The organism is Streptomyces sp. NPDC001832, assembly GCF_040297265.1.
Classification (GTDB): domain Bacteria; phylum Actinomycetota; class Actinomycetes; order Streptomycetales; family Streptomycetaceae; genus Streptomyces.
On record NZ_JBEOYU010000008.1, the window covers coordinates 115,344 to 170,354 of the forward strand.

63 protein-coding genes, 1 tRNA gene and 1 pseudogene (2 of these 65 running past the window's edge) are annotated in these 55,011 nt (G+C 67.4%); 14 read left to right on the forward strand and 51 right to left on the reverse strand.

The features are described 5' to 3' along the window. On the reverse strand, window positions 1–572 hold the 5' portion of the coding sequence (locus ABT115_RS09520) for an ABC-F family ATP-binding cassette domain-containing protein (RefSeq protein ID WP_351786043.1). The gene continues 1,057 nt to the left of window position 1, outside the view; only the first 572 of its 1,629 coding nucleotides appear in the window; the start codon lies at window positions 570–572; the stop codon falls past the left edge of the window. Between the two features lie 58 nt (window positions 573–630). On the opposite strand from ABT115_RS09520, the gene ABT115_RS09525 reads away from it, so the two are divergent. Beyond that, window positions 631–1,488, forward strand: a complete 858-nt coding sequence (locus tag ABT115_RS09525) for a hypothetical protein (RefSeq protein ID WP_351786045.1) — start codon at window positions 631–633, stop codon at window positions 1,486–1,488. 54 nt (window positions 1,489–1,542) lie between these two features. Here the strand turns inward: ABT115_RS09525 and truA are convergent, their stop codons facing one another. The 31 genes from truA to rpsJ all read right to left on the reverse strand — a co-directional run bounded on the left by truA (window position 1,543) and on the right by rpsJ (window position 18,844). After that, window positions 1,543–2,397 carry a tRNA pseudouridine(38-40) synthase TruA gene (truA, locus tag ABT115_RS09530; protein ID WP_351786047.1) on the reverse strand — a complete coding sequence of 285 codons (855 nt, stop codon included), beginning with the start codon at window positions 2,395–2,397 and terminating at the stop codon, window positions 1,543–1,545. A gap of 87 nt (window positions 2,398–2,484) precedes the next feature. Next, window positions 2,485–3,012 (reverse strand): 50S ribosomal protein L17, encoded by a 528-nt coding sequence (gene rplQ / locus ABT115_RS09535; RefSeq protein WP_351786049.1) that lies wholly within the window; start codon window positions 3,010–3,012, stop codon window positions 2,485–2,487. Window positions 3,013–3,141: 129 nt separating this feature from the next. Then, the gene (locus ABT115_RS09540; protein ID WP_003966937.1) at window positions 3,142–4,164 is read right to left on the reverse strand and encodes a DNA-directed RNA polymerase subunit alpha; all 1,023 of its coding nucleotides are present in this window, start codon (window positions 4,162–4,164) and stop codon (window positions 3,142–3,144) included. A gap of 121 nt (window positions 4,165–4,285) precedes the next feature. Next, on the reverse strand, window positions 4,286–4,690 hold the full coding sequence (gene rpsK, locus ABT115_RS09545; protein WP_003956432.1) for a 30S ribosomal protein S11: 405 nt from the start codon (window positions 4,688–4,690) through the stop codon (window positions 4,286–4,288). A 105-nt stretch (window positions 4,691–4,795) separates the two neighbouring features. Beyond that, window positions 4,796–5,176, reverse strand: coding sequence for a 30S ribosomal protein S13 (rpsM, locus tag ABT115_RS09550; protein ID WP_018519286.1), 381 nt, complete (start codon window positions 5,174–5,176; stop codon window positions 4,796–4,798). Between the two features lie 194 nt (window positions 5,177–5,370). Further along, a complete protein-coding gene (gene rpmJ, locus ABT115_RS09555) occupies window positions 5,371–5,484 on the reverse strand; it encodes a 50S ribosomal protein L36 (protein WP_003956441.1) in 114 nt (37 codons plus the stop codon). A gap of 60 nt (window positions 5,485–5,544) precedes the next feature. Further along, complete coding sequence (infA, locus tag ABT115_RS09560; protein WP_003956442.1) at window positions 5,545–5,766, reverse strand: translation initiation factor IF-1; 222 nt, start codon at window positions 5,764–5,766, stop codon at window positions 5,545–5,547. Between the two features lie 217 nt (window positions 5,767–5,983). Further along, a complete protein-coding gene (gene map, locus ABT115_RS09565) occupies window positions 5,984–6,826 on the reverse strand; it encodes a type I methionyl aminopeptidase (RefSeq protein WP_351786052.1) in 843 nt (280 codons plus the stop codon). Window positions 6,827–6,959: 133 nt separating this feature from the next. Then, complete coding sequence (locus ABT115_RS09570; RefSeq protein WP_351786054.1) at window positions 6,960–7,616, reverse strand: adenylate kinase; 657 nt, start codon at window positions 7,614–7,616, stop codon at window positions 6,960–6,962. Next, a complete protein-coding gene (secY, locus tag ABT115_RS09575) occupies window positions 7,616–8,935 on the reverse strand; it encodes a preprotein translocase subunit SecY (RefSeq protein WP_351786056.1) in 1,320 nt (439 codons plus the stop codon). The genes ABT115_RS09570 and secY overlap by 1 nt, the downstream gene beginning before the upstream one ends. Window positions 8,936–9,160: 225 nt before the next feature. Next, on the reverse strand, window positions 9,161–9,616 hold the full coding sequence (gene rplO / locus ABT115_RS09580) for a 50S ribosomal protein L15 (protein WP_351786059.1): 456 nt from the start codon (window positions 9,614–9,616) through the stop codon (window positions 9,161–9,163). Window position 9,617: 1 nt separating this feature from the next. Beyond that, complete coding sequence (gene rpmD, locus ABT115_RS09585; protein ID WP_351786061.1) at window positions 9,618–9,800, reverse strand: 50S ribosomal protein L30; 183 nt, start codon at window positions 9,798–9,800, stop codon at window positions 9,618–9,620. Next, a complete protein-coding gene (gene rpsE, locus ABT115_RS09590; protein ID WP_072485533.1) occupies window positions 9,800–10,405 on the reverse strand; it encodes a 30S ribosomal protein S5 in 606 nt (201 codons plus the stop codon). The genes rpmD and rpsE overlap by 1 nt, the downstream gene beginning before the upstream one ends. 47 nt (window positions 10,406–10,452) lie before the next feature. Next, window positions 10,453–10,836 (reverse strand): 50S ribosomal protein L18, encoded by a 384-nt coding sequence (gene rplR, locus ABT115_RS09595; protein ID WP_093540756.1) that lies wholly within the window; start codon window positions 10,834–10,836, stop codon window positions 10,453–10,455. Between the two features lie 2 nt (window positions 10,837–10,838). Beyond that, window positions 10,839–11,378, reverse strand: a complete 540-nt coding sequence (gene rplF / locus ABT115_RS09600) for a 50S ribosomal protein L6 (RefSeq protein WP_266747962.1) — start codon at window positions 11,376–11,378, stop codon at window positions 10,839–10,841. A 21-nt stretch (window positions 11,379–11,399) separates the two neighbouring features. Further along, window positions 11,400–11,798 (reverse strand): 30S ribosomal protein S8, encoded by a 399-nt coding sequence (rpsH, locus tag ABT115_RS09605; RefSeq protein ID WP_005313538.1) that lies wholly within the window; start codon window positions 11,796–11,798, stop codon window positions 11,400–11,402. Between the two features lie 224 nt (window positions 11,799–12,022). Continuing rightward, a complete protein-coding gene (locus tag ABT115_RS09610) occupies window positions 12,023–12,208 on the reverse strand; it encodes a type Z 30S ribosomal protein S14 (protein WP_003948630.1) in 186 nt (61 codons plus the stop codon). Window positions 12,209–12,210: 2 nt separating this feature from the next. Then, complete coding sequence (rplE, locus tag ABT115_RS09615) at window positions 12,211–12,768, reverse strand: 50S ribosomal protein L5 (protein ID WP_037688009.1); 558 nt, start codon at window positions 12,766–12,768, stop codon at window positions 12,211–12,213. Further along, on the reverse strand, window positions 12,768–13,091 hold the full coding sequence (rplX, locus tag ABT115_RS09620; protein WP_351786066.1) for a 50S ribosomal protein L24: 324 nt from the start codon (window positions 13,089–13,091) through the stop codon (window positions 12,768–12,770). Before rplX ends, rplE begins: the two co-directional genes overlap by 1 nt. 2 nt (window positions 13,092–13,093) lie before the next feature. Continuing rightward, entirely contained in the window at window positions 13,094–13,462 is a 369-nt protein-coding gene (gene rplN, locus ABT115_RS09625; RefSeq protein ID WP_003966950.1) for a 50S ribosomal protein L14, read from the reverse strand. A 100-nt stretch (window positions 13,463–13,562) separates the two neighbouring features. Further along, a complete protein-coding gene (gene rpsQ, locus ABT115_RS09630; RefSeq protein ID WP_030977953.1) occupies window positions 13,563–13,847 on the reverse strand; it encodes a 30S ribosomal protein S17 in 285 nt (94 codons plus the stop codon). Continuing rightward, entirely contained in the window at window positions 13,847–14,071 is a 225-nt protein-coding gene (gene rpmC, locus ABT115_RS09635) for a 50S ribosomal protein L29 (RefSeq protein WP_014047786.1), read from the reverse strand. Before rpmC ends, rpsQ begins: the two co-directional genes overlap by 1 nt. Continuing rightward, complete coding sequence (rplP, locus tag ABT115_RS09640; protein WP_072485538.1) at window positions 14,071–14,490, reverse strand: 50S ribosomal protein L16; 420 nt, start codon at window positions 14,488–14,490, stop codon at window positions 14,071–14,073. Before rplP ends, rpmC begins: the two co-directional genes overlap by 1 nt. 5 nt (window positions 14,491–14,495) lie before the next feature. Next, complete coding sequence (gene rpsC, locus ABT115_RS09645) at window positions 14,496–15,338, reverse strand: 30S ribosomal protein S3 (protein WP_351786068.1); 843 nt, start codon at window positions 15,336–15,338, stop codon at window positions 14,496–14,498. Further along, window positions 15,338–15,685: a 50S ribosomal protein L22 gene (gene rplV / locus ABT115_RS09650; protein ID WP_004571827.1), complete on the reverse strand. Its 348-nt coding sequence runs from the start codon at window positions 15,683–15,685 to the stop codon at window positions 15,338–15,340. The genes rpsC and rplV overlap by 1 nt, the downstream gene beginning before the upstream one ends. A 43-nt stretch (window positions 15,686–15,728) precedes the next feature. Then, entirely contained in the window at window positions 15,729–16,010 is a 282-nt protein-coding gene (gene rpsS, locus ABT115_RS09655) for a 30S ribosomal protein S19 (RefSeq protein ID WP_283853425.1), read from the reverse strand. 12 nt (window positions 16,011–16,022) lie between these two features. Next, complete coding sequence (rplB, locus tag ABT115_RS09660; protein WP_351786071.1) at window positions 16,023–16,859, reverse strand: 50S ribosomal protein L2; 837 nt, start codon at window positions 16,857–16,859, stop codon at window positions 16,023–16,025. A 40-nt stretch (window positions 16,860–16,899) separates the two neighbouring features. Next, the gene (gene rplW / locus ABT115_RS09665) at window positions 16,900–17,223 is read right to left on the reverse strand and encodes a 50S ribosomal protein L23 (protein ID WP_351786074.1); all 324 of its coding nucleotides are present in this window, start codon (window positions 17,221–17,223) and stop codon (window positions 16,900–16,902) included. Next, entirely contained in the window at window positions 17,223–17,873 is a 651-nt protein-coding gene (gene rplD, locus ABT115_RS09670; protein WP_327369309.1) for a 50S ribosomal protein L4, read from the reverse strand. Before rplD ends, rplW begins: the two co-directional genes overlap by 1 nt. A gap of 4 nt (window positions 17,874–17,877) precedes the next feature. Then, complete coding sequence (gene rplC, locus ABT115_RS09675; RefSeq protein WP_072485542.1) at window positions 17,878–18,522, reverse strand: 50S ribosomal protein L3; 645 nt, start codon at window positions 18,520–18,522, stop codon at window positions 17,878–17,880. A gap of 13 nt (window positions 18,523–18,535) precedes the next feature. Next, a complete protein-coding gene (gene rpsJ / locus ABT115_RS09680; protein WP_003948644.1) occupies window positions 18,536–18,844 on the reverse strand; it encodes a 30S ribosomal protein S10 in 309 nt (102 codons plus the stop codon). Window positions 18,845–19,453: 609 nt separating this feature from the next. Here rpsJ and ABT115_RS09685 point away from each other — a divergent pair. Next, window positions 19,454–19,852, forward strand: a complete 399-nt coding sequence (locus tag ABT115_RS09685; RefSeq protein ID WP_351786078.1) for a hypothetical protein — start codon at window positions 19,454–19,456, stop codon at window positions 19,850–19,852. Here the strand turns inward: ABT115_RS09685 and ABT115_RS09690 are convergent. Next, entirely contained in the window at window positions 19,847–20,206 is a 360-nt protein-coding gene (locus ABT115_RS09690; protein ID WP_351786080.1) for an ArsR/SmtB family transcription factor, read from the reverse strand. The two genes, ABT115_RS09685 and ABT115_RS09690, sit on opposite strands and share 6 nt — an antisense overlap. 130 nt (window positions 20,207–20,336) lie before the next feature. On the opposite strand from ABT115_RS09690, the gene ABT115_RS09695 reads away from it, so the two are divergent. After that, a complete protein-coding gene (locus tag ABT115_RS09695) occupies window positions 20,337–21,554 on the forward strand; it encodes an MFS transporter (protein ID WP_351786083.1) in 1,218 nt (405 codons plus the stop codon). Between the two features lie 173 nt (window positions 21,555–21,727). Here ABT115_RS09695 and ABT115_RS09700 read toward each other — a convergent pair whose 3' ends face one another. After that, window positions 21,728–21,928 (reverse strand): DUF397 domain-containing protein, encoded by a 201-nt coding sequence (locus ABT115_RS09700; RefSeq protein WP_351786085.1) that lies wholly within the window; start codon window positions 21,926–21,928, stop codon window positions 21,728–21,730. After that, the gene (locus ABT115_RS09705) at window positions 21,925–22,803 is read right to left on the reverse strand and encodes a helix-turn-helix domain-containing protein (RefSeq protein WP_351786087.1); all 879 of its coding nucleotides are present in this window, start codon (window positions 22,801–22,803) and stop codon (window positions 21,925–21,927) included. Before ABT115_RS09705 ends, ABT115_RS09700 begins: the two co-directional genes overlap by 4 nt. A gap of 164 nt (window positions 22,804–22,967) precedes the next feature. Between ABT115_RS09705 and ABT115_RS09710 the strand changes: the two are divergent. From ABT115_RS09710 to ABT115_RS09720, 3 genes and pseudogenes are all read left to right on the forward strand, one after another. Beyond that, a pseudogene (locus ABT115_RS09710) lies at window positions 22,968–23,458 on the forward strand (ATP-binding protein). Between the two features lie 283 nt (window positions 23,459–23,741). Next, window positions 23,742–23,960, forward strand: a complete 219-nt coding sequence (locus ABT115_RS09715; protein WP_502969055.1) for a GNAT family N-acetyltransferase — start codon at window positions 23,742–23,744, stop codon at window positions 23,958–23,960. A gap of 227 nt (window positions 23,961–24,187) precedes the next feature. After that, window positions 24,188–26,257 carry a PIG-L family deacetylase gene (locus tag ABT115_RS09720; RefSeq protein ID WP_351786090.1) on the forward strand — a complete coding sequence of 690 codons (2,070 nt, stop codon included), beginning with the start codon at window positions 24,188–24,190 and terminating at the stop codon, window positions 26,255–26,257. Between the two features lie 122 nt (window positions 26,258–26,379). On the opposite strand, the gene tuf is transcribed toward ABT115_RS09720, so the two are convergent. The 4 genes from tuf to rpsL form a co-directional block, all read right to left on the reverse strand. After that, the gene (gene tuf / locus ABT115_RS09725; protein WP_351786093.1) at window positions 26,380–27,573 is read right to left on the reverse strand and encodes an elongation factor Tu; all 1,194 of its coding nucleotides are present in this window, start codon (window positions 27,571–27,573) and stop codon (window positions 26,380–26,382) included. Window positions 27,574–27,734: 161 nt separating this feature from the next. After that, on the reverse strand, window positions 27,735–29,861 hold the full coding sequence (fusA, locus tag ABT115_RS09730) for an elongation factor G (RefSeq protein ID WP_351786096.1): 2,127 nt from the start codon (window positions 29,859–29,861) through the stop codon (window positions 27,735–27,737). A gap of 38 nt (window positions 29,862–29,899) precedes the next feature. Next, window positions 29,900–30,370, reverse strand: coding sequence for a 30S ribosomal protein S7 (gene rpsG / locus ABT115_RS09735; RefSeq protein ID WP_093897234.1), 471 nt, complete (start codon window positions 30,368–30,370; stop codon window positions 29,900–29,902). A 2-nt stretch (window positions 30,371–30,372) separates the two neighbouring features. Then, window positions 30,373–30,744, reverse strand: a complete 372-nt coding sequence (rpsL, locus tag ABT115_RS09740) for a 30S ribosomal protein S12 (RefSeq protein WP_003948652.1) — start codon at window positions 30,742–30,744, stop codon at window positions 30,373–30,375. Window positions 30,745–31,125: 381 nt separating this feature from the next. Between rpsL and ABT115_RS09745 the strand changes: the two genes are divergently transcribed. The 6 genes from ABT115_RS09745 (at window position 31,126) to ABT115_RS09770 (ending at window position 38,246) form a co-directional block, all read left to right on the forward strand. Further along, entirely contained in the window at window positions 31,126–31,872 is a 747-nt protein-coding gene (locus tag ABT115_RS09745; RefSeq protein WP_351786099.1) for a Crp/Fnr family transcriptional regulator, read from the forward strand. 153 nt (window positions 31,873–32,025) lie between these two features. Beyond that, complete coding sequence (locus tag ABT115_RS09750) at window positions 32,026–32,808, forward strand: hypothetical protein (protein WP_351786102.1); 783 nt, start codon at window positions 32,026–32,028, stop codon at window positions 32,806–32,808. Beyond that, window positions 32,805–34,967, forward strand: a complete 2,163-nt coding sequence (locus ABT115_RS09755) for a hypothetical protein (RefSeq protein WP_351786105.1) — start codon at window positions 32,805–32,807, stop codon at window positions 34,965–34,967. The genes ABT115_RS09750 and ABT115_RS09755 overlap by 4 nt, the downstream gene beginning before the upstream one ends. A 38-nt stretch (window positions 34,968–35,005) precedes the next feature. Continuing rightward, window positions 35,006–36,601 (forward strand): hypothetical protein, encoded by a 1,596-nt coding sequence (locus tag ABT115_RS09760; RefSeq protein WP_351786108.1) that lies wholly within the window; start codon window positions 35,006–35,008, stop codon window positions 36,599–36,601. After that, window positions 36,598–37,134 carry a Pycsar system effector family protein gene (locus ABT115_RS09765; protein ID WP_351786111.1) on the forward strand — a complete coding sequence of 179 codons (537 nt, stop codon included), beginning with the start codon at window positions 36,598–36,600 and terminating at the stop codon, window positions 37,132–37,134. Before ABT115_RS09760 ends, ABT115_RS09765 begins: the two co-directional genes overlap by 4 nt. Before the next feature lie 26 nt (window positions 37,135–37,160). Continuing rightward, window positions 37,161–38,246, forward strand: a complete 1,086-nt coding sequence (locus ABT115_RS09770) for a M48 family metalloprotease (RefSeq protein WP_351786114.1) — start codon at window positions 37,161–37,163, stop codon at window positions 38,244–38,246. A 94-nt stretch (window positions 38,247–38,340) separates the two neighbouring features. Here the strand turns inward: ABT115_RS09770 and ABT115_RS09775 are convergent, their stop codons facing one another. From ABT115_RS09775 to ABT115_RS09815, 9 genes are all read right to left on the reverse strand, one after another. Continuing rightward, window positions 38,341–42,240 carry a DNA-directed RNA polymerase subunit beta' gene (locus ABT115_RS09775; RefSeq protein ID WP_351786117.1) on the reverse strand — a complete coding sequence of 1,300 codons (3,900 nt, stop codon included), beginning with the start codon at window positions 42,238–42,240 and terminating at the stop codon, window positions 38,341–38,343. Between the two features lie 129 nt (window positions 42,241–42,369). Then, a complete protein-coding gene (gene rpoB, locus ABT115_RS09780) occupies window positions 42,370–45,849 on the reverse strand; it encodes a DNA-directed RNA polymerase subunit beta (RefSeq protein WP_351786119.1) in 3,480 nt (1,159 codons plus the stop codon). Between the two features lie 598 nt (window positions 45,850–46,447). Then, a complete protein-coding gene (gene rplL / locus ABT115_RS09785) occupies window positions 46,448–46,831 on the reverse strand; it encodes a 50S ribosomal protein L7/L12 (RefSeq protein WP_351786122.1) in 384 nt (127 codons plus the stop codon). Between the two features lie 111 nt (window positions 46,832–46,942). After that, a complete protein-coding gene (gene rplJ, locus ABT115_RS09790) occupies window positions 46,943–47,473 on the reverse strand; it encodes a 50S ribosomal protein L10 (RefSeq protein WP_351786125.1) in 531 nt (176 codons plus the stop codon). Window positions 47,474–47,816: 343 nt separating this feature from the next. Beyond that, on the reverse strand, window positions 47,817–48,539 hold the full coding sequence (gene rplA / locus ABT115_RS09795; RefSeq protein WP_019765122.1) for a 50S ribosomal protein L1: 723 nt from the start codon (window positions 48,537–48,539) through the stop codon (window positions 47,817–47,819). An 81-nt stretch (window positions 48,540–48,620) separates the two neighbouring features. Next, on the reverse strand, window positions 48,621–49,055 hold the full coding sequence (gene rplK / locus ABT115_RS09800) for a 50S ribosomal protein L11 (RefSeq protein ID WP_351786129.1): 435 nt from the start codon (window positions 49,053–49,055) through the stop codon (window positions 48,621–48,623). Window positions 49,056–49,287: 232 nt separating this feature from the next. Continuing rightward, window positions 49,288–50,136: a transcription termination/antitermination protein NusG gene (nusG, locus tag ABT115_RS09805; RefSeq protein ID WP_351786132.1), complete on the reverse strand. Its 849-nt coding sequence runs from the start codon at window positions 50,134–50,136 to the stop codon at window positions 49,288–49,290. 73 nt (window positions 50,137–50,209) lie between these two features. Continuing rightward, a complete protein-coding gene (gene secE / locus ABT115_RS09810; protein ID WP_266747946.1) occupies window positions 50,210–50,497 on the reverse strand; it encodes a preprotein translocase subunit SecE in 288 nt (95 codons plus the stop codon). 106 nt (window positions 50,498–50,603) lie between these two features. Next, window positions 50,604–50,676, reverse strand: a tRNA-Trp gene (locus tag ABT115_RS09815). Between the two features lie 223 nt (window positions 50,677–50,899). Here ABT115_RS09815 and ABT115_RS09820 point away from each other — a divergent pair. Together ABT115_RS09820 and ABT115_RS09825 are read left to right on the forward strand one after the other, a co-directional pair. After that, the gene (locus ABT115_RS09820; protein WP_351786135.1) at window positions 50,900–52,126 is read left to right on the forward strand and encodes a pyridoxal phosphate-dependent aminotransferase; all 1,227 of its coding nucleotides are present in this window, start codon (window positions 50,900–50,902) and stop codon (window positions 52,124–52,126) included. Between the two features lie 121 nt (window positions 52,127–52,247). Beyond that, window positions 52,248–53,270: an adenosine deaminase gene (locus ABT115_RS09825; protein WP_351786138.1), complete on the forward strand. Its 1,023-nt coding sequence runs from the start codon at window positions 52,248–52,250 to the stop codon at window positions 53,268–53,270. 46 nt (window positions 53,271–53,316) lie between these two features. Here ABT115_RS09825 and ABT115_RS09830 read toward each other — a convergent pair whose 3' ends face one another. The 3 genes in view from ABT115_RS09830 to ABT115_RS09840 are tightly spaced (at most 55 nt apart) and all read right to left on the reverse strand, a layout consistent with a single transcriptional unit that may run on beyond the window. Beyond that, window positions 53,317–54,372 (reverse strand): UDP-N-acetylmuramate dehydrogenase, encoded by a 1,056-nt coding sequence (locus tag ABT115_RS09830; protein ID WP_351786141.1) that lies wholly within the window; start codon window positions 54,370–54,372, stop codon window positions 53,317–53,319. A gap of 55 nt (window positions 54,373–54,427) precedes the next feature. Further along, window positions 54,428–54,856: a MaoC family dehydratase gene (locus ABT115_RS09835; RefSeq protein WP_351786144.1), complete on the reverse strand. Its 429-nt coding sequence runs from the start codon at window positions 54,854–54,856 to the stop codon at window positions 54,428–54,430. Next, window positions 54,856–55,011, reverse strand: partial view of an FAS1-like dehydratase domain-containing protein gene (locus ABT115_RS09840; protein ID WP_351786147.1) — the final stretch only. It continues 297 nt past the right edge of the window; only the last 156 of its 453 coding nucleotides appear in the window; its start codon lies off the right edge, out of view — the gene reads right to left on this strand; it ends in the stop codon at window positions 54,856–54,858. The genes ABT115_RS09835 and ABT115_RS09840 overlap by 1 nt, the downstream gene beginning before the upstream one ends.

Here is a 55,011-nt window from a genome sequence, read left to right on the forward strand (position 1 = left end):
TCGTCGAGCAGCAGCACCTCGTCCGGCCCGCGCAGCAGCGCCTCCAGCACCAGCCGCTTCTGCTCACCGCCGGACAGCGTGCGCACCTCCCGCCACTGCGCCTTCTCGTACGGGACACCGAGCGCGGCCATGGTGCACATGTCCCACACCGTCTCGGCCTCGTACCCGCGGGCCTCCGCCCAGTCGCTCAGGGCCTGCGCGTACTTCATCTGCGCGGCCTCGTCGTCGGCGGTGAGGATCAGCTCCTCGGCCTTGTCGACCGCTAGCGCAGCCTCCCGGATACGGGGCTGGGCGACGGAGATCAGCAGATCCCGGACCGTACGGTCGTCCCGCACGGAGCCCACGAACTGCTGCATCACCCCGAGCCCGCCGCTCACCGACACGGACCCGCCGTGCGGCTGGAGCTCCCCGGCCAGCAGCCTCAGCAACGTGGTCTTTCCGGCGCCGTTCGCCCCCACGAGGGCGACCACAGCCCCGTCCGCCACCCGGAACGAAGCATCGCCGAGCAGCACCCGCCCGTCCGGTAGGTAGTACTCCAGGTGGCCTGCTTCGAGATGTCCCATGCACAGCATTGTCGCGGGCCGCGAAGCCCTGGCCCAACCGGTTTGTGTTCCGTCTAGGATTCGCCGCATGAGCTTTGGGCAAGGGGGGCCCTCCTGGGGGCCCGGGGGCACACAGACTCCGGACTGGGCAGCGCTGGCCGACGAGTCCGCCGCGCGCAGCCGCCGCAAGAAGTGGCTGCTCATCGGCGGTGGCGTGCTCGCCACCGCGGCGGTCGGAGCCGTCGTGGCGACGGCGGTCATCTCGATCAACAACGGCAACAGCTCCACCGGCTCGGGCAAGAACGCGAGCGAACTGCCGGCACCGACCGACCTGCCGGACAACACCGCCGAGCCCGAGCCGTCCTTCTCCTCGGTGGCGCCACCGCCCCCGCCGGACCCGAAGGACTACATATCCGACGTCAGGAAGGACAAGGCGCCGATCACCGTCGACGCGTTCTTCCCCGGCAAGAAGCTGACGATGGGCGACCGCGTCTACATCAAGGGCGCGACGCAGCAGACGACGAACTGCGCCGCGACCACCAAGGACGCACTCGGCTCGATCCTCGTCAACAACGGCTGCGACCAGGTCATCCGGGCCACGTACAGCAAGGACGGCGTCGCCGTCACCATCGGCGTCGCGGTCTTCGAGACGGAAGCCCAGGCGAAGAAGGCGGCCCAGCAGTCGAGCGGCAGCGTCGCCGCACTGAGCGGCGCGGGTGTGCCGGCCTTCTGCTCCGCAGGATCGGTCTGCCGCCGTACCGCCAACTTCTACGGCCGCTACGCCTACTTCGCCATCAGCGGGTTCACCAGCGGCAAGGACGTCACCAAGGCCGACAAGAACGTCTTCACCATCGGCAACGACCTGACGAACTTCACGTTCCGTCAAATCCACCACCGCGGAGAGCTCCAGGCATCGGCGGCGGCCACCGCACCCGACAGCCTCTGACACGGCCAGGGAACTCGTGCGCCCCGCGTTCCTCCTCACCCTTCCCCGCGGGGCTCAGCAGCAGCCGGCTCCGGGGAGCGAGCGCACATTGCGCGCCTCCTTGGAGCGGGCGGCCAGCAACTCGTCGGCCGGGTAGGACACTTCCTCCAGCGTCAGCCCATGGGGGCGCACCACATGCACGCCGGGGTCCCGTACCCGTGCCGCCAGCACCTGTGCGGGCCACTCCGCCGGGCGGCGCCCGTCCCCGACGAACAGCGCCGCCCCGATCAGCGCCCGCACCATGTTGTGGCAGAACGCATCGGCCTGCACGGTCGCCGTCATGATCCCGGACGGCTCTTCCCGTACCCAACTCAGCTTCTGCAACGTACGGATGGTCGTCGCGCCCTCGCGCTTCCTGCAGTACGCGGCGAAGTCGTGCTCCCCGACTATCCGGGCCGCCGCCTCGTTCATGGCGTCGACGTCCAACGACCGGTCGTGCCACAGCACATGACCGCGCAACAGCGGATCAACCCCGCCGGGCCGGTCGGCGACGCGATACGCGTAACGACGCCACAGCGCCGAGAACCGGGCATTGAATCCGGCCGGAGCCTCCGCGATCCGCCAGATCCGTACATCGGGCGCCATCCGTCCGGCCAACCGCCGCAGCAGCTTGTCCGCGTGCTCGGCCCACACCTCTTCCGGCAGGTCGACATGGGCGACCTGGCCCCGGGCGTGCACCCCGGCATCGGTGCGCCCGGCGACGGTCAGGTCGTACGTCCGCGAGGACCGCGTCACGGTCCGCAGCGCGTCCTCGATCTCCCCCTGGACAGTCCGCCTGGAGGTCTGCTTGGCCCAGCCGGAGAAGTCCTTGCCGTCGTACGCCAGGTCCAGCCGCACCCGTACGAAGCCGGGCTCTACCTCGTCACTCACCGAAGGATCCTTTTCTGCCAGTGCATACGGAACGGGCCCGCACCGCCCCGAAGGGTGATGCGGGCCCGTCCAGTGGTCTCAGAACGCTCAGGCGTCCTTGGCTTCCACATCAGCCGCTTCCGCGGCGGGCGCGTCGGCCTCGGCCGGCTTGGCGTCCTCGACGGACTCGGCCGGCGCCTCGTCCTTCTTGAGGGCGTCTTCCTTGACCGCACGCTTGGTCGCGGCCTCGGCCTCACCGGTGGCCTGCTGGGCCACGGTCAGCGCCTCGACCAGCTCGATGACGGCCATCGGGGCGTTGTCGCCACGACGGTTGCCGATCTTGGTGATGCGGGTGTAACCACCGGGGCGGTTCTCGTACCGCGGGGCGATCTCGGTGAAGAGCGTGTGCACGACGCTCTTGTCCGTGATCGACTGCAGCACCAGGCGACGGTTGTGGATGTCGCCCTTCTTCGCCTTGGTGATGAAACGCTCGGCGACCGGACGCAGGCGGCGGGCCTTGGCCTCGGTCGTGGTGATGCGGCCGTGCTCGAACAGCGACTTCGCAAGGTTGTTGAGAAGAAGCTTCTCGTGCGCAGCGCTGCCGCCCAGACGGGCACCCTTGGCGGGCTTCGGCATGGTTTTTCTCCTTGTGTGCTGCACCGGCCGTATCAGGTACCGGTGTCAGTTCCCGTGCGGCGGACGCCACACGGAAGATAAAGCGGTCCGGGGCGCCCGGAAGACCTGGGCACCCCAGCCGGAGGCAAATCAGTACTGCTCGGTCTCCACGAAACCGGCGTCCGCGTCGTCATCGGCGCCGAACGCGTCGGCCGCGGCCGTCGGGTCGAATCCGGGCGGGCTGTCCTTGAGCGCCAGGCCCATACCGGCCAGCTTCGCCTTGACCTCGTCGATCGACTTCGCACCGAAGTTGCGGATGTCGAGCAGGTCGGCCTCGGAACGAGCCACGAGCTCACCCACGGAGTGGATGCCCTCACGCTTGAGGCAGTTGTACGAACGGACCGTGAGCTCGAGCTCCTCGATCGGCAGGGCCAGATCGGCAGCGAGCGCTGCGTCCGTCGGGGACGGGCCCATGTCGATGCCCTCGGCATCGATGTTGAGCTCACGCGCCAGACCGAACAGCTCGACCAGGGTCTTACCGGCCGACGCCATGGCGTCACGGGGACGCATGGCCTGCTTGGTCTCGACGTCGACGATCAGCTTGTCGAAGTCGGTGCGCTGCTCGACACGGGTCGCCTCGACCTTGTACGTGACCTTGAGCACCGGCGAGTAGATGGAGTCGACCGGGATACGGCCGATCTCCTGGCCCACCTGCTTGTTCTGGACGGCGGAGACGTAGCCACGACCGCGCTCGACGGTCAGCTCCATCTCCAGCTTGCCCTTGCCGTTCAGCGTGGCCAGGACCAGGTCCGGGTTGTGGACCTCGACACCGGCCGGCGGGGCGATGTCAGCAGCGGTGACCAGGCCGGGGCCCTGCTTGCGCAGGTACATCACGACCGGCTCGTCGTGCTCCGAGGAGACGACCAGCTGCTTGATGTTGAGAATGAGGTCGGTGACGTCCTCCTTGACGCCCGGCACGGTGGTGAACTCGTGCAGGACACCGTCGATCCGGATGCTGGTGACAGCAGCGCCGGGAATCGAGGAGAGGAGCGTACGGCGAAGAGAGTTGCCGAGGGTGTAACCGAAGCCCGGCTCCAGCGGCTCGATGACGAACCGGGAGCGGAACTCGTCAACGACCTCTTCGGTCAGCGACGGACGCTGAGCGATAAGCATGTTGCGTTCCTTCAGTCGTGGGCGCCCACTATTTGACGCCCCCAGGTACTGACAAGGGTACGGGCGGCACGACCCGAAGGAGCCGTACCGCCCGGACCCGCGTTGCTCTACCGCGAAGACGTCAGACGCGGCGACGCTTGGGCGGCCGGCATCCGTTGTGCGGAGTGGGGGTGACGTCCTGGATCGAGCCGACCTCCAGGCCGGTGGCCTGGAGCGAACGGATCGCGGTCTCGCGGCCGGAGCCCGGACCCTTGACGAAGACGTCAACCTTGCGCATGCCGTGCTCCTGCGCGCGGCGGGCGGCCGACTCGGCGGCCATCTGCGCGGCGAAGGGAGTGGACTTGCGCGAGCCCTTGAAGCCGACGTGGCCGGCGGAGGCCCAGGAGATCACGTTGCCCGAGGGGTCCGTGATCGAGACGATCGTGTTGTTGAACGTGCTCTTGATGTGCGCGTGGCCGTGAGCGACGTTCTTCTTTTCCTTGCGACGCACCTTCTTGGCTGCGCCCTGACGACCCTTGGGGGGCATGTCTTGACTCCAGATGGAGAGGGGAGGTGATCGGTCCTACAGCGAAGACCGCTGGTTGCTGCGGATGACCGGTGGCCCGGACGCCCGCAGTGCGTCCGCTGAGGACTACTTCTTGCCCGGCTTCTTCTTACCGGCGATCGCGCGACGCGGGCCCTTGCGGGTACGAGCGTTCGTGCTGGTGCGCTGGCCGTGGACCGGCAGACCGCGGCGGTGACGCAGGCCCTGGTAGCAGCCGATCTCGACCTTGCGGCGAATGTCGGCCTGGATCTCGCGACGGAGGTCACCCTCGGTGCGGAGGTTGGCGTCCACGTACTCGCGGATCTTGACCAGGTCCTCTTCGGCCAGGTCACGAACGCGGGTGTTCGGGTTCACGCCGGTGGTGGCGAGAATCTCCTTGGACCGGGTGCGCCCGATACCGAAGACGTAGGTGAGGGCAACCTCCACGCGCTTTTCGCGCGGGATGTCAACACCTGAAACGCGTGCCATTCAATGGCTCCAGTTGTCATTTCGGGGGTCTTCCACAGTGCCACTCCCGATCGCCGACCTCTCGCGGTGAGAGGTGGTACGCCCGGGTCCCCGGCCCCCGCCGGAGGTGTCGTCAGCCGAAGCTTGGACGGGCTCTGCGTATGTACGTATTACGTGCGTCGCGCGAAGTGCTGCGAGATGCAGGGGGTCGTGCGTCAGCCCTGGCGCTGCTTGTGGCGCAGGTTGTCGCAGATGACCATGACCCGACCGTGGCGGCGGATCACCTTGCACTTGTCGCAGATCTTCTTGACGCTCGGCTTGACCTTCATGGGATGTCAGGTTCTCCGGGTCAGTGCCATCACCACGCCGAAGCGGGGTGCGGGCAAGATCTACTTGTAGCGGTAGACGATCCGGCCACGCGTCAGGTCGTACGGAGAGAGCTCCACGACGACCCGGTCATCCGGAAGGATTCGGATGTAGTGCATCCGCATCTTGCCGCTGATGTGCGCGAGGACCTTGTGACCGTTCTGGAGTTCCACCTTGAACATGGCGTTCGGGAGGGACTCGATCACGGTGCCCTCAATTTCGATGGCACCTTGCTTCTTGGCCACGCTTCGCCTTTCGAATCGGCTACCTTGATCGACTTTTGGCATCGCACGTGGACATGTGGACACACGGATGCACAAGAGCCGACGCGTCAGTCTACGTCAGCGGACCCCAAAAGACGAATCCGTCAAGTTTGCCCGCCCCAGGAGATCCTTAGACCTCCACAAGAGGGTCAAATCGGCCGACGGGGTCTCCCCTGGTCCTCAAGACCTCGGGTGGTCCTCAAGACCTCGGGGAAGGGTCCGGTGCCGTCTCGATCCCGTATTGGGCCAGCTTCGCCTTGCCGCAGTCGGGGGCCGTCAGGACCAGCGGGCCCTGCTCGGTGAGCGCGATCGAGTGCTCCCAGTGGGAGGACCAGGTGCCGTCCGTCGTGATCACGGTCCAGTCGTCCTGAAGCACCTCGGTCTGCGGCGTACCGAGGGAAACCATCGGCTCGATGGCCAGGCAGACGCCGGGCACGAGCTTGATGCCCTTGCCGCGCTTGCGGGCGACGTAGTTCAGCAGGTGCGGGTCCATGTGCATCTCGGTGCCGATGCCGTGACCGCCGTAGTCCTCGATGATCCCGTACTTGCCGGTGGCGGGGCGGGGCTGGCGGCGGATGTAGGACTCGATCGCCTTCGAGATGTCGACGAGGCGGTTGTTCACCTTCATCGCGGCGATACCGGCCCACATGGACTCCTCGGTCACCCGGGAGAGCTCGATCAGCTCCGGAGCGTGGCCAGTGCCGACGAATGCCGTGTACGCGGCGTCGCCGTGCCAGCCGTCGACGATCGCGCCGGCGTCGATGGAGATGATGTCGCCGTCCTTGAGGACGGTCTTGTCGTCCGGGATGCCGTGGACGACGACCTCGTTTACCGAGGTGCAGATGGTCGCGGGGAACCCGCCGTACCCGAGGAAGTTCGACTTTGCTCCGTGGTCGGCGATCACCTTGCGGGCGACCCGGTCCAGGTCCAGCGTGGTGGCACCGGGGACCGCCGCCTCGCGGGTGGCCGCGTGAATGGCAGCGACCACCAGCCCCGCCTCGCGCATCTTCGCGATCTGCTCAGGGGTCTTGATCTGCACCATTGCGCGGCGCCTCTCTGCATCGGACTGCATCGATCGGTGACGGGTGCGGCGTACTCAACGATACGGCGCAAGCAGTCGGCCGCGGCGCCCATGGACGCCGCGGCCGACTGCACAAGTACTGCGGGTTGCTCTGTCAGCCCCTGTCGGCCTTGAGAGCCTCCATCGCCCGCTCGGTCACATCGGTGACCTTGCCGAGCGCGGAGATGGTGACCACCAGGTTCTGGGCCCTGTAGTAGTCGATGATCGGCTCGGTCTGCGTGTGGTAGACCTCCAGCCGGGTACGAACCGTGTTCTCGGTGTCGTCGTCGCGCTGGTACAGCTCACCGCCGCAGGTGTCGCAGACGCCCTCGGTCTTCGGCGGGTTGTACGTCACATGGAAGACGTGCGAGCCGTCGTTCCGGCAGATTCGGCGGCCGGCGATGCGCTTGACCACCTCGTCCTCGGGGACCTCCAGGTCCAGGACCGCGTCCAGCTTGGTGCCCTCGTCCTTGAGCATGGCGTCAAGAGCCTCGGCCTGACCCACATTGCGCGGGAAGCCGTCCAGCAGGAAGCCGTTCTCGGCGTCCGGCTGGGACATGCGGTCCTTGGCCATCCCGATGGTGACCTCGTCCGGCACCAACTCCCCTGCGTCCATGAAGGCGCGGGCCTGCTTGCCAAGGTCGGTGCCCTGGCTGATGTTGGCACGGAAGAGATCGCCCGTGGAGATCTGCGGAATCGACAGGTTCTTGGCAAGGTACGCAGCCTGCGTTCCCTTGCCGGCACCGGGCGGCCCGACGAGGACGATTCGCATCAGCGGAGGAACCCTTCGTAATTGCGCTGCTGGAGCTGACTCTCAATCTGCTTCACGGTCTCCAGACCCACACCCACGATGATGAGGATGCTTGTCCCGCCGAACGGGAAGTTCTGGTTAGCACCGCCGAAGCCTGCCAACGCCATTGTCGGCACCAGAGCGATCAGGCCCAGGTACAGCGAGCCCGGCCAAGTGATCCTGTTGAGCACGTAGCTCAGGTACTCGGCAGTAGGTCGACCAGCCCGGATACCCGGGATGAAGCCACCATACTTCTTCATGTTGTCGGCGACTTCCTCGGGGTTGAACGAAATCGCCACATAGAAGAAGGCGAAGAAGACGATCAACAGGAAGTACGCCGTGATGTAGATCGGGTGGTCGCCCTTGACGAAGTTGTCCCTGATCCAGGTCGCCCAGCCCGCGGTGGAGTTTGTGAACTGGACGATCAGGGCCGGGATGTAGAGCAGCGAAGAAGCGAAGATGACGGGAATCACACCCGCCTGATTCACCTTCAGCGGGATGTACGTCGAGGTACCGCCGTACGACCTGCGGCCGATCATGCGCTTCGCGTACTGCACCGGGATACGGCGCTGGGCCTGCTCGACGAAGACGACGAGGGCCACCATCACGAAGCCGATCAGGATGACGGTGCCGAACTCGATCCAGCCGTCGGCCAGCTTGCCGCTGGTCTTGATGGCCCACAGGGAGCCGGGGAAGCTGGCGGCGATCGAGATGAACATCAGGATCGACATGCCGTTGCCGATGCCGCGGTCGGTGATGAGCTCACCGAGCCACATGAGGGCCGCGGTGCCCGCGGTCATCGTGATCACCATGACGATGATCGTGAAGATCGACTGGTCCGGCACGATCTGGTCGGCGACCGGGCAGCCGCTGAACAGCGCGCCACTGGTGGCGGTGGCCACCAGCCCGGTGCCCTGGAGGATGGCGAGCGCGACCGTCAGATAACGCGTGTACTGCGTGATCTTGGCCTGGCCGGACTGCCCCTCCTTCTTGAGTGACTCGAGTCGGGGAATCACCACGGTCAGCAGCTGAAGGATGATGCTGGCCGTGATGTACGGCATGATGCCGAGCGCGAAGATCGTGATCTGCAGCAATGCACCACCGCTGAACATGTTCACCAGGCCGAAGAGGCTGTTGTTGCCCTTGCTGGCCTGATCAACACACATCTGAACGTTCTCGTAGCTCACTCCCGGCACCGGGATGTGCGCCCCGAGCCGGTAGACCACGATGATGCCGAGCGTGAAGAGCAGCTTCTTGCGCAGGTCGGGCGTCTTGAACGCCCGGGCGAACGCGGTGAGCACGGTGCCTCCTGCGACCCCCGCGCAATGCGAAGAGGTGACGGTCTTGAGGATCGACGAATACGTAACGGTCAAAGGACCCCGGACGGGTGCCCAGGGGGGTTACCACACAACAACGCACGCCACCTTACCGGCGACCATGCCTGCCTAGGAACGACCAACCGGGGATGCCTCGAATAAGAGGCATCCCCGGTCGGATGTTCAAGCCATCGAGTTGTCCGAGTTGTCTCAGACGAGCTCGGTGACGGTGCCGCCGGCGGCGGCGATCTTCTCCTTGGCGGAGCCGGAGACGGCGTCAACCGAAACCTGCAGTGCCACGGAGATCTCGCCCTGTCCGAGGACCTTGACGAGGTGGTTGTTGCGCACCGCACCCTTGGCGACCAGGTCGGCCACGGTGACCTCGCCACCCTCGGGGTAGAGGGTCGCGAGCTTGTCCAGGTTCACGACCTGGTACTCGGTGCGGAACGGGTTCTTGAAGCCCTTGAGCTTCGGGAGACGCATGTGGAGGGGCATCTGCCCACCCTCGAAGCGCTCCGGAACCTGGTAACGGGCCTTGGTGCCCTTGGTGCCACGACCGGCGGTCTTACCCTTGGACGCCTCACCACGACCCACACGGGTCCTGGCGGTCTTGGCACCCGGGGCGGGCCGGAGGTCATGGGCCTTCAGCGGCTTGTTCTCCGCCATGTCAGTCGACCTCCTCAACCGTCACGAGGTGGCGGACGGTGTGAGCCATGCCGCGGAACTCGGGACGGTCCTCCTTGACAACCACGTCGTTCAGGCGCTTGAGCCCGAGCGAACGCAGCGTCTCGCGGTGGTTCTGCTTGCTGCCGATGTACGACTTCGTCTGCGTGATCTTGAGGCGAGCCATTACGCACCCGCTCCCGCACGTGCACGAAGCAGAGCCGCGGGGGCGACGTCCTCGAGGGGCAGACCACGGCGAGCCGCGATCTCCTCGGGGCGCTGCAGGCCCTTGAGGGCCTCCACGGTCGCGTGCACGATGTTGATCGCGTTGTCGGAGCCGAGCGACTTCGACAGGATGTCGTGAACGCCGGCGCACTCCAGAACGGCGCGCACCGGGCCACCGGCGATAACACCGGTACCGGGGGAAGCAGGCTTCAGCAGGACGACGCCCGCAGCCTTCTCGCCCTGGATCGGGTGCGGGATGGTGCCCTGGATGCGCGGGACCTTGAAGAAGTTCTTCTTGGCCTCTTCCACGCCCTTGGCGATGGCCGCGGGAACTTCCTTGGCCTTGCCGTAGCCGACACCGACGGTGCCGTCACCATCGCCCACCACGACCAGCGCGGTGAAGCTGAAGCGACGACCACCCTTCACAACCTTGGCGACGCGGTTGATCGCGACAACGCGCTCAACGTACGCGGTCTTCTCGGCGGCAGCTGCGCCGCCGTCACGGCCCTTCCGGTCCCGCCGCTCGCCGCCACCGGCACCGCTTCCGCGGCGCTGGGGTCCAGCCATTGGATTTACCTCTCTCTGTTACGTCCGCTGTGCGTAGGAACCGGGGCTTAGAACTTCAGCCCGGCTTCACGGGCGGCGTCAGCCAGAGCGGCAATCCGCCCGGCGTACTGGTTACCACCGCGGTCAAACACGACGGCCTCGACGCCTGCTGCCTTGGCGCGCTCAGCGACCAGGGCGCCGACCTGCTTGGCCTGGGTGCTCTTGTCGCCCTCGCCACCACGGATGGAAACGTCCAGGGTCGACGCCGACGCGAGCGTGTGGCCCGCGATGTCGTCGATGACCTGAGCGACCATGTGGCGGTTGGACCGCGTCACGACCAAGCGCGGACGCTCCGGCGAACCGGAGATGTGCTTGCGGACGCGGATGTGGCGACGCTTGAGGGCGGCACGCTTGTAGGCGTCGCCCTTGGCGATCTTCACGCCGTATGCCATGGCTACTTACCAGCCTTTCCGACCTTGCGGCGGATGACCTCGCCGGCGTACTTGACGCCCTTGGCCTTGTACGGGTCAGGCTTCCGCAGCTTGCGGATCTTGGCCGCGGTCTCGCCGACCTTCTGCTTGTCGATGCCCTCGACGGAGAACTTCGTGGGGGACTCCACCTTGAAGGTGATGCCCTCCGGGGCCTCGATCAGGATCGGGTGGCTGTAGCCCAGGGCGAACTCCAGGTTGGAGCCCTTCGCCTGGACGCGGTAACCGACACCACTGATCTCGAGCGCCTTGGTGTATCCCTGGGTCACACCGGTGATCATGTTCGCCACCAGCGTGCGGGACAGGCCGTGCAGGGCCTTGTTCTGACGCTCGTCGTTCGGGCGGGTGACGCTGAGGAAGCCGTCCTCACCCTTGGTGACCTCGATCGGCGACGCAACGGTGTGCGTGAGGGTGCCCTTGGGGCCCTTCACCGCGACCGTACGGCCATCGATGGTGACGTCCACACCGGCGGGAACCTGGATGGGGAGCTTGCCGATTCGCGACATGAGCTATTCCTCCGTTCCCGACTACCAGACGTAGGCGAGGACTTCCCCACCTACGCCCTTCTTCTGAGCCTGCTGGCCGGTCAGGAGACCGTGGGACGTGGAGATGATCGCCACGCCCAGGCCGCCGAGAACCTTCGGCAGGTTGGTGGACTTTGCGTATACACGCAGACCCGGCTTCGAGATGCGCTTGATGCCGGCGATCGAACGCTCGCGGTTCGGGCCGAACTTCAGCTCGAGGACGAGGTTCTTGCCGACCTCGGCGTCCTCGACCTTCCAGCCGGTGATGAAGCCCTCCTGCTGGAGGATCTCCGCGATGTGCGACTTGATCTTGCTGTGCGGCATCACGACGGAGTCGTGGTACGCCGAGTTCGCGTTACGCAGACGCGTGAGCATGTCTGCGATGGGATCAGTCATGGTCATGAATTGGCCTTCGGCCTCTCTCGCCGGGGTTTCCTGTATGCGCCATCCCTCTCCCCACTCAGAGGCAGGACGGGTGCGGCGCGGGGACCTACGGCGTAGTAAGTCGGTCTTGGGCGGCAGGCGCCCAACCCCGCAAGCCTACGGCATGTGGGGGAGGGCTCCTGCCGACCAGATGCTTACCGAGAGCTTCCGTCAATTCTCAACGCCCAAAGGGCGAAGGAGAATTACCAGGAGCTCTTGGTCACGCCCGGCAGCTCGCCACGGTGAGCCATCTCACGAAGGCACACGCGGCACAGGCCGAACTTGCGGTAGACGGAGTGGGGCCGGCCGCAGCGCTGGCAGCGGGTGTACCCGCGAACGCCGAACTTCGGCTTACGGGCGGCCTTAGCGATCAGAGCCTTCTTCGCCACGGTCAGTTCTCCTTGAACGGGAAGCCGAGGTGACGAAGGAGGGCACGACCCTCGTCGTCATTGGTCGCCGTGGTGACCACGGTGATGTCCATGCCCCGGACCCGGTCGATCTTGTCCTGGTCGATCTCGTGGAACATGACCTGCTCCGTGAGACCGAAGGTGTAGTTGCCACGGCCGTCGAACTGCTTCGGCGACAGGCCACGGAAGTCACGGATACGCGGCAGCGCGAGCGACAGCGTACGGTCCAGGAACTCCCACATCCGGTCACCACGGAGGGTGACGTGGCAGCCGATCGGCTGACCCTCACGCAGCTTGAACTGCGCGATGGACTTGCGGGCCTTGGTGACAGCCGGCTTCTGGCCGGTGATCGTGGTGAGGTCGCGCACGGCGCCATCGATCAGCTTGGAGTCGCGGGCGGCGTCGCCCACACCCATGTTGACCACGATCTTGACGAGACCGGGAATCTGCATGACGTTCTCGTAGGAGAACTCCTCACGCAGCTTGCCGGCGATTTCCTCGCGGTAGCGCGTCTTGAGACGCGGCGCAGTGGTGGCAGTCATCAGATGTCCTCACCGGTCCGCTTGGCAACGCGGATCTTGTTGCCCTCGTCGTCAAAGCGGTAGCCGACGCGGGTGACGACCTTCTTGCCGTCCTTTTCCACAACCAGCTGAACGTTGCTGACGTGAATCGGGGCCTCGGTGGTGACGATGCCGCCGGTCTGCGAACCGCGAGCCGTCTGACCGGCCTTGGTGTGCTTCTTGACCCGGTTGACACCCTCGACGAGGACACGGTCCTGAGCGGGGTAGGCCACGACGACCTTGCCCTGCTTGCCCTTGTCCTTACCGGTGATGACCTGAACCAGGTCGCCCTTCTTGATCTTCATGCTTACAGCACCTCCGGCGCGAGCGAGATGATCTTCATGAACTTCTTCTCGCGCAGCTCACGGCCCACCGGGCCGAAGATACGGGTGCCGCGGGGGTCGCCGTCGTTCTTCAGAATGACGGCGGCGTTCTCGTCGAAGCGGATGTACGAGCCATCCTGACGACGACGCTCCTTGACGGTGCGAACGATGACGGCCTTGACGACGTCACCCTTCTTCACGTTGCCACCGGGGATCGCGTCCTTGACGGTGGCGACGATGACGTCACCGATGCCCGCGTAGCGGCGACCCGAACCACCGAGAACACGGATGGTGAGGATTTCCTTCGCACCCGTGTTGTCGGCGACGCGAAGTCGCGACTCCTGCTGGATCACGTCTATCTCCTGATCGTCTGCCGGTTCCCGGCGGGGGCTCCTTGACCGGAGCCCCCGCCGAGCCTGGCGGAACTTGCCTGAGGGGAATGCCCCTCAGGAATTACTTGGCCTTCTCGAGGATCTCGACGACGCGCCACCGCTTCGTGGCGGACAGCGGCCGGGTCTCCATCAGGAGGACGCGGTCACCGACGCCTGCGGCGTTCTGCTCGTCGTGCGCCTTGAGCTTGTTCGTACGGCGGATGACCTTGCCGTACAGCGCGTGCTTGACACGGTCCTCGACAGCGACGACGACGGTCTTGTCCATCTTGTCGCTGACGACCAGGCCCTCACGGGTCTTGCGGAAACCGCGGTCAGTGTTGGTCTCAGTCACAGTCTTCTCGCTCATCAGACGCTCTCCACCGTCTCGATGCCCAGCTCGCGCTCGCGCATCAGGGTGTAGATCCGGGCGATGTCCTTACGGACGGACTTGAGCCGACCGTGGTTCTCGAGCTGACCGGTCGCCGCCTGGAAGCGGAGGTTGAACAGCTCTTCCTTGGCCTCGCGGAGCTTGTTGAGCAGCTCCTCGTTGCCCAGCTCGCGCAGCTCGGACGCCTTGGTTCCGGCCGACATCACGCCTCACCTGCCTCGCGCCGAACGATGCGGCACTTCATCGGAAGCTTGTGAGCAGCGCGAGTAAGCGCCTCACGAGCAATCTTCTCGTTCGGGTAGGACAGCTCGAACATCACCCGACCCGGCTTGACGTTCGCGATCCACCACTCGGGAGAACCCTTACCGGAACCCATGCGGGTCTCGGCGGGCTTCTTCGTCAGGGGACGGTCCGGGTAGATGTTGATCCAGACCTTGCCGCCACGCTTGATGTGGCGGGTCATCGCGATACGAGCTGCCTCGATCTGGCGGTTCGTCACGTACGCCGGGGTCAGCGCCTGGATGCCGTACTCGCCGAACGCAACCTGCGTGCCACCCTTGGACATACCGCTGCGCTTCGGGTGGTGCTGCTTGCGGTGCTTGACCCTACGGGGGATCAGCATTTCGGTCAGGCCTCCGTTCCGGTGCTCTCGGCAGCCGGAGCAGCGGCGGCGGAAGCCTCGGCCTTGGGGGCCTCGGCAGCCGGTGCCGACTGCTGCTGCGGCTTGCGACCGCGACCGCCACGCTCGCCACCGCGGCCACCACGGCCGGCCGGGCGGTCAGCGCCGCCACGGGCCGGGCGGTTGCCGGCGCGGGCGGCGGCGTTCTCGGCGCGGACCTCGGCGATGTTCTTGACGTCGCCCTTGTAGATCCAGACCTTCACGCCGATGCGGCCGAAGGTCGTCTTGGCCTCGAAGAAGCCGTAGTCGACGTTCGCGCGGAGCGTGTGCAGGGGCACACGGCCCTCGCGGTAGAACTCCGAGCGGGACATCTCGGCGCCGCCGAGGCGGCCACCGCACTGGATCTTGATGCCCTTGGCGCCGGCCTTCATCGAGCTCTGCATGCTCTTGCGCATGGCACGACGGAAGGACACGCGGGAGGAGAGCTGCTCGGCGACGGCCTGGGCCACCAGCTGAGCGTCCACCTCGGGGTTCTTGACCTCGAGGATGTTCAGCTGGACCTGCTTGCCGGTCAGCTTCTCCAGCTCGCCACGGATGCGGTCGGCCTCGGCGCCACGGCGACCGATGACGATGCCCGGGCGGGCGGTGTGGATGTCAACGCGGACGCGGTCGCGGGTGCGCTCGATCTCGACCTTCGAGATGCCGGCCCGCTCCATGCCCTTCGTCATCATGCGACGAATGGCGACGTCTTCCTTGACGTAGTCCTTGTACAGCTTGTCGGCGTACCAACGGGACTTGAAGTCCGTGGTAATGCCGAGCCGGAACCCGTGCGGGTTTACCTTCTGGCCCATTACCGGGTTCCTTCCTTGCTGCTGACGACCACGGTGATGTGGCTGGTCCGCTTACGGATCCGGTAGGCACGGCCCTGAGCACGCGGACGGAACCGCTTCAGGGTCGGGCCCTCGTCCACGTACGCCTCGCTGATGACCAGCGAAGAGGCGTCGGTGTGGTCGTAGTTGTGTGCGGCGTTGGCGATGGCGCTGTCCAGCACCTTGCCAACCGGCACGCTCGCGGCCTGCGGGGCGAAACGCAGGACCGCCTGAGCCTCCGTGGCGTCCATGCCACGGATGAGGTCCACCACGCGGCGGGCCTTCATGGGCGTGACGCGGATGTACCGCGCCTGGGCCCTGGCTTCCATGGTTGTCCCTTCGGTGTAAGTCATTAGTCGTTCCACCCCGCGATTAGCGGCGCTTCGACTTCCGGTCGTCCTTGACGTGGCCGCGGAAGGTGCGAGTCGGCGAGAACTCGCCGAGCTTGTGGCCGACCATCGACTCGGTGACGAACACCGGGACGTGGATCTTGCCGTTGTGCACCGCGATGGTGTGACCCAGCATGGCCGGGACGATCATCGAGCGACGGGACCAGGTCTTGATGACGTTCTTGGTGCCTGCCTCGTTCTGTGCGTCCACCTTCTTGATGAGGTGGCCGTCGACGAAGGGCCCCTTCTTGAGACTGCGCGGCATCTAAACCCGCTCCTAGCGCTTCTTGTTCGTCTTGCGGCGGCGGACGATGTACTTGTTGCTCGCCTTCTTGGGAGAACGAGTACGACCCTCCTTCTGACCCCACGGCGAGACCGGGTGGCGACCACCGGAGGTCTTGCCCTCACCACCACCGTGCGGGTGGTCAACCGGGTTCATCACGACACCGCGGACGGTCGGGCGGACGCCCTTCCAGCGCATGCGGCCGGCCTTGCCCCAGTTGATGTTCGACTGCTCGGCGTTGCCGACCTCGCCGATGGTGGCGCGGCAGCGGGCGTCGACCAGGCGGATTTCACCCGACGGCATACGAAGGTGGGCCATGGTGCCCTCCTTCGCCAGCAGCTGCACGGAGGCACCTGCGGAACGGGCGAACTTCGCACCGCCGCCGGGCCGCAGCTCGATGGCGTGGATGGTCGTACCGACCGGGATGTTGCGCAGCGCCAGGTTGTTGCCGGGCTTGATGTCGGCGGCCGGGCCGTTCTCGACACGGTCGCCCTGCGCCAGGCCACGCGGCGCGATGATGTAGCGCTTCTCGCCGTCCGCGTAGTGCAGGAGCGCGATGCGCGCGGTGCGGTTCGGGTCGTACTCGATGTGCGCGACCTTGGCCGGCACGCCGTCCTTGTCGTGACGACGGAAGTCGATCACTCGGAAGGCGCGCTTGTGGCCACCGCCCTGGTGGCGAACGGTCACACGACCGGCGTTGTTACGGCCGCCCTTGCTGTGCAGGGGGCGGACCAGCGACTTCTCCGGCGTGGACCGCGTGATCTCGACAAAGTCGGCGACGCTGGAGCCACGACGGCCCGGGGTCGTCGGCTTGTACTTGCGGATACCCATTTCTCAGTCCTCGTCCGATTTCGGACGATCCAGACCGCCCTTAGGCGGTCGGACCGCCGAAGATGTCGATACGGTCGCCCTCGGCGAGGGTCACGATGGCGCGCTTGGTGTCAGCGCGCTTGCCGAAACCGGTCCTGGTGCGCTTGCGCTTACCCTGCCGGTTGATCGTGTTGACCCCGGTGACCTTGACCGAGAAGACCGCTTCCACGGCCTGCTTGATCTGGGTCTTGTTGGAGCCGGGCGCGACGATGAACGTGTACTTGTTCTCGTCGAGCAGCGCGTAGCTCTTCTCGGAAACGACCGGCCTGACGAGAACGTCGCGCGGGTCCGAGTAGGTCTTGCTGGTAACGGTCGCCTCGCTCATCAGGCGTCGCTCCCTTCGGTCTCAGCGGTCTGGGGGCCAGACACGAAGGACTCGAAGGCGGCCTGAGTGAAGACCACGTCGTCAGAGACGATCACGTCGTACGTGTTCAGCTGGCCCGGCTCCAGGATGTGCACCTGGGGCAGGTTGCGGGCGGACAGCCACGCGGCCTCGTCGGCGCGGTCGACGACCAGGAGCAGGTTCTTGCGCTCCGAGATCTTGCCGAACAGCGTCTTGGCGGCCTTGGTGGAGACGGCACCCTCGACCACGCCGGTGACGACGTGGATGCGGGAGTGACGGGCCCGGTCCGAGAGGGCACCGCGCAGGGCGGCAGCCTTCATCTTCTTCGGGGTCCGCTGCGAGTAGTCACGCGGCTGCGGGCCGTGGACGACGCCACCGCCGGCGAACTGCGGCGCACGGGTCGAACCCTGGCGCGCGCGGCCGGTGCCCTTCTGGCGGTACGGCTTGCGGCCACCGCCACGGACTTCGCCGCGGGTCTTGGTCTTGTGCGTGCCCTGACGGGCAGCTGCCAGCTGTGCGACAACGACCTGGTGGATCAGCGGAACGCTGGTCTTGGCGTCGAAGATCTCCGCGGGGAGCTCGACGGTACCGGCCTTGTCGCCTGCCGGCGAAAGGATGTCAATGGTGCTCATTACCTCAAGCCCCCTTGGCCGCGGTACGGACCAGGACGAGGCCGCCGTTCGGACCGGGGACCGCGCCCTTGATGAGGAGCAGACCCTTCTCCGCGTCAACCGCGTGGATGGTCAGGTTCTGGGTGGTGACACGCTCGTTGCCCATGCGACCCGCCATACGCATGCCCTTGAAGACACGGCCGGGGGTGGCACAGCCACCGATGGAGCCGGGCATGCGGTGCACACGGTGGGCACCGTGGGACGCCTTGCCACCCTTGAAGTTGTGACGCTTCATCACACCGGCGAAGCCCTTGCCCTTGCTCTTGCCCGTGACGTCGACCTTGACGCCGGACTCGAACACCTCGGCAGTGACCTCCTGGCCCAGCGTGTACTCGCTGGCGTCAGGGGTGCGGAGCTCCACCAGGTGGCGGCGCGGGGTGACGTCGGCCTTGGCGAAGTGACCCTTGAGGGGCTTGTTCACCTTGCGGGGGTCGATCTCGCCGAAGGCGATCTGGACTGCCTCGTAGCCGTCGTTGTCGTTGGTGCGGACCTGGGTGACGACGCAGGGCCCGGCCTTGACGACGGTCACCGGGACGACCCGGTTGTTCTCGTCCCAGACCTGGGTCATGCCGAGCTTCTCGCCCAGGACGCCCTTAATGTTCTTAGCCATCTCGCGCGTCACCTCAGAGCTTGATCTCGATGTCGACGCCCGCCGGCAGGTCGAGACGCATCAGCGAGTCAACCGTCTTCGGCGTGGGGTCGAGGATGTCGATGAGGCGCTTGTGCGTGCGCATCTCGAAGTGCTCGCGCGAGTCCTTGTACTTGTGCGGCGACTTGATGACGCAGTACACGTTCTTCTCAGTGGGCAGCGGCACCGGGCCCGCGACCGACGCACCAGTGCGGGTCACCGTCTCGACGATCTTCTTCGCCGAGGAGTCGATGACCTCGTGGTCGTAGGCCTTGAGCCGGATGCGGATCTTCTGTCCCGCCATGGCTACTAGTAGTCCTGTCTCTCATAACGCTCTGGAACCCGGGAGTTCTAAGGACTCCGCCTCCGACCCACGCGGTCGGGCGTGTCGCATCCCCTCTACGCAGATCTCCCGAAGGATTTCCCAACCAAGGGGGTGCGGGCCCGAGGACCGCGCTGTGCTCAATCAAGAGCGTCGGGGGCGGAACACCCACCGGGTGCCTGGCCGGTGCCCCACTGACGCTTCCCGGAAGATTCCCGTACGTCCGACCCGCAGGGGGTCGACGAGTACTGTGGGACTCGCTTCCGGTCCTCCCGGCGGGAGGCGCGCAGCATTGACACTCAACCGAGCAACCTGGTCAGTGTGCCATACGGGGTGTGAGCCTGGCCAATCGGCCGAGGATCTTACCCCGCGTGATCGCTCGGTCAAACGCGGGCGCGCAGCGGGAGCAGTGCCGGGCGTCCCCATCGTAATTGGGCCGAGCGGTACGCACCGCTTCGTAATGACGGCCGGGGCCGCGGAGAACGACACGGCGGGGGCGGAGAGGGCGGTCGCGGCCGATGTCGTGCGCCGGGTGGCCGCCACCCTGCCCGAAGGGCGGGTCCAAGCGGAACCACCGGGCAGCCCCTCACCGTGCTCACCCCGACCGCCCCGGTGCGCTCCTGCACCGCACAGGTGTCCGCCGCGGGCCGCGACCTCGTCGCCGAGGAGCTCTTGCGCGCCTGGGAGGTCCTGGAGTCCGCCGCCGACTCCGGCCCCGTGCCGCATGCCCGGCTCTGCGCCCCGCCGCCCCTGTACGAGCGTCATGCCGCCTGGGCGATCGTCTCCGTACGGCAGGGCCCGGACGAGGGCCGCTTCCGTGGCCGGCTCCTGACCCTGCTCGCCGCCCTCTCGGCGTGGGCGGACGCGGGCGCTGTCTTCGGTGACGCCCCAGTGGGGCGCGTGCGGCGCCCTGGCGGCGGTCGGCAACCGATCGCCGACCGTGACCCGCCCCCACTTGGCGGACGCGCGGTCAGACCGCTGGTCTCATGAGTCCTGGGGTGCGTCGCAGGGCCCGGGACCGAACGCCGGGGCGGAGGCGAGCAGGGCGTCCAGGAGACCAGGGAAGCGGGCGTCGAGGTCATCGCGACGCAAACTGACGTAGCGGTTGCGGCCGGAGACGCGGGTGGTGGTGACGCCAGCTTCGCGCATGACGCGCATGTGGTGGGACACGGTCGACTTGTGGAGGTGGCTCAGACCGAGATAGCGCGGGTCACAGGAGTGTTCGCGACCGTCGGCGTAGCTGCTGAACAGGTGCATCCGGACCGGGTCGCCGAGGGCCTGCAGCACCGTGACGAGGTCGATGTCCGCGGTGGCGGGCTGGGGGAGCCGCTCGTCTTCGGGCATGGCGCCGGTCCTTCGGGTCGGGGTTCACAACGTCTGTTTGACAATCATCCACCAATCCATATGGTTTGACGAAGTTCAAACTGTTGAATTTCCGTCCAACAATCTCTTCGTCGCACCAGGGGGCTTTCCCATGCCCATACGCCTGCTCCTGCTCGCCCTCGGCACCTTCGCCGTGGGCACCGACTCGATGGTCATCGCCGGCATCCTCGGCCCGGTCTCCGCCGACCTCGGGGTCTCGGTGAACGCCGCGGGCCAACTGGTCACCGTCTTCGCGCTCGGCTACGCGCTGCTGGCCCCGGTACTGGCCGCGCTCACCGCCCGCTGGCCGCGCCGACGGCTGCTGCTGACCGCGCTCGCGGTGTTCAGCGCGGCCAACGCGCTCAGTGCGCTCTCCCCGAACTACACCGTCCTGCTGGCCACCCGGGTGCTGGCGGCGGCCGGCGCCGCGCTCTATACGCCCACCGCCAACGCCGTGGCCACCACCCTGGTCGCCCCTGAGCAGCGCGGCCGGGCGCTGGCCACCGTGCTCGGCGGGATGACGGTGGCCACCGCGCTCGGTGTGCCGCTGGGCACCTGGGTGGGACGCGTCGACTGGCGAATGACGATGTGGCTGGTCACCTTTCTGGGCCTGGCCGCGCTCGCGGGGCTGGCGCTGCTGCTGCGCGACCTCCCGTCCCCGGCCCCGGTTCCCGGGCTGCGGGCACGCCTGGCACCGCTGCGCGAGCGGCGCGTACTGGGCGCGGCAGGCGTGACGTTCACGTTCTTCCTCGCTTACCAGTGCGTCTACATCTACCTGGCCACCGCCGTCCACGTCGCCACCGGCGGCGACACGGACCGGCTGAGCCTGGTACTGCTGACCTCGGGATTCGCGTCGGTGGCGGGCAGCTGGCTGGGCGGGCGCCTGGTGGACCGCATCGGGGTGCGGTGGGTACTGCTGGGCGGCTCCACGGTGGCCGCCGTCGCCTTCACGGCCCTGCCCTGGCTCGGGCGCAGCATGCCCGGCGCGCTGGTCTACGCGGTGGTGACCTCTCTGGCGGGCTGGGCGGTGTCGGTGGCGCTGCCGCACCGCATGGCCTCGCTGAAGCCGGCGAGCGCACCGCTGCTGATCTCACTCAACAGCAGCGCCCTCTACCTGGGCATGGCCGCCGGCGGGGTGGCGGGCAGCGCGGCGATCGCGGTGCTCGGCGAGCGCTGGTTCCCGCTGGCTGCCACCGTCCTGGCCCTGGCGGCCACCGCCACTGCCGCGGCCAGCACGCGTGAGCGCATGGACAACGCCGCCGCGCCCGGCGCCCAAGCACCACACGCCCAGGCCTCCGCGACCCGGGCGCCGGCCACCCCTCGGTCCTGAGCCAGGCCGGCAGCTTCTACCGGAGCCGGCTGGCCGGTGTCCGGCAACGGGAAACGGCCGCTGCCAGGAGCGCGGCGGCGCCCCTCCCTCCACCACCCCTTCCGCCCCCGCTGAACATCAGCGCGCCCCGACATCCGGCTCAGCGGGCGTCGCGGCGCGGCTGCTCAGCTCTCCTACACATACGAGACGAAGCCCGCCCACGCACCTGGCGCGAAGGCGAGGCGAGGGCCTTCGATGTCCTTGGAGTCGCGCACGTGCACCGAGTCGAGGGCCACCGCGACCTCGACGCAGTCACCTTCATTGCCGTTGCTGCTGTAGCTGCTCTTGAACCAGGCCAACTCGGAAACGCCCTGCGCGGAAGTCCTGCGGATCATGTCTCTCCCAGCACTCGCTCGATGAGGGCCAGAGTCTCTCGGGGCGTGAGAGCCTCGGCCCGGATGATGCCATACCGCAGTTCAAGGATACGGAGTTGTTTCGCATCGGTCACCCGGCGCCCACCAAACGCTCCGTGCGAACGCCCCACTGCTGAACCGTCCTTGAACTTCAGCACGTCGATGTCCCCGTCCATGCCAGGGTGCGCCTCGCGGTGCGTAGGCATCACTTGAAGGGTGACATTACGCAACTGCCCGATCTCCAAGAGACGTTCGAGCTGACGCCGCCACTCCATCGTGCCCCCGATGGGGCGCCTGAGCGCCGACTCCTCCTGGACGAAACTGAGAGCAGGTCCGGGCGACCGCTCGAAGATCGACTGCCGGGCCATGCGCGCGGCCACCATCCGTTCCACCTCGTCCTGCGAGTACGCGGGCTGCCTGGCCTCGAACAGTGCCCTCGTATGGCCCGGAGTCTGCAACAGTCCATGCAAGCCGTGCGCCACATAAGCCGAAATCTCGGCCGCCTTGGCCTCCAGCTTCGTCAGGTCCCGGATCTTCTTCGGGTACCGGGCCTCCGCCATCTCCTGCTTCATCATGGCGAGCTTCCCGCCCGCGCCCAGCACCTCGTCCGCCCTGTCCAGGAACTCCGGCCGGGGGATGCGCCGACCGCCCTCCACCTTGTAGACGAGGTCCTCCCCGTACCCGATCGCAGCGCCCAACTCTGCGGCGCGCAGCCCCGCCGCCTCCCGCCACGCCTTGATCTGGCGCCCAACCGCGGCAACCACCGCCACCACCGACTCGTCGTCCGGGTCGACGTCCCAACCGGGCTCGTCCGCCCCGGTGCCCCCGCGCTCCATACCGGTCTCATCCGCGCTCATCCGTGCCCCACTTCCGACGCGCTTACCGTTCTTGGCCCAACCCCTGGTCTCCCCGGTGCGTCACCCCGGACAGCCGGGACAACACCGGACAAGCCCTGGACAACCCCCGTACGCATGGGGCTCATCGCTCTTCACGGTACGTACGCACGGCCACGCTGAGAGACGTGACCCGAGAAATCACCCGAACCGAACATTCCGCTCCCACCTGGCAGTTCACCGTGCTGCTCTCCCCCACCCGCCGGCACGCCAGGCTCGCCCGACTCCTCACCACGGCGCATCTGGGCGACTGGGGATCGTCTGCGAACCGGCCGCGCACATCGTCGCCGAGCTGGCCGCCAATGCCGCCGTCCACGGCCGCGTACCGGGCCGGAACTTCCAACTGAGCGTCGCCGTCCACCGCGACGCACTCCTGCGGATCGAGGTGACCGACACCCGGGCCGAGCAAATGCCGGCCGCTTCCGCCCCCGACCAGCACGCGGAGCACGGGCGCGGTCTGCTGATCGTCGAGGCGCTCGCCGACCGTTGGGGCGTCGACCTCGGCCCCGTCCCCCGCAAGACTGTCTGGGCCGAGATCGACCTCGTACCGCGACCGCTCCACCGGGTCGCGGAAACTGACGACCCGGTGAACCACGTCCCCGCGTCCCACGACGCATAAATGTCCACCGCACTGCGGGACACACCGGAATGCGGCGACCCCGAGACTCTGCGCCAATGGCTCATGCGAGCCGTCACCGCCGCCTCTGCCGGGGAGATCTTCGCCGAGGAGTAGCCTCGTCCTGGCGGCGGCGCCCCGCCTGCCTGCAGGCCCGTGGCCCGTTCACCGGCTCGCCGGGTGACCCTCCTCGCGAACGGTTCCGCGCGGGAGCCGTGATCGAAGAGGAAGGCCTGAGCGGGGGGCTCGGGCAGCGGGGTGTGCACGGCGACGACTCCGGCCATGCCTGTACGCACCACCGCCACCTTCCAGGGGCTGCGGCATCGGCACCGCCGTGCTGCGGTCGCTGCTCGCGCGGGCCGATGAGGAAAGCATGACCGTCCGCCTGGACGTGCTGCAGGGCAGCGCCGCCCGCGCACTCTACGAACGGCACGGATTCACCGAGGAACGACAGGACCCCATCGACGTGTTCATGGTGCGTACTCCCGGCAGTCGATACGTGTAGGCCGTTCGGGCCCTTCGGCCCACACTCGTAGAAACCCAGGCAACCCACCTCGGGGAAACTCCGTCTATCTCCCCGCAGCAGCGGCTCGCCCCCTCCGCCGCCTGCACGGAATCGCCACGCAGCACAGGGCGCACGGCCGCCCGCTGCAGGGGAAGTGGACGGAGCAAGGTGTGACGGGTCGGCCTGCGTTGCGCGCATCTCTTACGGAAGTGTCACGTCTTACGGAAGTGCCACGGCGCACTCTGATGACGGCGGCGGCTGGTGTGACCGGCCTGGCAGCCCTCAGCGCCTGCACCGTGCCCCCGTCTCCCCGCCGCCGGGACACCACTGCGGACCCGGCGCCCGGACTGCCGATCAGCGCATCGCCCCCGGCCCTGATGATGCAGATCCTCGCCCACCCGGACGACGACCTGTACTTCATGAACCCGGACACCCAGCAGGCCTTCGCCGCCGGAACACCGCTGGTCTGTGTCTATCTGACCGCGGGCGAGGCCACCGGAATCAATCGCATGCCCGGCCGGCCGATGCCCGTCCCCGACAAGAGCGCGTACTCCTCCTCACGCCACCAGGGGCTCCGCCAGGCGTACGCGACGCTGCTCGGAGTCGGCCGGTTCACGGACTGGCAGAAGTCCGTCATCGACCTCGCCGACAACCACCGGGCCGAGATCAACAGCCTTTCGCACGACGGCCGCAAGGTCGAGCTGATCTTCATCAACACCGCTATGCACACCACTTATGGCCGTCTCGGCCTGCCCAGTCTCTGGCAGGACCGGCGGCTCGTCCTGCCCACGGTCGTCGCCGACAACTCGCCGCTGAAACAGGCGGGGTCGTACACGTACGACGGGCTGATCGATGTTCTGGTCGGGCTGTTCAACCGGTACCGGCCCAGCATCGTGCACACCATGGATCCGGACCCCGACATCCAGCACAGCAGCGAGACCGTCCGCCGCCGGGACAGCGAGCAGCCGGGCTACTCCGACCACCCCGACCACACCGCGACCGCCTTGTTCACCTGGACTGCGCTGATCCAGTGGGTAGCACGGGCCACCCGGAACGGCGGAAAGGTACCGAGCTTCGCCACCACGGCGTTCCGCGCGTATTACAACCGGCACTGGCCGAAGAATCTGCCGCCCGCCGTGCTGGCGGAGAAGGCATCGCTCCTGGTCCCCTACGGCGGTTCGGCCGACTGGAACTGCGGCAACCCCGCCGGCTGCGGGGACTACGGCGTCGGCGGCAACCGGCCGCTGACCAACCGGAAAGGCTGGGTACGGTCCACCCACTACCGCTACCCCGGCCCGCGGACCGCCGTCACCACCGACCCGGACGGTCGATTCGTCGCGTACGGGGTGCTGGGGCTGCGGGCGGTGAGGTGGCGCGAGAGCGCGCCGGGCAGCGGGAGTTGGGGCGGCCCGGACGATCTCGGTGGCGGACCGCTCGCGCCGATTCTGGGAGGCGCGACGCTGCCGGACGGGCGCCACTTGCTCTTCGGGCTGAGGTTCGCCGCGCTCAGCGGGCACGGTGCGGACAACGAACGCGAGATCGTCGCGCTGGAGCAGCGCTCCCCCGGCGGCGGCTTCCGTGCCTGGCAGGGGCTGGGGAATCCGGTGCCCGATCACGACGGCGGGCGCCGGATCGGCGTCCCCGTCGCGGTCGCCGCCCCCGACGGGCGGGTCCATCTCTTCGTGCGGAACGCGGAGAAGGGCCTCAGCACGCGGGTACGGGACACGGACGGCCGGTGGAGCGGGTGGCGGGACATGGGCGGCGGCGAGATCCAGGACGGGCTCAGCGCCGTGGTGGACGACGCGGGGCGCGTCCATGTCTTCGCGGCGGGCCATCACGCGGTGCACCACTGGACGCAGGACGCGCCCGGGGACCCGGTCACCGCGCGTACCCAGATCAGCGGGGTGCCGGTGCCGGGCGACGGTCCGGGCGCGCTGGCGGCATCGGACGGGACCATCGACCTGTTCTACCGGGCGGCGGCAAAGGCCGCGATGACGACCGTACGGACGGGGGAGACGGCGGACGAAACCGGCATCGACGGGTACGGGCGGATCATCAAGGACCGGACCGGCTTCGACGGGTACGGACCGGTCACCGCCGCCGGGTCGCCGGGCGCTCCGGTGCTGCTCGGCCGCACCGAGAAGGGCCTGATCCAGCTGCGTACGGACCAGAGGCTCTCCGTACGGGAGCGGGGCCCGGTGGCGCTGGACGGACCTGCGCTCCATGTCGGCAAGGATGGCCGGCCGACGGTGGTGGCCCTGGGGCCTGACGCCCTGCCGTGGCTCTGGCACCCCTGAACGAGATCGGCTGAAAGAGATCGGCCCGCACATGCCGAAGGGCCCCGGTCCACCGCTTGCGCGGCGGGCCGGGGCCCTTCTTGGTGCTCTGTGCGGAGCAACCAGGTCAGACAGTCAGTTAATTACTTGACGATCTTGGTGACCTGGCCGGCGCCCACGGTCCGGCCACCCTCACGGATGGCGAACTTCAGGCCCTCTTCCATGGCGACCGGCTGGATCAGCGCGACGTTCATGACGGTGTTGTCGCCCGGCATGACCATCTCGGTGCCCTCGGGAAGGGTCACAACGCCCGTCACGTCCGTGGTACGGAAGTAGAACTGCGGGCGGTAGTTGTTGAAGAACGGGGTGTGACGGCCACCCTCGTCCTTCGACAGGATGTAGGCCTGGGCCTCGAACTCGGTGTGCGGCGTGACCGAACCGGGCTTGATGATGACCTGGCCGCGCTCGACGTCCTCGCGCTTGATGCCACGGAGGAGCAGACCGACGTTCTCACCGGCCTGGCCCTCGTCAAGCAGCTTGCGGAACATCTCGATACCGGTGACCGTGGTGGTGGTCTTCTCCGGCTTGATACCGACGATGTCGACGGTCTCGTTGACCTTCAGGACACCACGCTCGATACGACCGGTGACGACGGTGCCACGACCGGTGATCGTGAAGACGTCCTCGATCGGCATCAGGAACGGCTTGTCGACGTCACGCTCGGGCTGCGGGATCGCCTCGTCGACGGCCTTCATCAGGTCGAGGACGGACTGGCCCCACTCCTTGTCGCCCTCGAGCGCCTTGAGCGCCGAGACCTTGACGACCGGAACGTCGTCGCCCGGGAACTCGTACTCGGAGAGGAGCTCACGGACCTCGAGCTCGACGAGCTCCAGGATCTCCTCGTCGTCCACCATGTCGGCCTTGTTCAGGGCGACGACGATGTACGGAACGCCGACCTGGCGGGCCAGGAGCACGTGCTCCTTGGTCTGCGGCATCGGGCCGTCGGTGGCGGCGACCACGAGGATGGCGCCGTCCATCTGCGCCGCACCCGTGATCATGTTCTTGATGTAGTCCGCGTGACCCGGGCAGTCGACGTGCGCGTAGTGACGCTGCTCCGTCTGGTACTCGACGTGCGCGATCGAGATGGTGATACCGCGCTGGCGCTCCTCGGGAGCCTTGTCGATCTGGTCGAAGGCCGAGGCCTCGTTCAGGTCCGGGTACGCGTCGTGCAGCACCTTGGTAATGGCGGCCGTGAGGGTCGTCTTACCGTGGTCAATGTGACCGATGGTGCCGATGTTGACGTGCGGCTTAGTCCGCTCGAACTTCGCCTTCGCCACTGGGTCCTCCTGTGGAGTGGTTCTGTACGCCTTGCTTCATCGGCGCCAGGTGATCTTTGCTGGGATGCCGGGGCCGAGGGGCATTCACCGCAGAGCTTCCGCTCTGCGACGAATGCCCCACCAGGCTCCGGTGACAAGCCTAAAGCGTGAGCTCGGGAGAGTTACTCGCCCTTGGCCTTCGCGATGATCTCCTCGGCGACGTTCCGCGGAACCTCGGCGTAGGAGTCGAACTGCATCGAGTAGCTTGCGCGACCCGAGGTCTTGCTGCGGAGGTCTCCGACGTAGCCGAACATCTCCGAGAGGGGCACGAGGCCCTTCACGACGCGAGCGCCGCTGCGCTCCTCCATGGCCTGGATCTGGCCACGGCGGGAGTTGATGTCACCGATGACATCGCCCATGTAGTCCTCGGGCGTGGTGACCTCGATGGCCATCATCGGCTCAAGGAGCACGGGGGACGCCTTGCGGGCCCCCTCCTTGAACGCCTGCGAACCGGCGATCTTGAAGGCCAGTTCGGAGGAGTCGACCTCGTGGTAGCCACCGTCGAGAAGAATGACGCGGACGCCCGTCATCTCGTAGCCGGCCAGGATGCCGAACTGCATGGCTTCCTGCGCACCCGCGTCCACCGAGGGGATGTACTCCTTGGGGATGCGGCCACCGGTGACCTTGTTGACGAACTCGTACGACGACTCGCCGCCCTCGATGGGCTCGATCGCGATCTGCACCTTGGCGAACTGACCGGTACCACCGGTCTGCTTCTTGTGGGTGTAGTCGATGCGCTCGACGGCCTTGCGGATCGTCTCGCGGTACGCGACCTGGGGCTTGCCGACGTTGGCCTCGACGCGGAACTCGCGCTTCATGCGGTCGACGAGCACCTCGAGGTGAAGCTCGCCCATACCACCGATGATGGTCTGGCCGGTCTCCTCGTCCGAGTGCACCTGGAAGGAGGGGTCCTCCTCCGAGAGGCGCTGGATGGCGACACCCAGCTTCTCCTGGTCACCCTTGGACTTGGGCTCGATGGCGACCTGGATGACCGGCGCCGGGAAGTCCATGGACTCCAGGATCACCGGGGCCTTGTCGTCGCACAGCGTCTCACCGGTGGTGGTCTGCTTCAGGCCCATGACGGCGACGATGTCACCGGCGCCCACCGAGTCGATCTCCTCACGCTTGTTCGCGTGCATGCGGTAGATCTTGCCGATGCGCTCCTTCTTGCCCTTGACCGAGTTCAGCACCGCGGTGCCGGACTCCAGGCGGCCCGAGTAGACCCGGACGAAGGTGAGCTTGCCGAGGTGCGGGTCGCTCATGATCTTGAACGCGAGGGCCGCGAGCGGCTCGTCGTCGGACGGCTTGCGCTTGATGATCTCCTCCGGGTCCTTGACGCTGTGGCCTTCAATGGCCTCGACGTCCAGGGGGGAGGGGAGGTAGCGCACGACGGCGTCGAGCAGCGGCTGGACACCCTTGTTCTTGAACGCGGTGCCGCAGAACACGGGGGTGACGGTGGTCTCGCCGCCCTTGCCCGAGTTGATGGTGATGCGACGGACAGCGTCGTAGAGCTGCTCCTTGGTGGGCTCTTCGCCCTCCAGGTACAGCTCCATGAGCGCTTCGTCGTTCTCCGCGACGGCTTCCAGGAGCTTGCCGCGCCACTCCTCGGCGGCCTCGGCGAGCTCGGCGGGGATGTCGACGATGTTGTACGCCTCACCCTTGGTCGCCTCGGCGGGGTAGACGAACGCCTTCATCGTCACGAGGTCGACGACACCAGTGAAGTCGGACTCGGCACCGATGGGGAGCTGCATCACGATCGGGGTCGCGCCGAGGCGGTCCGTGATCATGGTGACGCAGCGGAAGAAGTCCGCACCGGTGCGGTCGAGCTTGTTGACGAAGCAGATACGCGGCACGCCGTAGCGGTCCGCCTGACGCCAGACGGTCTCGGACTGCGGCTCGACGCCCGCCACACCGTCGAACACGGTGACGGCACCGTCGAGGACGCGGAGCGAACGCTCCACCTCGACGGTGAAGTCGACGTGGCCCGGGGTGTCGATGATGTTGATGGTGTGGTCAACATCATTGAGCGGCCAGTGGCAGGTCGTCGCGGCGGACGTGATCGTGATGCCGCGCTCCTGCTCCTGCTCCATCCAGTCCATCGTGGCGGAGCCCTCGTGGGTCTCACCGATCTTGTACGAAACGCCGGTGTAGAACAGGATCCGCTCGGTGGTGGTCGTCTTGCCCGCGTCGATGTGGGCCATGATCCCGATGTTGCGGACCTTGGCCAGGTCAAGCGAAGTGGTGGCCATAAGGCTCAGTCTTCTCTCGGTCTCGATGTGGGTAGCGACTACCAGCGGTAGTGCGCGAAGGCCTTGTTGGACTCGGCCATCTTGTGGGTGTCCTCGCGCTTCTTGACGGCAGCGCCAAGACCGTTGGAGGCGTCGAGCAGCTCGTTCATGAGGCGCTCGGTCATGGTCTTCTCGCGGCGGGCGCGGGAGTAGCCCACGAGCCAGCGCAGCGCGAGGGTGGAGGCGCGACCGGGCTTGACCTCGATCGGCACCTGGTAGGTGGCGCCACCGACACGGCGGGACTTGACCTCGAGCGAGGGCTTGACGTTCTCAAGCGCGCGCTTCAGCGTGATGACCGGGTCGTTGCCGGTCTTCTCGCGGAGGCCTTCCATGGCGCCGTAAACGATCCGCTCGGCAGTGGAACGCTTGCCGTTGAGCAGGATCTTGTTGATCAGCGAGGTGACAAGAGGAGAACCGTAGACCGGGTCGATGATGACCGGGCGCTTCGGGGCGGGGCCCTTACGAGGCATTCTTACTTCTCCTTCTTGGCGCCGTAGCGGCTGCGGGCCTGCTTGCGGTTCTTGACACCCTGGGTGTCGAGCGAGCCGCGGATGATCTTGTAGCGAACACCCGGCAGGTCCTTCACACGGCCACCACGCACGAGCACGATGGAGTGCTCCTGCAGGTTGTGTCCCTCACCCGGGATGTAGGCCGTGACCTCGATACCGGAGGTCAGACGCACACGCGCGACCTTACGGAGTGCCGAGTTCGGCTTCTTCGGGGTGGTCGTGAACACACGCGTGCAGACGCCGCGGCGCTGGGGCGAACCCTCGAGTGCGGGCGTCTTGTTCTTCTCGACCTTGTCCTGCCGGCCCTTCCGGACCAGCTGCTGGATCGTAGGCACTACTTCTCCGGTTTCTGTGTGCCGTTCGTGAAACTAACCTGGAACGTCACCGACCCACGCGGTCGGGTGTGTCGAATGCTGCAGGCTGCTGCCGCAAGGCAGAAGGAGCGCAGATTGCGGTGGCCGCTTACGGACTCGCCGTGCGGTTGAGGACACGCACGGGAGCCCAGGCACACCCCAGGCACAAGGTCTGAGCGTACCTACCTCATCGACTTGGGTCAAAACAAATGCTGTCCACCGGGACACGCCGGGCTTCCGCAGCCCACGGCCGACGCGAATAAGACAGCCGACCGCGGACGCACGGCAGAAACACGACCTTGGCGGTCCGGCAATTCGCGTTCTCAGTACATTGAACCGCGCGGTGGATGATCGGGGGACGGTATGGCGGCGTATGTACCCGACGGCGACGGACTCGACGACCGGGTGCCCTTCCTGGCCCGCCTGGAGCGGGAGGACCGGGTGTCCCTGCTCGGACTGGGCCGCGAACTGAGTTTCGCCTCGCGGACCCCTCTGCTCAGACAGGATGAGCCGTCCGCGTACGTCCTGCTGATCGTCAACGGATGGACGAAGGTCACCACATCCGCGCCAAACGGTTATGAGGCCCTGCACGCCCTGCGCGGCCCCGGTGACATCGTGGGCGAAGCGGCCGCACTGACCGGCCGGCCACGCTCGGCGACGGTGACGGCGCTCTCCCCCGTACGGGCCGTGGTCGTGGCGCACGAGAAGTTCCGCGCGTTCATCGCCGGCTCCGCCAAGGTCTCCCTCACGCTCTTGGCGTTGACCGCCGACCGGACTCGCGCCGCAGACCGGCGCAGCCTGGAGTTCGCGGCGATGACGGTACGGGAGCGATTCGCCGTCCTGCTGCTGGATCTGGCGCACACCCACGGCGGCCGGACGCACGAAGGCATCGAACTCGACATCCCGCTCAGCAAACAGGAGCTGGCCGGGGCGGTCGGGGCGTCCAGAGAAATGGTTCAGCGCCTGCTGAAGGACCTGCGTGAGCGCGGCATCGTACTGACGGGGCGGCGGGCAATGGTGATCGTGCGGCCGGACGCGCTCCGCCGGATCGCCCGGGCACAGGACTCCGTCCGACCGTTCGACCGCCACGAGGCCTCGCAGACTCCGTAGAGCAGACCCCGCACCCTCCACGGAGGAATGCGCCCGCCCCGGCCTCTGTGTACGCGGTCACACTGCGAGTGAGTCATCCGCCCTCACCACCACAGTCCCATCAGCCCCACGCTCATGTCTTCGGCCCACGGAGACCCGAGCGAGAGGCACCCCATGAACGATCCTGTGAACAGCACGATCCTGCTGCTCGATATCGAGAAGTACAGCGAGCGGGACGACGTCGAGCAGGCGTATCTGCGCCGCATGCTCTACGACCTCAGCGACCGGGCACTGCTGGCCGCCGGGATCGACGAGACCCGGCGCAGGCGGGCGGACCGCGGTGACTCCGTGATGGAGCTGATCGACGCCAACTGCTCGGTGATTGCCCTGCTGCGGGCACTGCTGACGGAGGTACCGGCCCAGCTGCGCAGCCAGAACCGGCGCGCCTCCGCCTCGGCCCGGATGCGGCTGCGTGGAGTGGTCGCTTCGGGGTACGTCGCCGTGGACCGGCTCGACGGATGGGTCGGCAGCGATCTCAACCACGCGTGCCGGCTGCTGGACGCTGAGTTGCTGAAGACCGCACTACGGGAGCGTAAAGACGACTTTGCGCTGTGTGTGTCCGATTCGGTCTACCGGGGGATCGTGCGGCACAGCCACACGGGCGTACCGGCCGAGGAGTTCCACTCCGTCACGGTGGACAGCAAGAACGGCCCACTCGCCGCATGGCTGCACGGTCCGGTTCCGCGTGAGCGTACGCGCGCCGCGAGCGAACGGACGGACGCCCCGTCGGCCCTCGGCACTGTCCCGCACACCCCACAAACACCGGCTCAGGCCTTCGACTTCGGCGGCGCCACGGTCACCGGGGGCGTCTTCGGCGGGACCAACCACGGCATCAGCGGCGGCACTTTCTCCGGGGACATCCACCTCGGTGACGGCGGCCGGGGGGACCGCCGGTGAGCGCCGAGGAACAGCCGCACGGCCCCCAGCCTCCGACAGGGGGCGAACAGACCTCCGAGGCGCAGGACAGCCGTCCGGCCGACGGGGAGGCGGCCGACCAGCCACAGTCCGCCTGGGCGGCCCGGCGTGACCTGGCGCACCACACCCCGCGGACCATGGGCTTCGGGGACAGCACCCGGGTCGACGGGGGCGTCTTCGGCGGGATCAACCACGGCATCGGCGGCGGCACCTTCTACGGCGACATCCTCCTCGACAAGACCGAGATCATCTACCAGTTCGGCGCGTCCTCCGCACTCCACGCCGCGGGCGAGATCGCGCAGTCCACCCTGGAGGAGCTGTCCGCCTGTTTCGTGCCCGGGTGCCCCGACTTCGAGGCGTTGGTCGACCGGCTGCGCGAGGAGCACGTCCTGGTGCTCTCGGGCCCCTACTTCGCGGGCCGGCGGACCGCCGCGCTCATGCTGCTGCACCGGCTCGGCGCCCATCCGGTCCAGGCGATCGGCCGGGACACCGCTCCCGGGCAGCTCACGGCCAGTCTCGGTGGAACCGGGGAGCACGACGGCCGAACCGGCCATGTCCTCTGCGATCTGATCACCGAGCCCAGCCGGCCGCTGCGCGAGGCGGACCTGCTGGCCGCCCGCAAGGAGCTGGGCGAGGCCGCGTATCTGGTGATCACCGTGGGGCCGACTGCTCTGCTGGAGGACGTCCCGGTGGTCAGCTGGAAGGCCCCCCTGTCACGTGACGTCCTCACCGCCCACCTGGATATGCTGGTGGGCGGTGAGAGCGTGGCGGAGCTGCTGTCCCTGCCTGCCGTGGCCGCATTCCTCGAACGCAGCCATCAGCCGCGCGAGGCCGCCGAGTTCGCCCGGCTCCTGGCGAGGTACGCGGCTGGGGAGGCCGACGCCGCAAAGCTGGAGGACTTCTCCCTGGTCGCGCTGGAGAACCAGGTCCAGGAGTGGTTCGAGGACGATGGCACCGTGCTGCACCTGCGGGACAAGGCGTTCCTCGTAGCCCTGGCCGCCTTCAACGAGGGACCCTACGCCCTGACGGCGGAACTGAGCGATCTGCTCTACGCCTTCCTCCAGGAGACCGAGAACGGTATGCGATTCCCTGCCGTCCCGGTCTTCGGCACGCACATCGGCAAGCGGCTCCACCTGGCCCGTGCCCGCCGGTTCGAGGAGGAGGAGCCCACCGAGTGGGGCCCGGTCCGGCAGGTGAAGGCCGCTTACCTGGACGAGCGGGCCCCGCTCGTCCTGCTGCGCGAGATATGGACCGGACACCCCTCGGCGCGGCCCGCGCTCGTGCGCTGGCTGCAACGGCTGGCGGGGGACGGGCGGCCGTTCGTCCGCACCCGCGCCGCCTCAACCGTCGCCGTCCTCGCCCACACCGACCTGCCGTCCGCCATGGCACTGGTCATCGAGCCATGGGCTTCCTCCCACCTCTACCGGCACCGCCTCGTCGCCGTCAACGCGCTCACGCTCACGCACTTCCTGGGCACTCCCAACGTGCCACGCATCCTCGACGCCTGGTGCGAGAGTGACGAGCCGCCACTGCGCTGGGTGGCCATCCGCGCCCATGGGCTGATGGGGCCGGAGCGCCCTTCCGAGACCCTGGCGGCGCTGCGTGCGGCGGCCCGGCTCCAGGCCGGACAGGAGGATCCCGACGAGGATCTCTCGGGACAACTGGCCGAGTCCGTAGAGCTGTTGCTGCTGTCAGCGGCGCGCGACGACGTGCTCGCGGGACTGCTCAAGACGCTGCACGACGACACTCCGGCAACCGAACTCGCGCTCGGCGGCTTCATCAGCGCCTGCCGCCGGACCGAGCAGGACGAACGCCACGCGCAGCCGATCGTCCTGTCCTGGTACGCACGGGCCTCGGCCGCGGGGACTCCGTCCGCCATCGGCATCGTCACGCTGTGGCGCACCGCTCTGGGGAACCGCGGCCACACCCGGGAAGCCCTCGACGTACTGCGCCTCTGGGTGCTGTCGGCGGACCACGTCCCAGGCACGGAGTGGGCGCTCGCCGCGCTGCTGCCCTCGCTCGTCACCACGTCGTCGGAGCACCACCGGCTCAGCCATCTCTTGCGAACCATGCCCGGCGAGGACGGCACCGACCCCCCGCCCGTGGCGAACCGCCTGCTGGCCGTCCTGCCGCATCCCTGATCCGTACGACCTCATCCACAGAGACAGGAGAGTGCCCCATGACCGAGTTCCGCCGTGCGCCGGACTGGGACCAGCACGCCGACCGCGGCACGCGGCTGACCGACCCGGTGGTCACGGTCCGGCAGCTGTCCCGCTTCGGATTCACCCGCCGGCCGCTCACCCGCATCGATCACGCCCTGGTCTTCTCGGCCCCGGACGGTTCGTACGACACCTACCTGCCGCCGGTCCGACCCAGCCGTACCGGGGCCGCCGCGAAGCGGTACACCTCGGTGTACGAGGTCGACATGGGGGTCCATCCCGTGTGCGATGAGATCGGCTTGCCGAGCGACGACGACGCCTTCGAGTTCGGGTTGGTCGTCGAGCTGTCGTGGCAGGTCGTCGATCCCGCCCGGTTCGTGGTGAGCCGGCACCGTGACGTACCACGACTGCTGGTCAACGAGCTGGAACAGGCGGCCAGACCTGTCACTCGCCGCTATGCCATCTCACGGAGCGCAGACGCGGAGCAAGCGCTGCTGCGGGAGGTGCGCGCACAGGGTGCGCTCGGCACCGAGGCCGGGCTCGCCGTGTCCTGGACCGTACGGCTGAGCGGGGACCAGGGGGCCATCGACCATGTGCGGCGCATGCGGTCCATCGACCACGCGGCCGCCGAGCAGATCCACACCGAGCGGCGCGGCAGGGAGCACGATGCCGCGGTCGACCGGCGAAGCAGGGAGCAGGACGCGCTGCAGTGGGGGCGGGCGGCCGAATTCGGCGCGCAACAGCATGAAGTGGTCTTGCAACAGCAGAAGTGGCAGCACGCGGAGGCGGTCGACCGGGCCCGTCGGCAGATGGAGCTTCAGCAGGTGAACGCGGAAAAGATCGCCTTCTACGAAAAGCACTTGGCACAGGGCGGGGTCCGTGCGTGGGCGCTCCATCTGGCCGACCATCCCAAAGACACCGAGCTGGTGGTGAACAGCCTGCGGCAGGACCAACTGCAGACGATCAGGGCGAAGTTGGCGCTGGCCGGCGAACTTCTGAACGGTGACAGCGCGGAGAACCATGAGCTTGAGGCACCGAAGAAGATGGCATTCCAGGCTGTGATCGACGTATTGGACCAGTATCTGCCCGGAGTCACGGCCCAGAGCACCGCCGCAGGCCGACTGACGGTCTCGATGCCGGAGGACGCGCCGCGTGCGGAACCGGGAGCGGTCCTGCGGGAAACGCTTCGGCCGGACCTCGACCGAACCGACGGCATCGTTGCGAACGGCCGGGACATGCGCCGGCTCGACGGCACACCGCTCCGCAAGGCCGAACCGGAGGAGGGCGCCCCCTTGAGCGCCTTCCCCGGCTGGCATCCGCCGCCGGGCTACGGCAGCACTCCCTTGAGTCCGCCGGACACGACCACGCAGTCGGCGCGTGTGATGAACGCGGACCAAGCAGGCGACAGGCCCGGATCGGCGTCGGCTGAGGCGACGGCTACCGCAGCGTCTCCTCTCCCCCGGCCGGCCACACCCGTCCGCCCCGCCCGGGACACAGCGGCGGACCAGGGCGGAGCGACGGGCGCGTCCGAGCTCGCGGACACGTCGAGGACGGCGGACACGCTCCGGGCCACGGACGTACCCGGGGCGCCGGACCAGGAGGGTCGCAGCACATGACCGACATCACCCAGGCCCTGGTTCTTTCAGCGGCTCCCCCGGCCCGGAACACCGATGCCGGAACGCAGCTCCTCCTCGATCTGCGGTCCGAGATCGCTCGGGCCGACGGCAAGGCGTCCGTGCTGGTCGCCGCACTCGGCATGACCGCGGGAGTGATCAGCGGCTGGCTGGCGGGCAGCGACTGGCGCCCGCACTCCCTCTCCGGCCCCGGCACGGTCCTGTGGTGGACGGGCACCAGCGGGCTGGCGGCCGCGCTGCTCTCCATGCTGATGGCTGTGCTGCCGCGCTACCGCGGCAGCACCTGGACCCCCGGGGCCCCGCTCACCTACTTCGCGGACATCCGACGCGCCGCCCGCCAGAACCGGTTGGCGGAAGCGCTCGACGCCACCGAAGGCGCCCCGGCCGCCGCACTCCTCAAGGCCCTGGCCGACACCAGCCGGATCGCCGTGCGCAAGCACCAGTGGATACGCGCGGGACTGCTCGCCTATTCCGTGGGCGCCCTCCTGATTCCCGCCTCGCTGCTCCTCGGCTGACGTCCCTCACCCAAAAAAGGATGATCATGACCCGACCAGCACATCAGCCCCATGACCCGGGTGACCAACCCGTGCCGACGGATGGCGGCCCCGGGCAGTCCCCGACCGACGGCGAAGCCGTTCCCTCCCCGGCCCCGCACGCGACCGCCACCGCACCGCCCGATGACCTGATCTACGAGCATGGGCCTGGCCGACGCGTGTACTACACCGCGCACCAGCGGCGTGTGGACATCACCGCACTCGGACGACTGGCGCTGGCACTGCCTGCCTTCCTGATGAGCTCGCTGGTGGTGCTGCTCATGAGCGCGGTCCTGGACGGCTGCCTCGGGCTGCCGCTCTGGTTACCGGCCGTGCTCTGGCTGGCCTCCGGAGCCCTGGTCTTTCACCGGCCCACGGAGGACCTTCTCGCCCGCTACCTGCTCAGGCTCCGGCGCCCGACGCCTCAGGAGGCCGCGCGGCTGGAGCCGGTCTGGCGAGAGGTGACGGCCCTCGCCGGAGTCGACGCGGCGCCGTATCAGCTCTGGATCGAGGAGAGCGAGGACCTCAACGCATACGCCGCCGCGGGGCACATCGTGGGGGTCACCCGGTTCGCGCTCGAACAGCTGCCGAGCGCCCAGCTGGCCGCCGTGCTCGCCCATGAACTCGGGCACCACACCGGCGGCCATGCGTGGTCGTCGCTCCTCAGCCACTGGTACGGGCTGCCGGGCCGGGCAGTGTGGCGGCTCCTGCGCGCGACGGCCCGCCACATCGTCACACCGGCCAGATGTGCCGTCTACCTCACCATCGGCGCCCTGCTCCTGGCGATCGGCGGCCTCGGCCACACAGCTACCGCGGTCCTGTACGGGCTTCCGCTGCTTCTCCTGCTTCCGTATGTGTCAGCAGCGTTGGGACGCCGTGCCGAACTCCGCGCCGACCGTCACGCCGCCGCGCTCGGATTCGCACCGAAGCTGGCCGAGGTGCTGGAGACGATGCACGCGCACGAGATCCGGGCGCGGCAGACGGCGCTCGCCGTCATGGGAGAGCGGGTGGAGCGGGAGTCGACGCCTACGCGGCTGCTCTCCACCCACCCCGACTTCCCGACCCGGCTGCACCATCTGCGGCACTACCTGTAGCTGCGATCGCGGGTGCGGCACATCCGGACACGCCGGAGGGCGGCCACCCCGTACGAAACGGAATGACCGCCCTCCGGTCGATCAAGCGACTTGCTTACTGGTTGTACGGACCGTAGTCGTAGTCCTCCAGCGGAACGGCCTGGCCGGAGCCGGTGCCGAACGGCGAGTAGTCGATGTCGTCGTAGCCGACGGCCGAGTACATCGCGGCCTTGGCCTCCTCGGTCGGCTCGACCCGGATGTTGCGGTAGCGGGACAGGCCCGTACCGGCCGGGATGAGCTTACCGATGATGACGTTCTCCTTGAGGCCGATCAGGGAGTCCGACTTGGCGTTGATCGCCGCGTCGGTCAGAACCCTGGTCGTCTCCTGGAAGGACGCCGCCGACAGCCACGACTCGGTGGCGAGCGAGGCCTTGGTGATACCCATCAGCTGCGGACGGCCGGAGGCGGGGTGACCGCCCTCGGTGACCACACGACGGTTCTCGGTCTCGAACTTCGAGCGTTCGACGAGCTCGCCCGGCAGCAGCTCCGCGTCACCGGACTCGATGATCGTCACACGGCGCAGCATCTGCCGGATGATGATCTCGATGTGCTTGTCGTGGATCGACACACCCTGCGAGTTGTAGACCTTCTGGACCTCGCCGACCAGGTGGACCTGGACCGCGCGCTGACCGAGGATCCGCAGCACGTCGTGCGGGTTGGTGGCACCCACGGTGAGCTTCTGGCCCACCTCGACGTGGTCGCCCTCGCCGACCAGCAGACGGGCGCGCTTCGAGATCGGGAACGCCGTCTCGTCGCTGCCGTCGTCCGGGGTGACGACGAGCTTCTTGGTCTTCTCGGTCTCCTCGATACGGACGCGGCCGGCCGCCTCCGAGATCGGGGCGACACCCTTGGGCGTACGGGCTTCGAAGAGCTCGACGACTCGGGGCAGACCCTGGGTGATGTCGTCACCGGCCACACCACCGGTGTGGAAAGTACGCATCGTCAGCTGGGTGCCGGGCTCACCGATGGACTGGGCGGCGATGATGCCGACCGCCTCACCGATGTCGACCAGCTTGCCGGTGGCGAGCGAGCGTCCGTAGCAGAAGGCACAGGTGCCGACCGCGGACTCACAGGTCAGAACCGAACGGGTCTTGACCTCCTCGACGCCGGCGCCCACCAGGGCGTCGATCAGGACGTCACCGAGGTCGACGTTGGCAGGCGCGATGACCTTGCCGTCGACGACGACGTCCTCGGCGAGCATGCGGGCGTAGACCGAGGTCTCGACGTCCTCCGTCTTGCGGAGCACGCCGTCCTCACCCTTGACGGCGATCTTCAGCTTGAGGCCGCGGTCGGTGCCGCAGTCCTCCTCGCGAATGATCACGTCCTGCGAGACGTCCACCAGACGACGGGTCAGGTAACCCGAGTCGGCGGTACGCAGGGCGGTGTCCGCCAGACCCTTACGGGCACCGTGCGTGGCGATGAAGTACTCCAGCACGGACAGGCCCTCGCGGAAGGAGGCCTTGATCGGACGCGGGATCGTCTCGTTCTTCGCGTTCGACACCAGACCACGCATACCGGCGATCTGCCGCATCTGCATCATGTTTCCTCGGGCACCCGAGTCAACCATCATGAAGATGGGGTTCGTCTTGGGGAAGTTCGCGTTCATCGCCTCGGCAACCTCGTTGGTCGCCTTGGTCCAGATCGCGATGAGTTCCTGTGTGCGCTCGTCCTTGGTGATCAGACCGCGCTCGTACTGCTTCTGGACCTTCTCGTCCTGCGCCTCGTAGCCGGCGACGATCGCCTTCTTCGCCTCCGGCACGATGACGTCGGAGATGGCCACGGTGACACCGGAACGGGTCGCCCAGTAGAAGCCCGCCGCCTTCAGGTTGTCGAGCGTCGCCGCCACGATGACCTTGGGGTAGCGCTCGGCGAGGTCGTTGACGATCTCGGAGAGCTGCTTCTTGCCGACCGAGTAGTCGACGAACGGGTAGTCCTCGGGCAGCAGCTCGTTGAAGAGCGCACGGCCCAGGGTCGTCCGCAGCCGGAACGTGTCGCCCTGCTGGTACTCCTGCTCGCCCTCCTCGGCGACCGGCGGCACCCAGCCGCGCGGCGGGATGGTGCCCACCGGGAAGCGGATGTCGACCTTCGCCTGGAGCGACAGCTCGCGGGCGTCGAAGGCCATGATCGCCTCGGCCGTGGAACCGAAGGAACGGCCCTGGCCGACGACCTTGCGCTCCTCCTCGTCCGTGGTGAGGAAGAACAGGCCCAGCACCATGTCCTGGGTCGGCATGGTGACGGGACGACCGTCGGCCGGCTTCAGGATGTTGTTCGAGGACAGCATCAGGATGCGGGCCTCGGCCTGTGCCTCCGCGGAGAGCGGCAGGTGCACGGCCATCTGGTCACCGTCGAAGTCCGCGTTGAACGCGGTGCAGACGAGCGGGTGGATCTGAATGGCCTTGCCCTCGACCAGCTGCGGCTCGAAGGCCTGAATGCCGAGGCGGTGCAGGGTCGGTGCACGGTTCAGCAGCACCGGGTGCTCGGCGATGACCTCTTCGAGGACGTCGTACACCACGGTGCGGCCGCGCTCGACCATGCGCTTGGCCGACTTGATGTTCTGCGCGTGGTTCAGATCGACCAGGCGCTTCATCACGAACGGCTTGAAGAGCTCCAGCGCCATGGCCTTCGGCAGACCGCACTGGTGCAGCTTGAGCTGCGGGCCGACGACGATCACGGAACGCGCGGAGTAGTCCACACGCTTACCGAGAAGGTTCTGACGGAATCGGCCCTGCTTGCCCTTCAGCATGTCGCTGAGGGACTTGAGCGGGCGGTTGCCGGGACCGGTGACCGGGCGACCGCGGCGGCCGTTGTCGAACAGCGCGTCGACGGCCTCCTGCAGCATCCGCTTCTCGTTGTTCACGATGATCTCGGGGGCGCCGAGGTCGAGGAGACGCTTGAGGCGGTTGTTGCGGTTGATCACACGGCGGTACAGGTCGTTCAGGTCGGAGGTCGCGAAGCGGCCACCGTCCAGCTGCACCATCGGACGCAGGTCCGGCGGGATGACCGGCACGCAGTCGAGCACCATGCCCTTGGGCTTGTTGCTGGTCTGCAGGAACGCGGAGACGACCTTGAGGCGCTTGAGCGCACGGGTCTTCTTCTGGCCCTTGCCGGTACGGATGATCTCGCGAAGGCGCTCGGCCTCCTCGTCGAGGTCGAACGACTCCAGGCGCTTCTGCAGGGCAGCGGCACCCATGCAGCCGTCGAAGTACGTGCCGAAGCGGTCACGCAGCTCGCGGTAGAGGAGCTCGTCGCCCTCCAGGTCCTGGACCTTGAGGTTCTTGAAGCGGCTCCACACCTCGTCGAGACGGTCGATCTCGCGCTGCGCACGGTCGCGCAGCTGCTTCATCTCGCGCTCGGCACCTTCGCGCACCTTGCGGCGCACGTCGGCCTTGGCGCCCTCGGCCTCCAGCTCGGCCAGGTCGGTCTCGAGCTTCTTGGCGCGGGCCTCCAGGTCGGCGTCGCGGCGGTTCTCGATCTGCTGACGCTCGACGGAGACGTGCGCCTCCAGGGACGGCAGGTCGCGCGTACGGCGCTCCTCGTCCACGAACGTGATCATGTACGCGGCGAAGTAGATGACCTTTTCCAGGTCCTTCGGCGCGAGGTCCAGCAGGTAGCCGAGGCGCGACGGAACGCCCTTGAAGTACCAGATGTGGGTGACGGGAGCGGCAAGCTCGATGTGGCCCATGCGCTCACGGCGCACCTTGGCGCGCGTGACCTCGACGCCACAGCGCTCACAGATGATGCCCTTGAAGCGGACACGCTTGTACTTGCCGCAGTAGCACTCCCAGTCCCGGGTAGGACCGAAGATCTTCTCGCAGAAGAGTCCGTCCTTTTCGGGCTTGAGCGTGCGGTAGTTGATGGTCTCCGGCTTCTTCACTTCGCCGTGGGACCAGGTCCGGATGTCGTCCGCGGTGGCAAGGCCGATCCGCAGCTCGTCGAAGAAGTTGACGTCGAGCACTTGTCGTCAATCCCTCTTTCGGGGGTTCGAGCCCCCTCGCGTCACGCGAGAAATCGGGGCACTTCAGCAATGGTCTGAACGGGTCCGGGGAGAGCCGGCCGGATCACTGGGATCCGGCCGGCCAACCCGTCAGACCTCTTCGACGCTGCTCGGCTCGCGCCGGGACAGGTCGATACCGAGCTCCTCCGCCGCGCGGAAGACGTCCTCGTCCGTGTCGCGCATCTCGATGGACATGCCGTCCGAGGACAGCACCTCCACATTGAGGCAGAGCGACTGCATTTCCTTGATGAGCACCTTGAAGGACTCGGGAATGCCGGGCTCGGGGATGTTCTCGCCCTTGACGATCGCCTCGTAGACCTTCACGCGGCCGGTCACGTCGTCGGACTTGATCGTCAGCAGTTCCTGGAGGGCGTATGCGGCGCCGTAAGCCTCAAGGGCCCACACCTCCATCTCACCGAAGCGCTGTCCACCGAACTGGGCCTTACCACCCAGCGGCTGCTGGGTGATCATGGAGTACGGGCCCGTCGAACGAGCGTGCAGCTTGTCGTCGACGAGGTGGTGCAGCTTGAGGATGTACATGTACCCGACCGAGACCGGGTCCGGGAACGGCTCACCGGAGCGGCCGTCGAACAGCTGGGCCTTGCCGGAGGGCTGCACCAGGCGGTCGCCGTCGCGGTTCGGGATCGTGGCCTCGAAGAGACCGGAGATCTCGTCCTCGCGCGCACCGTCGAAGACGGGGGTGGCGACGTTGGTGCCGGGGGCGACCTGGTCGGCGCCGATGGACTGCAGGCGCTTGGCCCACTCGTCACCGAGGCCGGAGACGTCCCAGCCGCGGCTGGCGAGCCAGCCGAGGTGGATCTCCAGGACCTGTCCCGGGTTCATTCGGGACGGGACACCCAGCGGGTTGAGGATGATGTCGACCGGGGTGCCGTCCTCCAGGAACGGCATGTCCTCGATCGGGAGGATCTTCGAGATGACGCCCTTGTTGCCGTGACGGCCGGCGAGCTTGTCACCGTCGGTGATCTTGCGCTTCTGCGCGACGTAGACGCGGACCAGCTGGTTCACGCCCGGCGGCAGCTCGTCGCCCTCTTCGCGGTCGAAGACGCGGACGCCGATGACCTTGCCGATCTCACCGTGCGGCACCTTCAGCGAGGTGTCACGCACCTCGCGCGCCTTCTCACCGAAGATCGCGCGGAGCAGGCGCTCCTCGGGGGTCAGCTCGGTCTCACCCTTGGGTGTGACCTTGCCGACGAGGATGTCGCCGGCGACGACCTCGGCACCGATACGGATGATGCCGCGCTCGTCGAGGTCGGCGAGGACCTCCTCGGAGACGTTCGGGATGTCCCGGGTGATCTCCTCCGGGCCGAGCTTGGTGTCACGGGCGTCGACCTCGTGCTCCTCGATGTGGATCGAGGAGAGGACGTCGTCCTGCACGAGGCGCTGCGACAGGATGATCGCGTCCTCGTAGTTGTGACCCTCCCACGGCATGAACGCCACGAGCAGGTTCTTGCCGAGGGCCATCTCACCGTTCTCGGTGGCCGGACCGTCGGCGAGGACCTGGTCGGCGAAGACCCGGTCGCCCTCGGAGACGACGACCTTCTGGTTGACCGAGGTGCCCTGGTTGGAGCGCATGAACTTGGCGATGCGGTACGTGGTGTACGTACCGTCGTCGTTGGTCACGGTGATGTAGTCCGCGGAGACCTCCTGGACCACACCGTCCTTCTCGGCCTTGAGCACGTCACCGGCGTCGGTGGCGCAGCGGTACTCCATGCCGGTGCCGACGAGCGGGGCCTCCGACTTGATCAGCGGCACCGCCTGACGCATCATGTTCGCGCCCATGAGGGCACGGTTGGCGTCGTCGTGCTCCAGGAAGGGGATCATCGCGGTGGCGACGGACACCATCTGGCGCGGCGAGACGTCCATGTAGTCGACTTCGGCGCCGGGCACGTAGTCGACCTCTCCGCCACGACGGCGGACCAGGACGCGGGGCTCGGTGAAGCGCAGCTCGTCGGAGAGTGTCGCGTTCGCCTGGGCGATGACGTACCGGTCCTCCTCGTCGGCCGTGATGTAGTCGACCTCGTCGGTGACCTGGCCGTCGACGACCTTGCGGTACGGCGTCTCGATGAAGCCGAACGCGTTGATGCGGCCGTACGAAGCCAGCGAACCGATCAGACCGATGTTCGGGCCTTCGGGCGTCTCGATCGGGCACATACGACCGTAGTGAGACGGGTGCACGTCTCGAACCTCGAAGCCGGCCCGCTCACGGGAGAGACCACCCGGGCCGAGGGCGTTAAGACGGCGCTTGTGCGTCAGGCCCGACAGCGGGTTGTTCTGGTCCATGAACTGGGACAGCTGGCTGGTGCCGAAGAACTCCTTGATGGAGGCGACGACCGGCCGGATGTTGATCAGGGTCTGCGGCGTGATCGCCTCGACGTCCTGGGTGGTCATGCGCTCGCGCACGACGCGCTCCATACGGGCGAGACCCGTACGGACCTGGTTCTGGATCAGCTCGCCGACGTTACGGATACGACGGTTGCCGAAGTGGTCGATGTCGTCGGTCTCGACCATGATCGAGCGGCCGGACTCGGCGACCGTCTCGGTCTCACCGGCGTGCAGCCTCACCAGGTACTTGATGGTGGCGATGATGTCGTCGGTGGTGAGCACGCCGGCGTCCAGCGGCTCGTCCGCGCCGAGCTTCTTGTTCACCTTGTAGCGGCCGACCTTCGCCAGGTCGTAGCGCTTCGGGTTGAAGTAGAGGTTCTCCAGCAGCGTCTGCGCGGCCTCGCGGGTGGGGGGCTCGCCCGGACGCAGCTTGCGGTAGATGTCGAGCAGCGCGTCGTCCTGGCCCTGGGTGTGGTCCTTCTCCAGGGTGGCGCGCATCGACTCGTACTCGCCGAACTCCTCCAGGATCTGCTCGGTCGTCCAACCGAGAGCCTTGAGCAGGACGGTGACGGACTGCTTGCGCTTGCGGTCGATGCGCACACCGACCATGTCACGCTTGTCGATCTCCATCTCCAGCCAGGCACCCCGGGACGGGATCACCTTGGCGGAGAAGATGTCCTTGTCGGACGTCTTGTCGATGGAGGAGTCGAAGTAGACACCCGGCGAACGGACCAGCTGCGACACCACGACACGCTCGGTGCCGTTGATGACGAAGGTGCCCTTGTTGGTCATGAGCGGGAAGTCGCCCATGAAGACCGTCTGGGACTTGATCTCGCCGGTCTCGTTGTTGGTGAACTCGGCGGTGACGAAGAGCGGGGCGGCGTACGTGAAGTCGCGCTCCTTGCACTCGTCGATCGAGTTCTTCGGAGGCTCGAAGCGGTGGTCGCGGAACGTCAAGGACATCGACCCGGAGAAGTCCTCGATCGGGGAGATCTCCTCGAAGATCTCCTCCAGACCGGACTTGGTGGGGACGTTCTGTCCGCTTTCGAGAGCCGTCTCGACACGAGCCTTCCACGCGTCATTGCCGAGCAGCCAGTCGAAGCTCTCGGTTTGCAGCGCAAGAAGGTTCGGAACCTCGAGGGGCTCCCTGATCTTTGCAAAGGAGATGCGCAGCGGGGCGGTGCTGGCACCGTTGTTCGTATTCGAGGCGTTGCGCGAGGCGGCCAAGAGGGGGTCCTTCCGAGGGCTCGGACTCACTACGCGCGTACCGGTCCCAAGTTGTACACGGAGACAGAAATCCCAGGTCAGAGACGTTCGGTCATCGGTGCTCAAGCGTGGGCATGCCCCTGGTGACGGGCAGGAGGCAGCTAACAGGCAGCGCAAAGGGTCAGTGTAGCCAAACGGCACACTGATGTCCAGTGGGGGTTCTCAGAGACCCTCGTTGCTCTCAACAGCTGTTCTCAACACCTATGACTAGCCCTTGCGCGTGGTGCGCTCTTGTTTACTGCCCTCTTCGCCCACGATCCATGCCTCGGATTCGGATCGATGTGACGACGCGTCCTGAGAATTGCGCCCCGCGTGCGGTTCGTCAAGGCCCCCTTGCCAGGACGGAGCCCCGAGGTCCTCACCCGACCGCCTCCCGGCGTCGGCCGACCGCCCCCGAGAGGCAACAGCGAAGATCACCATACTCGTCGCCGCCAGAAGAGCAAGGCAGCCGCCGCGGGTACGCCGAAGGGCGACCACCCGGATGGGTGATCGCCCTTCGCGTTTTGACGTCCGTGCCGTGCGGCACAGGCAGTCAGAAGGAGTCAGCAGACTCCCTGAGTCACTTGACCTCGACGGAAGCGCCGGCGGCCTTGAGGGACTCGGCAGCCTTGTCGGCGGCCTCCTTCGCGACCTTCTCGAGGACCGGCTTCGGGGTGCCGTCGACGAGGTCCTTGGCCTCCTTCAGACCCAGCGAGGTCAGCTCACGCACAACCTTGATGACCTGGATCTTCTTCTCGCCGGCGCCGGTGAGGATGACGTCGAACTCGTCCTTCTCCTCGACGGCCTCGACAACGGCACCCGGGCCGGCCGGGCCGGCGACGGCGACGGCCGCGGCGGCGGTGACGTCGAACTTCTCCTCGAAGGCCTTCACGAACTCGGAGAGCTCGATGAGGGTCATCTCTTCGAACTGCGCGAGCAGGTCGTCCTGGGACAGCTTCGCCATGATGGCGTCCTTCCACTAATTCGGCTGGTGCCGGATGTACATGTAGGCGGGCGTACGTTCGGCCCGCTGCGACCGTCGCCCTGGCGGGCGGCGATCAATGCGCGAGCCGAATTACTCGGCACCGCCCTGCTCGGCGAGCTTGACGCGAAGCGCTTCCGCGGTGCGGACGAACTTCGACGGCAGCGCCTGGAAGAGCTGAGCAGCCTGAGACTGCTTGCCCTTGAAGGCACCGGCCAGCTTGCTGAGCAGAACCTCGCGGGACTCGAGGTCCGCAAGCTTCTTGATCTCATCGGCGGACAGCGCCTTGCCATCAAGGACACCGCCCTTGATGATCAGGTTCGGGTTCTCCTTGGCGAAGTCACGAAGACCCTTCGCCGACTCCACCGGGTCACCGGTGATGAAGGCAACCGCCGTCGGACCAGTGAACTGGTCGTCCAGCGAAGTGATCCCGGCCTCGTTGGCCGCAATCTTGGTCAGCGTGTTCTTCACCACGGCGTACTGGGCGTTCTCACCGAGCGAACGACGCAGCGTCTTGAGCTGCGCCACGGTGAGACCCCGGTACTCGGTCAGCACGGCGGCGTTCGAGCTGCGGAACTGGTCCGCGAGCTCGGCTACCGCGGCAGCCTTGTCGGGCCTTGCCATGAGCGTCGGCCTCCTTCCGGGTGATGAGGACCGCTCAGAAGGGGCCGGGAAAGACGAAACGCCCCGGCACAGGTGCCAGGGCGTAGCTCGACCGGAAAAAATCCGGGAGCTTTCCACAGTCACCTGCGCAGGTCGCCCGTACTCAACGGATCCTTCGGTCGCTGTTCCCTCTTGCGAGAGCCCAGCAACGACCAGCGGTCTTTGGCTTCTGCAGGAGAGTACGCGACCGGGGTCGCGTGCAGCAAATCCGCCCCCTCATGTACGAGGACGGGCCCCGCACCTCGAAAGGTTGCGGGGCCCGTCCATGTCACATGTGACGCGGCTTGCTGCCGAGCGCTCAGGCTCAGACGGCGGCCGGGTCCTCCTCGACGAGGAGGTTACGGGTGCGGTTGGCGTCCAGCGGGATGCCGGGGCCCATCGTGGTGGCCAGTGCGGCCTTCTTGATGTAGCGGCCCTTGGCGGCGGACGGCTTCAGACGGAGGACTTCCTCCAGCGCCGCGGCGTAGTTCTCGACCAGCTTCGTCTCGTCGAAGGAGACCTTGCCGATGATGAAGTGCAGGTTCGAGTGCTTGTCGACGCGGAACTCGATCTTGCCGCCCTTGATGTCGTTGACAGCCTTGGCGACATCGGGGGTGACGGTGCCGGTCTTCGGGTTCGGCATCAGACCACGCGGACCGAGCACCCGGCCGAGGCGGCCGACCTTGCCCATGAGGTCCGGGGTGGCGACGACGGCGTCGAAGTCCAGACGGCCCTTCGCCACCTCGTCGATGAGCTCGTCGGCGCCGACGATGTCGGCGCCCGCGGCTTCCGCGGCCGCAGCACGGTCACCGGTCGCGAAGACCAGGACCCGGGCGGTCTTGCCGGTGCCGTGCGGGAGGTTCACGGTGCCACGGACCATCTGGTCTGCCTTGCGCGGGTCGACACCCAGGCGGAAGGCGACCTCGACGGTACCGTCGAACTTGGTGGTCGCGGTCTCCTTGGCGAGACGGACGGCCTCGAGCGGGGCGTAGACGCGCTCCCGGTCGATCTTGGCGTCCGCAGCGCGGAGGTTCTTGCTGCGCTTCACTTCTACTCCTGTGGTTTCAGGGTGTGGAGTCGTGGTGCGGGCCAGCGCTTGGCCCTACCACTGAGGACGTGAGGGGCTGAATCAGCCTTCGACCGTGACGCCCATGGAACGGGCGGTGCCAGCGATGATCTTCGATGCGGCGTCGAGGTCGTTGGCGTTCAGGTCGGGGAGCTTCGTCGTGGCGATCTCACGGACCTGGGCAGCCGTCAGCTTGGCGACCTTGGTCTTGTGCGGCTCGCCGGAGCCCTTCTCCACGCCCGCGGCCTTGAGGATCAGCTTCGCGGCCGGCGGAGTCTTGGTGACGAAGGTGAAGGAACGGTCTTCGTAGACCGTGATCTCCACCGGCACGACCATGCCACGCTGCGACTCGGTCGCGGCGTTGTAGGCCTTGCAGAATTCCATGATGTTGACGCCGTGCTGGCCGAGCGCGGGGCCGACCGGCGGGGCCGGGTTGGCCGCGCCGGCGTTGATCTGGAGCTTGATAAGCCCCGTGACCTTCTTCTTCTTGGGAGGCATTGCTCTCTCCGGGTCCTAGTGAGAGTTTTTCGCCGCCGTCCGGTCATCCGGATGGAGGCATACCGCGCAACGATAACGGGTATAGCTGCGCGACCAAAAACCCAGCAGGTCAGCCAGGCTGCGAAGCCGGTCTGACCTGCTGGGTAGGCGTGTGTCCAGAATGTGGCGGAAAGCCGCTGGTTTCGCGACCGGCAAGGTTTGCGCGAACGAGCAGACCTTGCCGGTTGCGGCACTAGTTCTTCTGGATCTGGTCGAAGCTGAGCTCGACCGGGGTCTCGCGGCCGAAGATCTCGACGAGACCCTTGACCTTCTTCGAGTCGGCGTTGATCTCGTTGATCGTCGCCTGCAGCGTCGCGAACGGGCCGTCGGTGACGGTTACCGAGTCACCCACCTCGAAGTCGAGCACCTGCACCTCGACCTTGCGGGCCGGAGCCGGCTTGCCCTCGGCCTCGGCGGCCTCGCGGGCTGCCTTCTCCTCGGCCTCCGGGGCCAGCATCTTGACGATCTCGTCCAGGGTCAGCGGGTACGGGTCGTAGGCGTTGCCCACGAAGCCGGTGACACCGGGGGTGTTACGGACGACGCCCCAGGACTCGTTCGTCAGGTCCATGCGCACCAGGACATAGCCCGGGAGCTTGTTCTGGCGGACATTCTTACGCTCGCCGTTCTTGATCTGGACGATCTCTTCCTCGGGCACTTCGGCCTGGTAGATGAAGTCCTCGACGTTGAGCGAGACGGCACGCTGCTCCAGGTTGGCCTTCACGCGCTTCTCGTAGCCGGCGTACGTGTGGATGACGTACCACTCGCCGGGAAGGCCGCGCAGTTCCTCGCGCAGGGCTGTGACGGCGTCGACGGGGGCGGCCGGCTCGCCCTCTTCCCCGGCTTGCTCGTCGGCCTCCGCGGCCTCGTCGTCGTCGGTGTGCAGGGCCGCCTGCTCGGCGGGCTCACCTGCGGCGGCGTCGGCAGCTTCAGCCTGGTCCGGCTCCTCGGCGTCCGCCGCCTCGACGGCGCCGAGCTCGTCCTCGGCGGACTCGAAGGCGCCCGCCGTCGGCTCAACGGCATCGTTCAGGTTCGGGTCAGACACGGTGGCTGCTTCTTCCTGGATACATATGGGTGGAACATGCGAAAGGGGCGCCCATGAGGCGCCCTCCGCGGGATCAGCCGAAGACGTACTTGACGACCCGCTGGAATCCGAAGTCAATCACGGTCACCAGACCGATCATGACGACGACGAAGACGATCACCACTGTGGTGTACGTCGTCAGCTGATTTCGAGTCGGCCAGACAACCTTGCGCAACTCGGCGACGATCTGGCGGTAGAACAGCGCGAGGCGGCCCAGAGGGCCCTTCTTTCCGCGCTTGCCGCCCTTCCGAGTCTTCTTCTTCGACTCGGGCACTTCATCCTCAGCATCAGGCATGTCGATGGAGCCCACGGCGTCCGTCACGCTACTCACCTGATTCCGGGTCATGGCCGTGCCGCGCCCGGTGGAGCCGCACGGCGGTGCATTGAAGTACGTACATGCGCACACATCCTGGCGAAGGAGTGTGTAGCAGGGCCGGAGGGACTTGAACCCCCAACCGCTGGTTTTGGAGACCAGTGCTCTACCAATTGAGCTACGACCCTTTGTGGTTTCCACCAACCTACCGCACTTCCCCGATGTTCCGGGTGCAGGAACGGTGCGGCTGGTGAAGGCCAACGACAGGTGAGTGTACGTGTTCAACGGCCCGGCGTCGAACAGATAGCTCCCGACAACTCCTGGTCGCATGTTGTCCGCATGCTGTCCGAGTCCTGTCCGGTCCCTGAAACCCCTGCGCCGACAGGGATCGCGGTCTGGGACCATGGGGCCATGAGCGCTGCAACTTCTCCCTCCGAGCGCCGGGTCTCCGCCCGGATCGGTGCGATCTCCGAGTCCGCCACCCTCGCCGTCGACGCCAAGGCCAAGGCCCTCAAGGCCGCCGGCCGTCCGGTGATCGGCTTCGGTGCCGGTGAGCCCGACTTCCCGACCCCCGGCTACATCGTCGAGGCCGCGGTCGAGGCCTGCCGCAACCCGAAGTACCACCGCTACACCCCGGCGGGAGGGCTCCCGGAGCTCAAGGCCGCCATTGCGGAGAAGACGCTGCGCGACTCCGGCTACGAGGTCGACCCCGCCCAGATCCTGGTGACCAACGGTGGCAAGCAGGCCATCTACGAGGCGTTCGCCGCGATCCTCGACCCGGGCGACGAGGTCATCGTCCCGGCTCCGTACTGGACCACCTACCCCGAGTCGATCCGGCTGGCTGGCGGCGTCCCGGTGGAGGTCGTGGCCGACGAGACCACCGGCTACCGGGTCTCCGTCGAGCAGCTGGAGGCGGCACGCACGGAGCGCACGAAGGTGGTCCTGTTCGTCTCCCCGTCGAACCCGACCGGCGCCGTGTACGGCGAGGCCCAGGCCGAGGCGATCGGCCGCTGGGCCGTGGAGCACGGCCTGTGGGTGCTCACCGACGAGATCTACGAGCACCTGGTGTACGGCGACGCGAAATTCACCTCGCTGCCGGCGATCGTGCCCGAGCTGCGTGACAAGTGCATCGTGGTCAACGGTGTCGCCAAGACATACGCGATGACCGGCTGGCGGGTGGGCTGGATCGTCGGCCCGAAGGACGTCGTCAAGGCCGCGACCAACCTGCAGTCGCACGCCACGTCCAACGTCTCCAACGTCGCCCAGGTCGCAGCGCTGGCCGCCGTTTCCGGGAACCTGGACGCGGTCGCCGAGATGCGCACCGCCTTCGACCGGCGCCGGCAGACCATCGTCCGGATGCTCAACGAGATCGACGGTGTGCTGTGCCCGGAGCCCGAGGGCGCGTTCTACGCGTACCCCTCGGTGAAGGAGCTGCTCGGCAAGGAGATCCGCGGCAAGCGCCCGGCCACCACGGTCGAGCTGGCGGCACTCATCCTGGACGAGGCCGAAGTCGCGGTCGTACCGGGCGAGGCCTTCGGCACGCCGGGCTACCTGCGGCTCTCGTACGCCCTGGGCGACGACGACCTCGTCGAGGGCGTCTCACGACTCCAGAAGCTGCTGGCCGAGGCCAAGGCGTAGCGCGTCCCACACCTTCGGAAGCGACCCCCGGCTCCAGCCGGGGGTCGCTTCCGCGTTCGGGCGTCAACCCGATGGGGAAAGCGGCTACCACTCGACCCCACGTGTGCGGCAGGATCTTGGGATGGAGCGTGATGTACGGCTGTTGCCCAAGGCCCACCTGCACCTGCATTTCACCGGGTCGATGCGGCCCACGACTCTGCTCGAACTCGCCGACAAGTACGGCGTGCATCTGCCGGAGGCCCTGACCGGCGGCGAGCCGCCCAGGCTGCGGGCCACGGACGAGCGCGGATGGTTCCGCTTCCAGCGGCTCTACGACATCGCCCGGTCCTGTCTGAGGGCCCCCGAGGACATCCAGCGGCTCGTGCGCGAGACGGCCCAGGAGGACGTCGCGGACGGCTCCGGCTGGCTGGAGATCCAGGTCGATCCCACGTCGTACGCCCCGCTGCTCGGCGGGCTGATCCCGGCGATCGAGATCATCCTGGACGCGGTGGACAGCGCGTCGCGCGAGACCGGTCTGCCGATCCGGGTAGTGATCGCGGCGAACCGGACGAAGCATCCGCTGGACGCCCGAACGCTGGCCCGGCTCGCGGTGCGGTACGTGGACCGGGGCGTCGTCGGATTCGGGCTCTCCAACGACGAGCGCCGCGGGATGGCCCGGGATTTCGACCGGGCCTTCGCCATCGCCCGCGACGGCGGTCTGCTGGCGGCCCCGCACGGCGGCGAGCTGGCCGGCCCTTCGAGCGTGCGGGATTGTCTGGACGATCTGGACGCGGCCCGGATCGGGCACGGCGTACGGGCCGCCGAGGACCCCCGGCTGCTGCGCAGGATGGCGGAGCGCGGGGTGACCTGCGAGGTGTGCCCGGCGTCGAACGTGGCGTTGGGCGTCTACGAGAAGCCCGCCGATGTACCCCTGCGCAAACTGTTCGACGCCGGGGTGCCGATGGCGCTGGGTGCGGACGATCCGCTGCTCTTCGGCTCCCGGCTGGCGGCCCAGTACGACCTCGTACGGAGCCACCACGCGTTCACGGACGAGGAGCTGGCGGAACTGGCCAGGCAGTCGGTACGGGGCTCCGCAGCGCCGGCGGCGGTACGGACGGAGCTCCTGGCCGGCATCGACGGGTGGCTCTCGAAGCCGACGAGCTAACGACCTCGGGGGAAATAGTGAGCGGCGTAACTGAGCGGCGCGCCTGCTACAGGCTCACGCCGACCGTCACGGGTTCGTTGACGAGCGTGACGCCGAATGCCTCGTGGACCCCGGCGACGACCTCACGGGCGAGCGCGAGGAGGTCCTCGGTGGTCGCGTCGCCGCGGTTGGTGAGCGCGAGAGTGTGCTTGGTGGAGATACGGGCCGGTCCCGTGCCGTATCCCTTGGTGAAACCGGCCTTGTCGATGAGCCAGGCCGCAGAGGTCTTGGTGCGTCCTTGGCCTGCGGGGAAGGCGGGGGGTGTCGCCTCGGGGCCGAGCCGGTCCTTGACGCGGGCGAGGAACGCCTCGTACTCCGCCTCCTCCAGGATCGGGTTGGTGAAGAAGGAGCCGGCCGACCAGGAGTCGTGGTCCTCGGGGTCCAGCACCATGCCCTTGCCGGCGCGGAGCCTGAGCACCGTTTCGCTGGCGGCCGCGGCGGGCACGCGCTCGCCCTGTTCGACACCCATGGCACGGGCCGTCTCGGGGTACTTCAGCGGGGCGGACAGACCGCCCGCCTCTTCCAGCTCGAAGCGGACACGCAGCACCACGAAGCGGTCGGGTTCTGCCTTGAAACGACTGTGCCGGTATGAGAACGCGCACTCAGCGTTTGGGATGGTGACCGTTTCGCGGGTGTACCGGTCATAGGCGACGACCTCCGTGATGGTGGAGGACACCTCCTGGCCGTAGGCGCCGACGTTCTGGATCGGTGTCGCGCCTGCGGAGCCCGGAATTCCGGCCAGGCACTCGATGCCCGCCAGACCGGCCTCGACGGTGCGGGCGACGGCGTCCGTCCAGATCTCCCCCGCGGCCAGTTCCAGCGTCGTACCGTCCAGGGCGAAGCCCTTGGTCGCGATGCGCAGGGCGGTGCCGTCGAAGCCCTTGTCGCCGATGACCAGGTTGCTACCGCCGCCGATGACGAGGAGCGGGGTGCCGCTCTCGTCGGCCTCGCTCACCGCTTCGATCACCTCGGTGTCGGTCGTCGCCGTGAGGAGGCGGGCGGCGGGACCGCCGAGCCGGAAGGTGGTCAGGGGGGCGAGGGGGGCGTCGTGGAGTTCTTGCACGGGGACAAGAGTACGGTCCGTGGCCCCACCGCTCGGGCGGGGCCACGGAACGGTCTCAGCCGAGCTGCACCACCGCGCGGGACATGCCCAGCACCTTCTTGCCCTCACTCATGACCGTCAGGTCCACCCGCACCCGCCTGTCGCCCAGCAGGGCGGCCACCTTGGCGCTGACCTCGATCAAGGCGCCCTCGTCGTCGTTGGGCACGACGACCGGTTTGGTGAACCGCACCCCGTACTCGACAACAGCGCCCGGATCGCCGGCCCAGTCCGTGACGACCCGGATCGCCTCGGCCATGGTGAACATGCCGTGCGCGATCACATCAGGCAGTCCGACCTCGCGGGCAAACTTCTCGTTCCAGTGGATCGGGTTGAAGTCGCCGGAAGCGCCCGCGTACTGCACCAGCGTCGCCCGGGTCACCGGGAAGGACTGAGCCGGCAGTTCCGTACCGACCTCGACCGACTCGTAAGCAACCTTCGCCGTCATCACGCCTCCTCGGCGGCGCGCGCCACCAGCTTCGTCCACGCGGTCACGACGTGCTCACCGGATTCGTCGTGGACCTCACCACGGATGTCCAGGATGTCGTTGCCCGCCAGGGACTTGATGCCCTCGATCGTCGAGGTGACTGTCAGCCGGTCCCC

Coding starts and splice junctions, on each gene's coding strand:
- rplO (WP_351786059.1), bottom strand. CDS start 9,616: ATGGCGGAGAACAAGCCGCTGAAGGCCCATGACCTCCGGCCCGCCCCG.
- ABT115_RS09700 (WP_351786085.1), bottom strand. CDS start 21,928: ATGATCCGCAGGACTTCCGCGCAGGGCGTTTCCGAGTTGGCCTGGTTC.
- rplF (WP_266747962.1), bottom strand. CDS start 11,378: ATGTCGCGAATCGGCAAGCTCCCCATCCAGGTTCCCGCCGGTGTGGAC.
- fusA (WP_351786096.1), bottom strand. CDS start 29,861: ATGGCCACCACTTCGCTTGACCTGGCCAAGGTCCGCAACATCGGGATC.
- rplE (WP_037688009.1), bottom strand. CDS start 12,768: ATGACTGCCACCACTGCGCCGCGTCTCAAGACGCGCTACCGCGAGGAA.
- rplV (WP_004571827.1), bottom strand. CDS start 15,685: ATGGAAGCCAGGGCCCAGGCGCGGTACATCCGCGTCACGCCCATGAAG.
- rplX (WP_351786066.1), bottom strand. CDS start 13,091: ATGAAGATCAAGAAGGGCGACCTGGTTCAGGTCATCACCGGTAAGGAC.
- rplP (WP_072485538.1), bottom strand. CDS start 14,490: ATGCTGATCCCCCGTAGGGTCAAGCACCGCAAGCAGCACCACCCGAAG.
- rpsM (WP_018519286.1), bottom strand. CDS start 5,176: ATGGCACGCGTTTCAGGTGTTGACATCCCGCGCGAAAAGCGCGTGGAG.
- rplB (WP_351786071.1), bottom strand. CDS start 16,859: ATGGGTATCCGCAAGTACAAGCCGACGACCCCGGGCCGTCGTGGCTCC.
- rpsG (WP_093897234.1), bottom strand. CDS start 30,370: ATGCCTCGTAAGGGCCCCGCCCCGAAGCGCCCGGTCATCATCGACCCG.
- rpmD (WP_351786061.1), bottom strand. CDS start 9,800: ATGGCTCGCCTCAAGATCACGCAGACGAAGTCGTACATCGGCAGCAAG.
- rpmC (WP_014047786.1), bottom strand. CDS start 14,071: ATGTCGGCCGGAACCAAGGCGTCCGAGCTGCGCGAGCTGGGCAACGAG.
- ABT115_RS09570 (WP_351786054.1), bottom strand. CDS start 7,616: ATGCGAATCGTCCTCGTCGGGCCGCCCGGTGCCGGCAAGGGAACGCAG.
- rpsS (WP_283853425.1), bottom strand. CDS start 16,010: ATGCCGCGCAGTCTCAAGAAGGGGCCCTTCGTCGACGGCCACCTCATC.
- rplC (WP_072485542.1), bottom strand. CDS start 18,522: ATGGCTAAGAACATTAAGGGCGTCCTGGGCGAGAAGCTCGGCATGACC.
- map (WP_351786052.1), bottom strand. CDS start 6,826: ATGGTGCAGATCAAGACCCCTGAGCAGATCGCGAAGATGCGCGAGGCG.
- ABT115_RS09695 (WP_351786083.1), top strand. CDS start 20,337: ATGCCCATACGCCTGCTCCTGCTCGCCCTCGGCACCTTCGCCGTGGGC.
- ABT115_RS09835 (WP_351786144.1), bottom strand. CDS start 54,856: ATGACGGCGAAGGTTGCTTACGAGTCGGTCGAGGTCGGTACGGAACTG.
- ABT115_RS09705 (WP_351786087.1), bottom strand. CDS start 22,803: ATGAGCGCGGATGAGACCGGTATGGAGCGCGGGGGCACCGGGGCGGAC.
- ABT115_RS09820 (WP_351786135.1), top strand. CDS start 50,900: ATGAGCGCTGCAACTTCTCCCTCCGAGCGCCGGGTCTCCGCCCGGATC.
- rplQ (WP_351786049.1), bottom strand. CDS start 3,012: ATGCCGAAGCCCGCCAAGGGTGCCCGTCTGGGCGGCAGCGCTGCGCAC.
- rpsQ (WP_030977953.1), bottom strand. CDS start 13,847: ATGAGCGAGAAGACTGTGACTGAGACCAACACTGACCGCGGTTTCCGC.
- rplL (WP_351786122.1), bottom strand. CDS start 46,831: ATGGCGAAGCTGTCCCAGGACGACCTGCTCGCGCAGTTCGAAGAGATG.
- ABT115_RS09745 (WP_351786099.1), top strand. CDS start 31,126: ATGGCGGCGTATGTACCCGACGGCGACGGACTCGACGACCGGGTGCCC.
- rplJ (WP_351786125.1), bottom strand. CDS start 47,473: ATGGCAAGGCCCGACAAGGCTGCCGCGGTAGCCGAGCTCGCGGACCAG.
- ABT115_RS09690 (WP_351786080.1), bottom strand. CDS start 20,206: ATGCCCGAAGACGAGCGGCTCCCCCAGCCCGCCACCGCGGACATCGAC.
- rpsE (WP_072485533.1), bottom strand. CDS start 10,405: ATGGCTGGACCCCAGCGCCGCGGAAGCGGTGCCGGTGGCGGCGAGCGG.
- rplD (WP_327369309.1), bottom strand. CDS start 17,873: ATGAGCACCATTGACATCCTTTCGCCGGCAGGCGACAAGGCCGGTACC.
- ABT115_RS09540 (WP_003966937.1), bottom strand. CDS start 4,164: ATGCTTATCGCTCAGCGTCCGTCGCTGACCGAAGAGGTCGTTGACGAG.
- rplK (WP_351786129.1), bottom strand. CDS start 49,055: ATGCCTCCCAAGAAGAAGAAGGTCACGGGGCTTATCAAGCTCCAGATC.
- ABT115_RS09525 (WP_351786045.1), top strand. CDS start 631: ATGAGCTTTGGGCAAGGGGGGCCCTCCTGGGGGCCCGGGGGCACACAG.
- ABT115_RS09765 (WP_351786111.1), top strand. CDS start 36,598: ATGACCGACATCACCCAGGCCCTGGTTCTTTCAGCGGCTCCCCCGGCC.
- rpsH (WP_005313538.1), bottom strand. CDS start 11,798: ATGACCATGACTGATCCCATCGCAGACATGCTCACGCGTCTGCGTAAC.
- rplW (WP_351786074.1), bottom strand. CDS start 17,223: ATGAGCGAGGCGACCGTTACCAGCAAGACCTACTCGGACCCGCGCGAC.
- rpsJ (WP_003948644.1), bottom strand. CDS start 18,844: ATGGCGGGACAGAAGATCCGCATCCGGCTCAAGGCCTACGACCACGAG.
- rpsC (WP_351786068.1), bottom strand. CDS start 15,338: ATGGGCCAGAAGGTAAACCCGCACGGGTTCCGGCTCGGCATTACCACG.
- rplR (WP_093540756.1), bottom strand. CDS start 10,836: ATGGCATACGGCGTGAAGATCGCCAAGGGCGACGCCTACAAGCGTGCC.
- ABT115_RS09770 (WP_351786114.1), top strand. CDS start 37,161: ATGACCCGACCAGCACATCAGCCCCATGACCCGGGTGACCAACCCGTG.
- ABT115_RS09825 (WP_351786138.1), top strand. CDS start 52,248: ATGGAGCGTGATGTACGGCTGTTGCCCAAGGCCCACCTGCACCTGCAT.
- rpsK (WP_003956432.1), bottom strand. CDS start 4,690: ATGCCCCCCAAGGGTCGTCAGGGCGCAGCCAAGAAGGTGCGTCGCAAG.
- rpmJ (WP_003956441.1), bottom strand. CDS start 5,484: ATGAAGGTCAAGCCGAGCGTCAAGAAGATCTGCGACAAGTGCAAGGTG.
- ABT115_RS09760 (WP_351786108.1), top strand. CDS start 35,006: ATGACCGAGTTCCGCCGTGCGCCGGACTGGGACCAGCACGCCGACCGC.
- ABT115_RS09750 (WP_351786102.1), top strand. CDS start 32,026: ATGAACGATCCTGTGAACAGCACGATCCTGCTGCTCGATATCGAGAAG.